The following is a 57,671-nucleotide window of genomic DNA, read 5'->3' on the forward strand; positions in this document are numbered from 1 at the left end:
ACGACGGCCCACGAGCCCATGGGGGCCGCGCGCTGCCACCCCGGCCCTGGACTGCCCCCCCACGGACACCCTGCCGACCTGAGGATCTGGACCTACGCCGCCAACCACGCCCAGGGCCACACCCCCGGGAACAATCAGCCAAACGCACGATCACCCATACGCGAACCACCCCGCCCACCGGCAGAACCAACCAGCTCCCATCCACATCTGGCCCGGTGGCGGCGCGTGCCTGGAACCTGGAATACTGCCCAGCTCCCGCGGCAGGGCCTGGGAGAGCACGTCTAGGCCGGCCGGGGCTCGGGTTCGGGGTCCGGGGGCAGCGGCCCGGGCGGCTCGTTCGGCGGCGGGTTGGGTTCCGGGGGCATCGGCTGGGGCTCGTCGGGCATCGGCGGCCCTGGGGGAGGAGGTGTCGGGATCGGTGGGCTCACTGCGTACATACGGCTTCCGTTCCCGGCGACTCCCGTTGTTACCCATGGGAAACCGATTGAGGTGCGCCAGGTTGTGGGTACAAGGCAGGATGGTGCTATGAGGAAAACGCGTGCCGCTGCCACCGACTGGCGAGCCGATGTCGAACGCAGCGGGTACTATCCCGTGCTTGTTGCTGACGCGGTAGCCACGGCGCTCGGAGACGAGACCGTCGACGCCTCTGTCGTGCATCACGAGGCCACCTTCGACCCCGGAATGGAGGTGCGGCGGCATATCACCGTGCTGCTGCTGACTCCGACCCGGCTGATCGTGTGCCACACCGATGAACATCCTGCGACCGAGGAGACCGGGCGGCCGCACGCGTCAACCAGCACCGAGGGTGTGCGGCTGGCCAACGTGCATTCCGTAGCGGTGACCCGCGTGGTGCCCGATCCGGCCGCCTACACGCCCGGAGCCCCGGCCACCGAGGTTGTGCTCAGTATCGGTCTCGGCTCCAGCGTTGGGGGGACCACTCAGATCGATCTGGAACCGGCCGTGTGCAGTGATGAGAGCTGCGAGGCCGACCACGGTTACACCGGAACCATCAGTAACAGTGCGCTGACGTTGCGGGTGAGCCAGGCGGCGGACGGAGCGAACGCTGTCCAGAACCTCCTGGACTTCGCCGCGGCACTGTCCCGCGTCGCCGGATGAGCGCGGTGGCCGGAGAGCCGCCGCTGAACCCGCCCCGGTACGGGGCCGCGGCGCTGGCAGATCTCGCCCCGTCGGTCCTGGCATCCCTCGGCGTTCCGGGGGAGGTCAACACACTCGGCCTGCCGCCCGCACGTCGGGCGTGTGTGCTGCTCGTCGATGGGATGGGGGCGCATGTTCTGCGTGAGAACCGGGACAGTGCCCCCTTCCTCGCGTCGCTGATCGAGGAGGATTCGGCGCCAGCACCGGCGGGAACCGTTGACAGCAGCCCCGTCAGCTCGGCCGCGGTGCAGTTCCCGCCGGCACTGACCGCGGGTTTTCCTGCCACAACCGCTACGAACCTCACCTCACTCGGAACCGGTTGCGCTCCCGGGTGCCACGGCATCCTGGGCTACCAGGTCGCCGTGCCCGACACCGATCGCCTGCTCAACCAGCTGCGGTGGAACCTCGACGTCGACCCGCACACCTGGCAGCCGCGGGGAACCGTGTTCCAGCGTGCCCGCGCCGCCGGTCTGGCCGCCTCCTACGTCGCTCCCGGCGCGTTCGAGCACGGGAGCTTCACAGCCGCCTCCGCCCGCGGGAGCACCTACTGGCCGGCCAACGACATCAGCGAACTCGTAGTTCAGGCCGATGCGGCCGTGCGCTCCGCGGACCGCAGCTACACCTTCCTGTACCACAGCGATCTGGACAGTCTCGGGCACATGTTCGGGGTGGGTTCGGCCTACTGGCGGGCGCAACTGGGGTTTGTGGATCGCCTGGCCGAGCAGGTTGCCCAGGCCATCCCCGCCGACACGGCCCTGTACATCACGGCTGACCACGGCATGGTGGACGTGTCCCCGGAGGGTCGGGTCGACGTCGAGACTCCGTCCGAGTTCACCTCGGGAGTGCGAGTCCTTGGGGGAGAGCCCCGGATGCGACACGTGTACACGTGGCCGGACGCCACCGAGGACGTGCACGCTGCCTGGACGGAGCTCCTGGACGGGCGCGCCCTGGTTTTGCGCCGACAGGAGGTGATCGACCACGGCTGGTTCGGCGACACGGTGCCCCCCGAGCACCGCAGGCGAATCGGGGACCTCCTCGCGGTCACCGTCGGCGACACCGCCCTGGTGGCGCCGGCCTCCGAACCGGTCGAAGCCCAGCTGGTTGGCATGCACGGCTCCCTCACGCCCACCGAGGTGTGGGTGCCCCTACTGCGTTCCGGGGCCGCCCGTTAGGATGCCGGACGTGGCAAACAGCACAGTGGGTACCAACGGCATAGACATCACCACGCAGGCCTCCGATCAGGTGGTTCGGATCGACACCGACCGGGGGATCCGCACGATCACCCTCGACTCGCCGGCCAACCGCAACGCCCTGTCCGCGCGGCTCCGCACCCAGCTCCACGATGCCCTCACCGATGCCGCGGCCGACACTGAGGTGCGCGCCATCGTGCTCACCGGCACCGGTCCGGCCTTCTGCGCCGGAGCCGACCTCAAGGAGGTCGCCGCGGAGCGGGCCGGGAACCCGCCGGATCCGAACGCCCCCACCATGCCCACGCTGTTCGCGGCGGTCATGGACGCGCCGAAGCCCGTGGTGGCCAAGCTCAACGGCCCGGCCCGGGCCGGTGGCATCGGTCTGGTGGCCGCCGCGGACATCGCCATCGCACCGCACAGCGCAAGCTTCGCGTTCACCGAGGTGCGTATCGGCGTCGCACCGGCCATCATCTCCGTGCCCGTGGCGGCGCGGATGGCCGATCGCCAGCTCAGTCGCTATTTCCTCACCGGGGAAACCTTCGACGCCGACCACGCACAGCGGGCGGGTCTGCTCACCGAGGCGGTCGCGGACTCCGAACTGGACGAGGCGACCGAGCGGGTGCTGGCCGGTCTGCGGCAGGCCGCCCCCACCGCACTGCGCCACACCAAGGCGATTCTCGGCCGAACGTCGCTGCCGGCAGCCCGCCGGGACGAGGAACTGGCCGAAATGGAGCGCTTGTCGAGGGAACTGTTTGCTGGTGACGACGCCGCGGAGGGACGCGCAGCCTTCCTGGAGCGGCGTGTGCCTGGTTGGGTGCTGTGAGTCGCCCGTTCTTCTCGGCGGGGCCAGCTGGCACAGCCACCAGAGCGACCAGCACAATGGAGCCGTGAGCTATACGGGAGAAACGCGGGTCGGCGGGCCCGCCGATGTACGGGAACTGGCCGCGCTGACGATACACAAGCTTGCGGTCGGGCCGATGGACAACAACACCTATCTACTGCGGTGCCGCACCACCGGAACCGGAGTGTTGATCGACGCGGCAAACGAGGCGGACCGGATCCTGGAGCTGGTGGGCGACGCCGGTCTGGACCGGGTGGTGACCACGCACCGGCACCAGGACCACTGGCAGGCCCTGGCCGAGGTTGTGGGGGTCACCGGGGCGCGGACCGTGGCTCATCCCCTGGACGGGGAGCACCTTCCGGTGTCGGTTGACGAACCCGTGGACCACGGAGGCCAAATTCCGGTCGGGGAATGTAGCCTCACCGTGATACACCTCCGTGGGCACACCCCCGGATCGATCGCCCTGCGCTACGACGAGCCCGGCGGACGAACCCACCTGTTCACCGGAGATTCCCTGTTCCCCGGCGGGGTTGGCAAGACCCAGGGGGAGGCCGAGTTTCGATCCCTCATCCAGGACGTGGAGCAACGCGTCTTTGCCGAGCTCAACGATGACACCTGGGTGTATCCCGGGCACGGCAAGGACACCACACTTGGGATGGAACGGCCGCAGCTACCGGAGTGGCACGCGCGCGGCTGGTAAGTCCCCACCGGCCCCGACCGGCCGGGGGCGGGCCACCGCCTCCGGTCCCCGCCCCAGTTCTCCTGGAGTCGGGGCGGGGCCACGGGCGTCACTTCGGCTCGTGGGGAAGTGGCCGCCGGCCCGCGAAACCGAGGTCGGTGCGGTGGTACCACGCGAGTTCCTGCTCCCCCTCCAGCCAGCACAGCCGCACCGAGACTCCGTCCAGTACCGCGGGGAAATCCAGCAGGAGTGGGGCGATACCCTTGACCTCCAGGCCGGTCTCCAGAAACCAGGACTGAATCTCGCTCACCCGGGCGGTGAGCGCCTTGTGTTCGGCCAACCCGCCCAGGGCCGTCTCGGTGCCGCGGTCCAGTGCCAGGGCGAGTTCAGCCACGTCGGCGCGGGTCGCCACGAGTTCCGCGGCGCGTTCCCGGACATCCGGCATGAGCGCACGTGCCTCGGCGACGGTAAAGATACGGAACTGGCCTGTGGACGATGGCCACGGCGGTGGCGCAGGATCTTCGGATGGGCCCATAACCCCCCACGGTAACGACCGTGGCCATGGAACGTATCGGCGCCGTGGGGACCATCCGCGACTGTGGCGCGTTGTGGCCCCACTCCCGCACGGTGGGGGAGGACCTCAACCGGCCCCATAACAGACGAAACCGGCCCCGGACAGGTATCGGGCAACAACCGCAGCCGGAGACGTCCCTGAGCTCAGCGCCCGGTGCGCCCGTGCCATCGCCGGCGCCACCAAGGTGTCGTCCACCGGCAGGGTGCTGGCGATCACTGTGGTTGCGTGTCGGCGCACCGGCGCGGTGACAGGGTCGAGTGTGTTCGGCTCGAACCAAGCCCCGGGGCTTTGTCCTTCGGGGGCGGGGGTCGCCGGAGTGGTGGTGCAGGACGCCAGCACCACAATCGGCGGCAGCCGGGGGCTGTGGGTGAGGTCATAGGAGGTCAGCGGCCCGTCCGTGAGCAGAAGCCCCGAGCACATCGGATTGTCGGCATCGGTGATTCCGTGTCCTGCCAGGTGCGCGACCGCGCAGTGGCGGAGGCCGTCGAGTACGGCATGGGTGTGGGCCGCTGGCCCCTGAAGCACGTGGGCACTGGGATGGCTCGTACGGATCGCCTGGAGTTCGGCTCGGGCCCCGGCCAAACCGGGTCCCGCGGCCAGGAGAACCGGACCTGGCTGGGCGCACCGGACCCGTCGCCTGCACGAGCTCCAGACACGCAGGTCGGGGAGCACGCTGACCTCGCGCCCCCGCAACGGGGCCAACATTCCCCACGGCAGGGCGGGTACGGCTGCGTCCGGGACGATGATCACGCCACGATCCGTGTACAGATCGGTTGGTGTGGGGGTGAACAGGAGGCGGTGGAGCTCGGCCAGGTGGGCCGCGACCGAGAGGGAGGAGCCGACGCGGGCATGGCGCGGCCTGCTGCGTGCCGCCAGCATCAACCCTGCGGCGACGTCACGCACCCGGTCCAGCTCCGTTTCGGCCCGCCAGGTCTCCTGGCCGGCGTTCCTCAGCGACACAACCAGGCGGCCACGGGAGGTGCGTAGCCAGAGCACAGCCCGATCCGAAACAGTGGGGGTTCTCTCGCGCGGCGCGATTGCGGGTACCGCGCCCGCGTCCTGGGCGCGCAGCCGGTGGCTGAGCCGGGCACGCTCCCACTCCAGTTCCGGAGACAGCCCCCTAGCGAGCTCTCGTGGTGTCGTGTGCGGCGGATACGGAGTCGGGGGGTCGCTGAGCAGGCGGCGGGTGGTGCGGTAGCGGCTCAGCAGTACCCGAACCCGGGAATCCGGGGGCGCGACGGAGCGGATACGCGGATGTCGGGTGGTGTCTCGGGCCGCCCAGGCCACGCGACGTGCGGCTTCCATCCACGGCGAGGCAGTGCCCACGCCCGCCAGGATGCGGCGCGCCTGGACCAGCGCGGTGGCTTGGTCGCCCCGACGCAGGGCCGAATGGGCGGCGACGAGCCGGAGCACCGCGAACTCGGCCAGCGGATCCTCCGGACGGAATGCGGCCGCTACCGCCCGGGCCTGTACCGGGTCGCCGGCCCACAGGAAGGCCTCGGCTCGGTCCAAGGTCAGGGTGACGGCACGGTTCCCTCGGAGCCATGGGTGCACGGTGTCGAACAGGGTCATTGCCCGGTCCAGATCGCCGGTGCGTGCTGCCAGAATGCCCGCGTTCTGCTGGAGGAGCGCGTGGAGATAGTGGAAGTGGTGGCGTTGTGCCAGCTCGGTGCCCACCTCGAGGTCACCCAGCGCATCGTCGGTGCGGTCGGCATAGATGTGACTGAGTGCCCGGTTGTTGCGGAGACCGACCCGGTGGCTGGGGTGGTCCTCCGAACCGAGGAGTTTCAGGGCCTGGGAAAATGCGGTACTTGCCGGGTCGAATGCGCCGCCCTGCACCTGGGCCACACCGCGTCGCAGCCAGAGATGGACGTGGGCGCCGGGTGGGTTGGGCGCCGGGCGCTCCGGGGGCGGCACCGGCGGGACGGCCGTGCGGTGGTGGGCCTGGAGGCCGAGCAGACTGCGCAGGGCCAGACTCCGCTGCTGGCTCAGACCGGCTCTGGTGGCGGCGAGGACGGCCTGACGCAGGGCGGGGAAGGGATCCGCGCCGAGTTCGTGGCCAGCCAGGGCCAGCGCGCGCCAGGCCACGGCCCGCACCTCGTCCGCGGCCGAGTGGGTCAGGAGGCACCGCGCCAGGGCATGGGCCCGGTCCGGGTCCCGGGCCACCAAGGGGATGGCCGCATGTGCGTGGCCGCTGAGTCGATCCGGGACGGTTCGCGTGCGCACGGCTTAGACACAGACCCACGTTGTCGCCACCGGGGTCGCGGATCTCCGGTGGCACAGGACGCTGAATGGACCGGCCGGTACCGCCGGGCTGGAAAAGGAGCCGTCCGTAGCGACGGGGCGGAGGTGGTGTCCGGTGGGCCAGCGAATCTCGATTGAGGTCACGTCGGGCGTGCTGTGGAGCTGCCCCACGACATCCCGACGGCGCCCATGGGTCGTAATCTCCAGGCGTAGCTGGAGCTGGGGAGCCTGAAACTCCAGAACACGAGGCCGGGTGTCCGGTTCCGAACGATCACGCAGCCCCACGGGTGGATCGACTGCCGTGTCGGCCCGCAGTTCGGCCACGGCCGCGTCTGGCCGGCGCAGGGCGAAGGCGTGTCGCGCCTGAGGCGCTGTCGGTGCGGCGTCCAGGTCGTTCACGGCGGCGGCCAGTCTGCTCAGGAGCAGCTCGTCCGGGATCTGGAATTGGGGATGGTGGTGCTGCGGCACGGCGACTCCCAGGGTCAGTTGGCTGGATCGGCAGGAGGATTGGGGGCGGATCCGGGGTGGGTGTGCACAACGTCCGTGCTCGGGTTCGCTGGTGATGCGTCGAGCCGGGTGCGGAGCCGCTGTAGGCAGCGACGCCGGTGGGCCGCGATGCGGTGTTCGGGGATGGCGGTGGCCGCAGCCAGCTCGGTTGCGGTGAGGTCTGGGGTCACGACAGAAAGTCGTAGGAGGAGAGGGCACGGATCCGGAAGGGTGTCCAGGGCTCGCAGAACCATCTGCATCTGGTCCCGAGCGACCACGTGCCGTTCCGGATCCTGGTGGTTCTGCGGGTCGGGACCCGGACGGTGGCCGGGGCGGGTCCGCGCGTCGACCGCCCTGAGGCGTCGACTCTCGTTTCGGGCCGTGGTCAGCAGCCAGGAACCAACGCACGCGGGGTCGCGGAGGTGGGCAAGATGTTCGACCAGGCGTAGCCACACGGTCTGCTGGACGTCCGCGGCGTCGTTGCGGCTGAGCCCCATACCGCGGGCGACATTCCACACGGCCTGGTTGTAGCGCTGGACCAGGGTGTCCCACGCCGTGACCTCGTTAGCCTCGGCCCGATCCACCAGGAATGCCGGGTCCGGGCCGTCGCCCGTAGGGCCGTCCATCGCTGCTCCCCTGCTCGGGGTGGTTTCGGCGGTCCCGGGTCGTTGCGGAATCGCAATCCGGGCTGTGCTCTTACCGTAGCGTCGGCATGTGGCCGATGTAGGACAGTTGACAGTTTTTCCTGGCGTGGTGTCTTGGTGCAGCTGAGCCCGATGGGGCACAATAGGGGCAGTACAGCACAAGAGTAGGACAGCTCCTCCGTAGGCACGAGGGCGTCGGGGAAGCGCACTCGGTCGTATCGGGAGGTTCGGTGTCCGCACGTGGCGTCTTGTACGTCCACTCTGCGCCCGCGGCGCTGTGCCCACACGTCGAGTGGGCACTCGCGGGCATAGTTGGCGTACCCGTGAAGCTGGACTGGGTGCCGCAGCCCGCGGCCCCAGGAAACCACCGTGCCGAGTTGAACTGGCAGGGGGCTCCGGGAACGTCGGGCAGGGTTGCTTCTGCCTTGCGGGGCTGGCAACGCCTTCGGTTCGAGATCACCGAGGACGCCACGCCCGGTAGTGACGGGGTCCGCTACAGCTACACCCCGACGCTGGGTGTATTCTCCGCCGTGATCAGCGCTTCTGGGGATGTGCTCGTTCCGGAGGCACGATTGCGTGCCGTCACCGAACAGGCCGCCCGGGGTGAATGCGACTTGTCCGAGGAGCTGGAGGCGCTGTTGGGGCGGGCCTGGGACGAGGAACTGGAGCCCTTCCGATACGCGGGGGACGGTGCCCCGGTGCGCTGGTTGCATGCGGTCGGCTAGGCCACCTGTTGTGCAGCGGTGCGCTCGCGCGCAGCCAAGATTCGGATGGAGACGAGCAGGACGGCGCCCTCGTCGGGCGCGGCTTCGCGTGTCGTGGAGTGGGGCCGCGCGGTTGTACGTGTGCAGCGTGGAACACCGCTGCGCCGTGGTGTCGCGCTGGCCGGTCTCCCGGTCGAGCGTGGGCGTGACCGCCGGCACCACCATCCCCGCAACTGATGGTTCCCATGTCCGAACCCGCACCCGACCTCCGAACGAGAACGGGGCTGCGACCACCACCGCCAGCCGAAACGCACCGGCAGGCGGCATCATAGCGACCCCGTGCTCAGAACGGCGCACGCAACCGGCGCGGACCGTGGTGGTATCGGGGCTGGGGTTAGCTGCTCTCCCGATCGCTGTTCCTACTGTCTGGCCAAACCGCGGCCGCCAGCAGGATGGTGGCCCAGATTCCCAGTGGTATGAACGGCCAGTACGGCAGGAGTGTCTGCGAGCTGATACTGGTGACGCCCCAGATCCCGGTCATGATGATCGCGCCGCCCAACCACCAGCGCCACTCGTCCACCCAGTCCCGCCATGCGGGCGTGAGTTCCCGGTTTCCGGAGTCCGCCTCGCGTGGTTCGGGCAGGTCTGCCGTGAGTGGGCTCAGTTCCCCCCGAGTACGGGCGCGCATGGCCAGGTCCAACCGGCGCTCGTATTCGGCCAGGTCCAAACAGCCCTCGCCCAGCGCTGTCGCAAGGCGGGCGGCGGTCTCATCCCGGTCCGTGTCCGAGGCGCGAATGCGGTGCTGGGGAACCTCTGGGCTGTCGTCCACCGTGGACCCTCCCTCTCGACCTCGGGGCCAAGCCACCATGTAGGAGAGGCGCATTTTGAGGATACGTCGGTTCTACCCACGGCGAAAGCGTGCTAGTCGGGCGTCTCGACAGGAGCGTGTCCACGCTCCGGCGTCATCGGGCCGGAAACCCCTCCGAGGTGTGGTCCAATTCCTGTTGCCGGACCCCAGCGGTCTTTCCGTGCCCCATGGTCCGGGACGACATCCAGACACCGGAAGCTCCGCCACTCCACCCAAGGATCTCCTGGGCGGGCGTCGACGGGGGCTGACCAACGTTGCGGACGTTCATGCCGAGCGGGTGTGGGGCGTCCCCAGCACCGACCGCGGGTTCACATTCGGAACGGTAGTGCTGAGGTTGTGGGGGTGGGGCGCAACCCGTGGGAGTCGAACTCGGTTTCGCTGCGGAAGTCCTCGGCCCAGCGCCGTACCATGACCACCCCGTCTCGCCAGTCCGCCGCGAGGGCGCCCGCACGCGTGAGGGCTTGGCTCAGGAGGCCACCGATCTCGTCGATGCCCGCAGCCAGCGTCAGCGCGGTGGTGGAGGAGAACCGGGGGTTGATCTCGAAGATCCGAGGGATGCCGCCGTCGTCGAGGGCCAGCTGTACGTTGAACGGTCCGTCAGCCTGGAGCTCGCGCTGAACCTCTCGGCACAGCTCGTCGATCTGCGGGGATCTGCGGGTCACAGCGAACTTGGTGACCCCCTGCTTGAGAATGACCTCCTTGGGCACCACTGCCTGGACCTGACCGTCTCGCCAACAGACCACAGAGACCGTGTACTCCGGGCCGGGAAGCTGTTCCTGCACGATGAGATCACCGGCTGAGTAGGGGCCGTCATGGACGATGCGCCCCAGCTCCGCTTCGGAACCGGCCAGGGCGAGCCCTCTGCTTCCGCGCCCCGATCGGGGTTTGACGACCAGCGGAAACCGGAGATCCCCGACCCATTCGGAGGCCAGGCGCGTCACCGGTGTGGCGAGCCCGGCGGCGGTGAGTCGCTGCATCAGGACATGCTTGTCCAGGCAGGTTGTCACGAAGGGGCGGCGGGGCAGGAGGACGGCGAATCCCTCGGCCTCGAGTTCGGTTACGGCCGCCAGCTCCTCGTCCACGAGTGGAACAACGGCGCTCGCGTCCTCCTTGAGGCAGACACCACGCAGCTCCGGAAGGAAGTCGTCGGTATCACCCGGGGGGACGAGGTATCCCCGGTCGGCCAGGTACAACCCTGGCGCGGTCGGGTCGATGTCCGTGGCGATCACCCGGTAGCCGCAGCGGCGCAGGTGTTCAATGGTGCCCGGGGTGGCGGCCGATCCAGCGGTCGTCACCACGATTGCCGGGGGTGCAGGCTGGTGGAGTGCGGTCACCGGTACACCCTTCCGCTCGCTGGTGGATAGCGCGGGAGCACACTTCGAGCGTAAACCCCTGGCCAGGAATTGGCAGGTGGCTGGCCACTTTCGGCTGCGTGGTGAACCTGTCGCCGCACGTGTGCGTGGTCGGTCACCCGTCCAGGAGATGCGACCGGGCCAGGAACTGTCGCAGCTGGTGTGGTCCGGAGTACTGGTGCGCCGCCATCCCGAGCTGGTCCGCGGTTGCGACGTTCTCGGGCCGGTCGTCGATGAAGGCCGCATCGGCGGGCTTGACCTGGAGGACGTCCAGAAGGCCCGTGTAGATGACCGGGTCCGGCTTGGTTCGGCCCTGCTCACAGCTGAACCACAGCTGCTCGAACGGTTCGAACAGGGGAGTGCTCGGCAGTGCCTGTGCGATCCCGTGTGGGGCGTTGGACAGCAGCGCCAGGCGTATGCCCGCTCGCGCCAGATCGGAGATGACCGCGGCCGTGGTCTCCCGAATGTCGAGCCAACTGGCCAGGTCGCAGGCCCACAGCTGGTGCAGCTGTGCGGAGTCCCAGCGTGCGCCCGTGTCGGCGGCGATACGGTTCCAGTACTCGTCAGCGCTCAACCCGCCGTCGTAGGCGCGACGGTGCGCCCAGTAGGCCGGCCACAGCACGTCCGGGTCCAGCCCACTGAGATGCTCCAGCTCGGCGCGTTGGGCATCCGACTGCGCGGTGGAGATGACCTCTCCATAGTCGAAGATGACCGTGCTGAGAGATGATGGCGAGTTCGGCATCACTCGATCGTGCAGGAGCTGCGCCGTGGGGGCAAGTCATGGGTGCGGGTGCCACCGGGGGTGGTTCGGGGCACCCGCACGGTGACCGGGGAGCTACGACAGCTCGTACACGGGGCTGACAATGGCGCGACCCAGCGTGTGGAAGAACAGGTTAAAGCCGAGAAACGCCGGGCTTGCGGTGTTGTCAATACCGAGACTTTCCACGTCCACGGCGTGCACGGCGAACATGTACCGGTGTGGGCCGTGCCCGGGAGGCGGGGCGGCCCCGAGGTAGCGGCGACTTCCGGCGTCGTTGCGCAGCGTGACCGCACTGGCCGGAAGCCCGGAACCGGACTCGTCTCCGGCTCCGCTGGGCAGCTCGGTGACATCGGCCGGGATGTCGCACACGGCCCAGTGCCAGAATCCGCTGGCGGTGGGGGCGTCTGGATCGAAGCACGTGACCGCGAAGCTGCGCGTGTCCTCGGGGAATCCGCTCCAGGACAGCTGCGGTGAGGTGTCGGTGCCACCGGCCCCCATGATCCCACTGACCTGGGCAGGAGACAGTGTCTGTCCGTCGGCGATGTCGCTGCTGGTCAGGGTGAAGCTGGGAACGGTCGGCAGGAAGTCGTAGGGAGAGGGCGGTTGGGCCATGGTCTACCTCCAGGGAACCTCGACAGTGTGACTCGGATCTCGTGGGACGATGCGGGACGCCGCCCCCCCCCGGGGGGGTAGCCGGATGTGACCGTTGGGTCCGGCTGCACGCGTCACTGGTGTCCCACGCTCCCCACGATATTCCCGCTGTTCGGGCCTGTGTGCCCTCCGTGTGGAACCGGTCGGTTTCCGGGGTCGCCCGTTGGGCCTGACCTGTTCGTCTCCGTCACCGCGGTGCGCACAACCCGCAACCGGGTGATGTGCGGTCACTGTTTCCTCGCTGTTACTCCAGGACACGTCCGCGCAACGGGGCGCACCTAGCGTCGAGCGCGAAACGGAGCACCGCGAGCCGCGAGGTGCGGAAGCGGAGTACGAACACCACACGGTGACCGGGAGGACCTGGCTATGGCAGCGGACACGCACCCTGACCCGTCGATCCGGCGTGGCCCGGGGCGATGGATCAGGAACTGGGACCCCGAGAACAGTGCCCAGTGGGAGCGTGGCGGGAGCAGGATCGCTCGCCGCAACCTGTGGGCGTCCATCTTCGCCGAACATCTCGGGTTCTGTGTGTGGAGTCTCTGGGCCGTTCTGGTCCTGTTCATGACCCCCCAGACCGGGTTCGCGTTCACCGCCGAGCAGAAGTTCCTGCTGGTTTCGCTGGTGGCGCTAGTCGGCGCGCTGATTCGGATTCCCTACACCATGGCCGTGCCCCGCTTCGGTGGCCGCAACTGGACCCTGATCTCCGTAGTCGCACTGCTGGTGCCGACGCTGCTGGCGGCGGTACTGGTCCAGAGTCCGGACACCCCCTTCTGGGTGTTCGCACTGTTGGCGGCCACCGCGGGGTTGGGCGGCGGGAATTTCGCCTCCTCCATGTCCAACATCAGCTACTTCTACCCGGAACGGCTCAAAGGGACCGCGCTGGGCCTCAACGCCGGCGGGGGCAACATCGGGGTCGCCACCGTGCAGCTCCTCGGGTTGGCGGTGATCGCCCTGTTCAGCGTGCAGGCCGGAGCGGTCGTTCCTCTGGTCTACGTTCCGCTGCTGCTGCTGGCCGCCCTGGTGGCCTGGCGCTACATGGACAATCTCGCCTCGATGCGGGGCAACACCGCCGACCAGGTGGCGGTGTGCCGGGACCGGCACACCTGGCTGATGTCCCTGCTCTACATCGGCACCTTCGGATCCTTCATCGGTTACGGCTTCGCCTTCGGCCTGCTGCTCCAGAACCAGTTCGACCGCACCCCGATCGAGGCCGCCACCGTCACCTTCCTCGGCCCGCTGATCGGTTCGCTGATCCGGCCCCTGGGCGGGTGGCTCGCCGACCGTTACGGCGGAAGCCAGGTGACCCTGTGGAACTTCCTCGCCATGGTGGCCGGTACAGCGGTGATCATCGTTGCCTCCCTCCACGGGTCACTGGCTATGTTCACGCTTGGCTTCGTGGTGCTGTTCACCCTCAGCGGCATTGGCAACGGCTCCACCTACAAAATGATCCCGAGTATCTACGCAGCCAAGGCCGAGGACCGGATCGCCGCTGGAGAGGCCCGGGAGGAGGCCGTTGCGGACACCAAACGCCTGGCCGCAGCACTCCTGGGGCTCGTGGGTGCCATCGGGGGCCTGGGCGGGGTCCTGATCAACATGGCGTTTCGGGAGTCGTTCGCCGCGGTGGGATCAGCAACTCCCGCCTTCGTCTGCTTCCTGGGTTTCTACATGGTGTGCGCCCTGGTGACCTGGCGCGTCTACCTGCGCGGTCCAATGGGTGGCCGCGGACACACTCGGGCGGCCGCGGACACGGTGGTGGCGTCATGACCCGTACCCACTGCCCCTACTGTGCCCTCCAGTGCGCGATGCATCTGGAGCCCGACCCGAGTGGCAACCTGGCGGTGCGGCCGGCCCAGTTCCCCACCAACCGGGGCGGGTTGTGCCGGAAAGGGTGGACGGCGGCCGAGCTGCTCACCACCCCCGAGCGTCTCACTACGCCCCTGCTGCGTACGGACACCAGCTCCGAATTCCAGCCGGTGGACTGGGACACCGCCCTGGACCACGTAGCCCGTCGGATGGCCCAGCTGCGGCGGTTTCACGGGCCAGACGCGGTGTCCGTGTTCGGTAGCGGTGGCTTGACCAACGAGAAGAGCTACCTGCTCGGAAAGTTCGCCCGGCTCGCCCTGGGGACCTCGCAGATCGACTACAACGGTCGGTTCTGCATGTCCTCGGCGGCCGCGGCCGGGAACCGCGCCTTCGGCCTGGATCGAGGGATGCCCTTTCCCCTGAGCGACCTGGGTGGCGCCGAGGTGGTGCTGCTCGCGGGGGCTAACCCGGCCGCCACCATGCCCCCGATGATGGGGCACCTCACCGCGCCCACTTTGATCGTGGTCGACCCGCGGCGCAGCGCCACCGCCGAACAGGCCCTGGCCCGGGGTGGGATGCACCTGGCGCCCCGCCCGGGAACCGACCTCGCCCTTGCCCTGGGCCTCCTGCACGTGGCCCGGGTGGAGAACCTGCTGGACGAGGACTACATCGCCGAACGCACCACCGGCTTCTCCGAGGCCTGGCGGCATGTCGCGGCATGGTGGCCCCACCGGGTGGAACAGCTCACCGGCGTTCCCGCCGCAGACATCCACGCGGCCGCCCGCCTGCTCGGGCAGGCCGGTAGTCGCTACATCCTCACCGGCCGTGGCTGCGAGCAGCATTCTTCGGGCGTCGACACGGTCAGTGCCTGGATCAATCTGGCCCTGGCGTTGGGATTGCCGGGGCGGGTGGGTTCCGGATACGGCTGTATCACCGGGCAGGGAAACGGCCAGGGGGGCCGGGAACACGGGCAGAAAGCGGACCAACTTCCCGGATACCGGCGGATCGACGACCCCGAGGCCCGGGACCGGGTCGCCACGGCGTGGGGTGTGGATGCGGGGGAGCTTCCCGGACCGGGGCGCAGCGCCTTCGAACTGCTGGATGCCTTGGGACAGGACCAGGGGCCGCGGGCGATGTGGCTGCTGGGCTCCAACCCCGCGGTCTCCGCCCCCGACGCCGTCCGGGTACGTCGGCGCCTTGCCGAACTCGACCTGTTCGTGGTATCCGACTTCGTGTTCTCGGAGTCCTGCGAGTATGCGCACGTGGTGCTGCCGGTGGCCCAGTGGGCCGAGGAGCGCGGCACCATGACCAACCTCGAGGGGCGGGTGCTGCGGCGCAACCAGGCCGTGAACCCGCCTGCGGGAGTGCGCACCGACCTGGAGGTGATCCGGGAGCTGGCGGTGCGCCTGGGGCAGCCCGCGGAGCGGTTCCCCAGCGAGGCGGATGCGGTGTTGACCGAATTGGGTGCGGTCACGCGTGGCGCCCCGGCGGACTACTCGGGCATCTCGGCCCGGCTGGCCTACCGCGATGGCGGCCGCAGCACAGCCGGTCCATCCTCCGGCGGCCCGGTTGCGCAGCCAGCGTCCTACGTGGCGGCCGAGGACGCCGCGTCGGTTGAGTCAACCGGGGAAGTCGCGAGCCCCGATACGGGGAATGAGCTGTACTGGCCGGCGCCCGTGGACGGCTCGGGAACACCCCGCCTGTTCCTGGACTCCTTCGCCCACCCCGACGGGCGCGCCCGGTTTCTGCCGGTGGAGCATCGGCCCGCGGCAGAGGCGGCCAGTCCCACGTTTCCGCTGCTGGCAACCACCGGCCGGGTGCTGGGCCACTACCAGTCCGGGGCGCAAACCCGACGCGTCCCGGAACTGGCCGCGGCCGACCCCGAAACCGTCGTGGAGATGCACCCGGACACGGCCGCCCGCAGCGGACTTCGGTCCGGCGACCAGGCGCGGGTGACCTCGGCCCGCGGCACCACCCTGGCCCGGGTACGCATTACCGCGCACAGCCGGCGGGACACCGTGTTCCTCCCGTTCCACTTCGCCGGGGCGGGGGCAGCGAACAACCTCACCAACCCCGCACTGGACCCGACCAGCCGCATGCCCGAGTTCAAGGTGAGCGCGGTCCGGCTGGAGCCGGTGCCCGCAGACGAGGGGAAGGACAGCCCGGATGAGTGACCCGCGAGAGATTGTCGTCATTGGCCACGGCATGGTCGGATCCCGGTTCGTGACCGAGTGCCGTGCCCGCGACCCAGAGGGGCAGCGGGTGCGAATCACCGTGGTCGGTGCCGAATCTCGGGGACCCTACAACCGCATCCTGCTCTCCGACGCCGTGAATGGGCGGTTGGAGGAGTCGGAGCTGGCTCTGCCGTCCACGACCCACGCCAACGATCGGGTGTGCACTGGGCGTGCGGTCACCGCCGTCGACCCGCAGTCTCGCCGGGTGTACCTCGACGACGGCACCGAGCTGCGCTATGACGAGCTTGTGCTTGCCACCGGTGCACAGCCCGCGTTTCCCCCGGTCCGCGGGTTGGTGGACCGCCAGGGCGCACCCAGTGACGGCGTTACCGCACTGCGGGACCTGGATGATTGCGCCCGGGTCCGCTCCTGGGCCCGCTCCGGCGCGCCGCTGGTGGTCCTGGGTGGGGGTGTCCTCGGCTTGGAGGCCGCACGCGGCTTGAACGAGGCGGGATCCCGCGTCGCTGTGGTCGAGTCCGCACCGTGGCTGATGCGGCGGCAGCTGGACCGTAGCGGTGCCGACATCCTCGCCCAGCAGTTGCGGACTCTCGGCATCGACATCCACACCTGGCGCGTGGCCGGACGCTGGGTCCCCGGAACCGGACTGGAACTGGACGACGGACGCATGGTGCCGGCCGACGGGATCATCGTGACCGCCGGGGTGCGGGCCCGCACCGAACTGGCCACCGCGGCGGGACTCGCCACCGAGCACGGTGTCCTCGTTGATGACCGGCTGGCCACCTCTGCCCCGCGGGTGCACGCCATCGGAGACTGCGCCCAACACTCCGGAGGCGGAGCCGGCCTGGTCGCCCCCGGTTGGGAGATGGCCCGGATCCTCGCCGACCAGCTGACCGGCGTCGACCCGGCCGCGCGCTACCGGGGGGCCCGGGCGGTCACCCGTCTCAAAGCCGCCGGCATCGAACTGACGGCGCTGGGTGACGCGGAAGCCGACGCCGGAGAGCAGGCCGATGTGACCGAGACCGTCACCGTCGCGGATCCACACGGCGGCCGGTACGGGAAGTTGTCGGTGCGCTCCGGCCACATCGTCGGGGCCGTCCTCCTGGGGTTCGCGGATGCCGCGGCAGCGATCAGTCAGCTCTACACCGAGGACGGAGTCGTACCTGCGGACCGGTTGTCCCTCCTGCTGGGCCTGTCCCCCACCGACAGTTCACCGGCGTCGTCGGGAGAGTCCGATCCCACGGTGTGTCACTGTAACGCGGTGCGGCGTAGTGACCTGGAGAGTGCCTGGTTGGACGGGGCCCGCAGCCGCGCGGCACTGGCCGAGCGTACCCGTGCCACCACCGGCTGTGGGGGCTGTACCCGGGACGTGGATGCGCTCGTGACGGCGCTGGGCGACGGCGCCGAACCCGTGTCGCACTGAGCACGCCCGCGTGTTTCCCACCGGATGCACCCGTCGCCGATGGTGGGGACACCGTGTCACCGCGACCTGGCCGACAGGCGCAGAGCTACTGCGTCTGTCGGCCAGGTCTGTTCTTGTTGTCGACCGCATGCACGGCGGGCCAGGACACCTGCCTGGCCTCCTCCAGCGAACGCGTGGGCTCACGGGGTGTGCGTCGGTCGATGCCAGCACAACGAAACACGCGTGTCACAGCAGGCTGACCATGTGGAAACACCCCCCGGGTTGCCTGGGTGGGGACAGCAGAGCCGACCACCGCAGGGGAGGGCCCGCAATGCGGCAGCTCGTCGTGATAGGTAACGGCATGGTGGGGCACCGCCTCGTGGAGGCGCTGCGTGACCGCGACCCCCAGGGTGAGTGGCAGATCACCGTGCTCGGTGAGGAGAACCGACCCGCCTACGACCGGGTCGCCCTGTCCGCCTACTTTGACGGGGCTGGGGAGGCCCAGCTTCGGCTCCCGGAGACCGAGGAATCCGAGCGCATCGTCACTCGGCTGGGGGAGCGCGTCACCGCCATCGACCGTGCGACGCAGACCGTCCACACCCACACCGGCACCACCCTCAGTTACGACGCCCTGGTCCTGGCCACCGGTTCTTTCCCCTTCGTCCCCCCGGTTCCCGGGCATGACCTGCCCGGCTGCCACGTCTACCGCACCGTCGACGATCTGGAACAGATCACGGACACGGCCCAGCGGGCGCGTGCCCACACGGGCCGGGGCGTCGTCGTCGGTGGCGGACTGCTCGGCCTGGAGGCCGCCAACGCGCTACGCCTGCTGGGGGTGGAAGCACACGTCGTGGAGATGGCGCCCTGGCTCATGCCGCGCCAGGTGGACGAGGGTGGCGGTGCGGTCCTCGGCCGGCTCATTGCGGAGACCGGGGTGCGGGTGCACACCGGAGTCACCCTGTCGGCGATCGAGCCCGACGACACCGGACAGGCGGCCCGGGTCCGTCTGGGCGGCGATGCCGCCGCGGGCGAGGATGGCGCGGATCCAGGCACCCTGCTCGACGCCGGCATTGTCGTGTTTTCGGTGGGGATCCGGCCCCGCGACGACCTGGCCCGTCAGAGTGGACTCCAGCTGGGCCAGCGGGGCGGCGTCGCGGTCGACAGCACCTGCCGCACCAGCGATCCACACATCTACGCCATTGGGGAGGTGGCCAGCGTCGACGACACCTGCTTCGGCCTCGTCGCTCCCGGCTACGCCATGGCTGAGGTGGTGGCCGATCGGCTCATGGAGGGCCAGGCCGAGTTCACCGGCGCCGAAGCCGACACCTCCACCAAGCTGAAACTGCTCGGCGTGGATGTGGCCAGCTTCGGGGACGCCCTGTCCGAGGAGCCCGACACCCTCGACGTCGTCCTCAATGACGCTCCCGGACGCCGCTATGCCAAACTCGTCGTTTCCGATGACGCCCGCACCCTGCGCGGCGGGGTGCTGGTGGGTGACGCGTCCGCCTACGCGATGCTGCGCCCGCTCGTGGGGCGGGAGCTGCCCGCCGACCCGCTGGAGATGATCAGTCCCGCCGGCAGTGGTCAGGGTGGAGTGGGCATCGACGCGCTTCCGGACGACGCCCAGGTGTGTTCCTGCCATGCCGTGACCAAGGGCCAGGTTACCGAGGCGATCAGCCAGGGCAACAGTGACGTGTCCGCACTCAAGGGATGCACCAAAGCCGGAACCGGATGCGGCAGCTGTGTTCCCATGTTGCGTAAGCTGCTCACCAGTGCGGGGGTGGAGCAGTCCACGGCCCTGTGCGAGCATTTCGACCACAGTCGGGCCGAGCTGGTGGAGATCATCCGCGCCACCGGGGTCGAGACCTTCTCCCAACTGATCGCCGCGCATGGGCGTGGACGCGGCTGCGACATCTGCAAGCCGACGGTCGCCTCGATCCTGGCCTCCCTCGGCGGCGGGCACATCCTCCAGGGGGAGCAGGCCGCGCTTCAGGACACCAACGATCACTTCCTGGCGAACCTGCAACGCAACGGCACCTATTCGGTGGTCCCGCGGATTCCCGGTGGGGAGATCACGCCCCAGAGCCTTATCACGATCGGTGAGGTTGCCCGGGATTTCAACCTCTACACCAAGATCACCGGGGGGCAGCGCATCGACATGTTCGGCGCCCGCGTGGAGCAGCTGCCCGAGATCTGGCGGCGTCTCGTCGATGCGGGCTTCGAATCCGGCCATGCCTACGGCAAGGCGCTACGCACCGTCAAGTCCTGCGTGGGGACCACGTGGTGTCGCTACGGCGTCCAGGATTCGGTGCGCATGGCGATCCAACTGGAGCTGCGCTACCGCGGGCTGCGCTCCCCGCACAAGCTCAAGTCCGCCGTGTCTGGATGTGCCCGGGAATGTGCGGAGGCCCGCAGTAAGGACTTCGGAATCATCGCCACCGAACAGGGATGGAACCTCTACGTCGCCGGAAACGGTGGGTTCACCCCCCGCCACGCCGAACTCCTTGCCAGTGACCTCGACGACGACACCCTGGTGCGCTACATCGACCGCTTCCTGATGTTCTACATTCGCACGGCCGACCGTCTCCAACGCACCTCCGCATGGCTGGAGGAACTGGAGGGGGGCCTGGATCATCTGCGGGATGTGGTGGTGCACGACAGTCTCGGGATCGCCGCCGAGCTGGAGGCGGCCATGGCGCGACACGTCGAGGACTACACCGACGAGTGGCGGGGCGTGCTCGAGGATCCGGAGAAGCTGTCGCGGTTCGTGTCCTTCGTCAACGCGCCCGAAACGCCCGACCCCACCATCCGGTTCCAGGAGGAACGTCAACAGCCCATCCCCGACGAGCCGGTGTTGCTGCCCCTGCCCAGTACCCGCACCACCCAGGCGGAGGTGTAACCGATGACCAGCCAGACCCTCACCGAGACGGGGACATGGGTGCCCGCATGCCCACAGCATCTGCTCCCCGTGGAGCGCGGCGTGGCCGTACTCCTGCCCAACGGGGCCCAGGCGGCCCTGTTCCGCGCCTACGATGGACAGCTCTACGCCGTGGACAATATCGACCCGTCTAGCGGCGCCGCTGTGATGTCCCGGGGGCTCGTCGGTGACCGCGAGGGCGAGCCCACCGTCGCCTCCCCCGTGTACAAGCAGGTATTTTCGCTGCGTACGGGCCACTGCCTCAATGACGAACGGTATCGGCTGGCTACCCTGCCCGTGCGGGAACGCGAGGGTGTGCTGGAGGTGTTGGCAGTGACGACGGCGGTGCCCTCGGGGGGCGTGCCGCCCACAGGGGAGGCGAGTCCATGACATCGAGTCAAGACCTCACGGAGTCACCCCGGGATCCGGGGCCGGCCGGTCAACTGGCGGAGGATGCGGGCCCGCTGTCCGGGTTTACCATCGGCGTGACCGCGGCGCGGCGTGCCGAGGAGCTGGCGACACTCCTCCAGCGTCGGGGAGCTGAGGTCATCCATGGTGCGGCCGTGCGAATCGTGCCGCTCAGCGACGACGAGCGACTGGTTGAGACCTCCCGCGACCTCGCCCGGCGTCCCGCGGATCTGGTCGTGGCCACGACCGGTATCGGATTCCGCGGTTGGGTCGAGGCCTGCGAGAGCTGGGGCCTGGCCGCGCCACTGGTCGCGGGCATGTCCCAGTCCCGGATCCTGGCCCGGGGGCCGAAGGCCAAGGGCGCGGTCCGGGCGGCGGGGCTGCGTGAGGAGTGGTCACCCCCTTCGGAGTCGTCCGCGGAGGTCCTGGAATATCTCCTGGAGCGGGGAGTGGCGGGGCTGCGGATCGCGGTGCAGCTGCACGGCGAACCCCTGCCCGACTTCTGCTCGGCGCTGCGGATGGCCGGTGCCGAGGTTGTGGAGGTCCCGGTGTACCGCTGGACCACCCCCCTGGACGTCGCGCCCCTCGACCGCCTCATCGGTGCCGTGGTGGCCGGAGAGGTGGACGCACTGACCTTCACCAGTGCACCGGCCGCCGCCGGCACCCTGGACCGGGCACGGCGCCTGGGGTGTGGGCGGGAACTGGAGGAGGCACTGCGCGGACGGGTCCTGGCGATGTGTGTGGGGCCTGTGACCGCGGGCCCGCTCCGCGACCGGGACATCCCCACGGTCTGGCCGCAGCGGGGCCGCATCGGCGCACAGGTCAACCGCCTGGGGGAGGAGCTCGCCTCCCGGTGCCCGGTGTTGCCGGTTGCCGGACACCAGCTCCAGGTCCGGGGGCATGCGGCGCTCCTGGACGCCCAACTGTGTCCGATCTCTCCGGCGCCAATGCGGCTGCTGCGGGAGCTCGCCCAGATACCGGGCCGGGTGCGGAGCCGCGAGGAGCTGCTGGGGGTGCTCGACAGTGGGGGCGATCCCCACGCGGTGGAGACGGCCGTGGCCCGGCTACGGCAGGCATTGGGCGACAGCCGCATCGTGCAGACCGTGGTCAAGCGCGGATACCGGCTGGCGCTGGATCCGGGGGAGTGTGCAGAAGCCGAGGCTGGGGAGGAACCGTGACCGCACCGCTGGTGCTGGCCGTGCACGGAACCCGCCAGCAGCGGGGCCAGCAGGCCGCCCACGATCTGGCCCGCAGGGTGCAGCAGGCCGGCACCGTGCCGGTCCGGCTGGCCTTCGCCGACGTGTGCGCCCCCAGCGTGGGCGACGTTGCCGCGCGTCTGCACGAGACGGCGAGCGGTGCGGGCCGTGACGCCACCTCCGCCCCGGAGTCGGGTGTGGTGGTGGTTCCGGCGTTTCTCGCGGCCGGGTACCACGTCCGGGTCGATATTCCCGCCCAGCTCGCCGAAGCGGTGCCCGACCCCGCATGGGCGACCGTTACCGAACCGATTGGTGCGGACGAGCGCCTCCTGGACGCACTGGAGCAGCGGGTGCGGCGGGCCCAATGGCAACCCGGCGACGGTGTTGTACTGGCCGCGGCCGGAACCTCCGATCCGCGGGCGCAACGTGAGGTCCAGGGGGCGGCCGACCGGCTGGCCGATCGGCTGGGCGTCAGGGTGGTGGTTGGCTATGTGGCCACCAGTGGCCCCACCGTGCCCGAGGTGACCGAGCGGCTTCGCGCCGCGGGCCATCCGCGGGTGATCGTCGCGGCCTGGCTTCTGGCACCCGGCCTGTTCCACGACCGGCTGGCCCATTCCGGGGCGGATGTGGTGACCGACCCCCTCTGCACGGACGACGGGGTGGTTTCGGCCGTGCTCGCCCGTTACCGGGACCATGCCCGGCGCCTACGGATGTCCCTTCCCGCTGGGGCATAGACCGCGTGACGTCCCGGGCCAGGGACGCCGGAGCCGGGCTGGGAACCGGCGCCGGGGTCACACGGTCCGGGAGTGCTGGCCACGGCGCTATACCCTGTGCATGCGGATGCCACCTGTGTGCCGAGACGGGGAGGGCGGCGCGTGCCTGCGCAGAGCCACGGCGATCGGGATCCACACGATCCCGGCACCATCCACGCGGCGGGAGGCCGCACGGATGGTGCCGGTGTGCCGACCGGCCCGCCGGAGGGTGGTGGGGCCCGTCGGCGGGTGCGGCTGTTCGGCCAGCTTGCTGCGTTGCTGCTGATCGCGGGCGTGGTTGGCTACTTTCTTGTCGACACGGGTGTCGGGCAGGAACCGGAGCCGCAGGTTCCCGACACCGAGAATGACCAGGATCCGGCCCCAGAACCCGAGACCGCCCCGGATCCGCAAGCTCCCGGTGATCCCGGGGCTGCGGCCGAACCGGGGAACGAGGCCACGGTGGCCGTCGTCGATTCCGGGTTCTCCGTGCTCGCCACCCCCGCTGGCGAGCCGATCGTCAGCTGGGGGCTGGTCCTGGAGAACACCGGAGAGGAAGCCGCCGTCACCGCGAGTGTGCAGATCGACATCGTCGACGACGACGGAGACTCCCTGATCCCGGAGTCCTACGAGCAGGACCAGAACATGGCCGAGCTCCTACGCCCCGGTGTGAACGATCTACTGGAACCGGGGCAGCACACGGGCCTCGGTGATTTTGTTCTCCTGACCGACGCCGACGTTGCCGAGGTCGAGTTCGAGGTGGTGGACGTCGAGTGGTGGGAGCCCGGCTCCGGGCCGGATGTCGAGGATCTGGCCGTAACCGCGGTGACGGCCACGTCCGGCGACGACGAGCTGGAGCTGGAGTTCACGGTGGACTCGGAGCATCCGCGGGACGTGGACAGTCCCACGGTGCAGGCGGTGTTCCACAACGAGGACGGGGAGATCGTCGGAGGGTCACGTTCCCTGGACCTGGCCGGGGACTACGCGTTCGCCCAGGGGGAGTCCGAGCACCGGGCTGTCATCCGGGACGGCCTCCCGCCGGATCTCGACCCTGGTGACGTGCAGCTCTACGCCTACTCCAGCCGTCTGTAGCCGGATCCGACCGGCCGGTGTCCGGCACCGGTCCTAGGGGGAATTGGGTAGGTTGTCCCGGGTCGCAGGCATTCGGTTACGGCACTGGAGTGGTGGGGCATGGCGGATCCGTTGGTGGCAGGGGACCCCGCGAGTCTGGGCGGATATCGGCTGGTGGGCCGGCTCGGCACCGGGGGACAGGGAGTTGTCTATCTGGGCCAGGCCCAGGACGGCACCTGGATTGCCATCAAGACGCTGAGTGGGGACGGGACCGCTGACCCCCGATTCCGGGAGCGCTTCGTGCGCGAGGCGGAGGCTGCCCGCCAGGTCGCCTCGTTCTGTACCGCGGCCGTGCTGGACGTCGACTTCACCTCCCAACCGCCCTACATCGTCAGCGAGTATGTGGACGGGCCGTCGCTCCAGGCCGCGGTCGCCGAGCGGGGCCCGCTGCACGGGGGAGAACTCCACCGTGTTGCGGTCGCGACCGCAACTGCGCTCATGGCCATCCACGAAGCCGGCATCGTGCACCGCGATCTGAAACCCGCGAACGTGTTGCTGGGATCGGGTGGAGCCCGTGTGATCGACTTCGGGGTCGCGCGCGTGTCGGCGGGGAGCACCACCCAGACCAACACGTCCATCGGCACTCCGGCGTTTATGGCCCCCGAACAGATTGCCGGGGATCCGGTGGATGCCCGTACCGACGTGTTCGCGTGGGGCGCGGTGTTGGCGTTTGCCGCGACGGGGCGTCAGCCCTTCACCGGGGACACCGTGCCCACCATCCTCAACCAGGTGCTCAACGCTCCACCGGACCTGACGGGCGTGCCCGAGCCGCTGCACGGTTTGGTGTCCGCGGCCCTCCAGAAGAATCCCGCTGACCGCCCGTCCTCCACCGACATCCTCATGTCGCTGATCGGCCGCAAGGAACGCCCCGCCACACCAGTAGCGGCCACCCAGGTGTTGCAGGAGGCGGCGGCCACCGCCCACCAGCCGATCGTGCCCGCTCCGGGCTCGGCGGACCGCGGTGCTGGGGCTGCACCCGGCGAGGCCGCGGCGGCCGATCGGAACCGCCGCTCTGCCCGGCGCCGCCGGTCCGGGGGGCTGGTCGCCGCGGTGGGTGTGGCCGCGTTCGTGGTGGGCGCGCTGGCGGGGTTCGGGGCTGGCTGGGTGGTGGCCCCCGGTGCGGGCGCGGGCACCGACGCCGACGGGAGCGAGACCGCGGGACCCGCGGCCGGACCCACGGCGGAGGCCACCAGCGGACCGGACGAGGGTGATGGCGGCGAGGATGAGCCCGAACCGACCCCGGCCGAGACTCCCGAGGAGGGTATCGAGGATGTGGAGATACCTGCCGAGCTGCCCCGCTTCAGCGGTGACTTCGAGGGCGACTGGATAGGCCACACCGCCGGTGAAGAGTGGGAGACGGAGCTGGAAGCGGACGAGCGTAGTGCCGTGGTCGAGGCGGACGACGCCGACTGCGAGTATCACCTGCTGTTGTGGGAGAGCATCGACCAGGGCTATCGTGCCGAGGTTGACCCCTCGGGGGAGGACTGTGCGGGCTTCATCGCGGCGCAGCTGCTGCTGGAGGAGGACCTGCTCACGATCCAGTTCTTCGAAGATGGCCAGGAGGAGCAGCTGGTGCACTTCGAACGGGACTGAGTGGAGCAGACCAGGCCAGACCAGATCTCATGCACCGGCGGAGTCAGGGGGATTCTCACTCGCGGGCGCGGCTGCCCGAGCTCCGGGCCAGGGGCCGATGGCAGGGCCGGGGTCGGGGCTGCTCGAGGTCTCGGTGCGGTAGATCCGCATTCCCCGGGACTGGTAGTTGGCGAGTGCCGCGGGGCTGTCCAGGCTACAGGTCTGTACGGACACACGTTCGGTCTCGGCCAGGCTGGTCCACCGTAGCGCCAGATCCCAGGCGCGGCGCAGCGCCAGTGTCAGTAGGTGACCGCCCAGGCCGTATCCGTGGCGCTGGGGCATCAGGCCGAAGTAAGCGATTTCCACCTCCCCCGGGGCGGTTCCGTCGAGTTCGACGTAACCCGCGGGGGCGCCGAGGGCCATGGCCACCCAGGTTTCCACGCCGTCTCGGTTCAGCCAGTCGCGCCACTGCTCGTAGGTCCAGGCGAGACGGCTGGTCCAGTGCCAGTTCCCACCGACCGCGGTGTACAGGAAGCGGTTGAACTCGGGCAGTGGTTCCTCGACCCGGGCCACAGTCGTGTCCAGCCCCGGTGCTCGCGCCGGACGAAGCTGCTGCGGTGAGGTCTGTTCCAGGTGCCAGATGGTCACGTCCATGGCCCGATAGTGCCACCCGGGACCTTGTGCGGTGAGGCCGAGGTCTGTGTACCGGGGGAGGAACGAATGAGGTGTGTCACTCCCAGAACACGGAAGTACACCCGACAGTTATCTTCCTGGAAAGATAATCTGTTCCCAGCTGGAAGCGACCATGCCCAACGGGAGGCTTCATGACAACCACATGCGCAGCTGGCAGTCTCCGCGCGAGAATCGCCGAGTTCACCGCGCTTCTCGCCCGTATCGCCGTGGGGGTCGTCTTCGCCGCCCACGGCTGGCAGAAGATCGACGACGGTGTCGCCGGAACCGCCGAGTTTTTTGGTGCGGTTGGCGTACCGGCGCCCGAGGTGGCAGCCGTGGTGGCGATGGTGGTCGAGTTCGGGGGAGGGGTTGCGTTGGCAGTGGGTTTCGCCCTGCCCGTCACCGGAACCCTGCTGGCCGCGATGATGGCCGGCGCCTACGTCTTCGCTCACCTCGGCGACCCGCTCTACGACCCCGCTGGCGGTAGCAGCTTCGAGCTTCCTCTGGTGCTGGGTGCCACCGCCCTGGCACTGGGATTCCTCGGCGGGCGCCTCACCGTGGACCGGTTCTTCCCCTGGGGGCGGGTGAGCCCGGTGTCACATCAGGCTGCCGTCGACGCACGCTGAGGGGCGCGCTCTGGTCGTCCCTGCGTCTCACTCGCAGCTGGAGCGGGGACGAGGGAACGAGGGAGGGGGCATGGGGTACCGTGGTCACACACCATTCGCCTAAGCTTCTTAGGTGAAGGGTGGTTCGGGAGTACTGCGAGGGACGTTGGTGACCACGGCCGGCCCGCGGCGCGTGTGGTCAGCGGTTCCCCGACCAGCAAGGAGTGGGATGGGGCGTAACAGCGAGACAGCTCGGGAGCGGAACCGCGCCCGCCGGGAGACCGCCGAGCGCATGCGACGCGAACAACAGCGACGGACCCGACGCCGGGGATGGCTCCTGGGCGGGGCCGGTGTTGTTGTGGTCGCCGCAGTGGCCGCGGGCGGCTGGGCGTTGAGCTCTCAGGACGAACCCGAGCCCGAGGACGCGGTGACGGAGTTCACCCACGTACACGGCCTGGAGCTGCCCGAGTGGTCGGCTGATCGCCCCTACCTCGCCACGCACCACGGGCTGATCGGTGTCGACACCGAGGACGATTGGGAAATCCTCAGCGAGGAGCTGCACGATTTCATGGGCTTCTCCGCACATCCCACGGAGGAGGGGCGCCTGTACTCCAGCGGCCATCCCGCCCCCGGCAGTGGACTGGTCGATCCGCTCGGGTTCATGGTCAGTGAGGACAGTGGACGTACCTGGGAGGTGCGCTCGCTGGAGGGCGAGGTTGACTTTCACGCGATGGCGGTCGGTGCGGACGGAGCGGTGATCTACGGCTGGGACCGTCAGCTCTACCGCAGCGACGACGAGGGCCGGACCTGGCATGAGGAGCCCGCCCCGGAATTGGCGCAGCTGGAGGGTGCCGCGACCCTGGCAGCCCACCCCGAGGACGCCGACACGGTATGGGCCGGGACCCAGGCGGGGCTCCTGCGCAGCGAGGATGGGGGAGCGGCCTGGGAGCCGCTGTTCACCGGCGCCCCGGTGACGGCGGTGGTCTACGATTCCACCCAGCCGGACCGCCTGCTCGCCTACAGTGTCGCCGATGGGCTCCTGGAGAGCACCGATGGCGGTTCGGAGTGGGACGAGCTGGGTTGGGATGTCGGCGAGGACGCGGTGGGCCACCTCGCCATCCATCCCGAGGATCCCGAGCAGATCTATGCGGGTACCCATGGTGAGGGCGTGTACCGCAGCCTTGATGGTGGGCAGAACTTCGACGTACTGGCAGACCAGGGCAGTGTCGTGCAGGACTGACGGGACGCGCCGGGCGCTGCGAACGGACTCGTGCCAGCTGCCAGTGCGCGGCTGGGCGGCAGCGGCGGTTGGGAGACGGTGCTATGTGCAGCACAGCGCAGGACGCAGCCATGATGGGCGGTATGGGAATGATGGGACCGGGGATGATGATCGGCGGGCTGCTCGTGCTCCTGGTTCTGCTCGCCGGCGTGGTGGCGGGAGCGGTGTGGCTGATCCGGGGGCTCGGCCATCGGGATACCGCCGGCGGAGCGGTGCAGACTCCCCACTCCGCGGCGCAGGAGGAACTGCGCCGCCGCTACGCTGCCGGGGAGATCGACCGGGAAGAGTACCTGCAACGCAAGGTCGATCTCGAGTAGGTGGCCCCGACGGCGAACAGAGGGGAGACAACACGCGTGGTTCGACGGTTCGGCGAGCTGGAGGCCCAGCTGATGGAGGTTCTCTGGAACGCCCGGGGGCCACTGACGGTCCGTGAGGTGCGCGCACAGCTCACCCGGGAACAGCCACCGGCCTTCACCACGGTCCAGACCGTGCTGAACATCTTGCACGGCAAAGGCTGGCTGGACCGCAGCCTGGCCGGGCGCGCCCACCAGTACTGGCCGAGAGCCACCCGGGAGGACTACGTTGCCGGCCTGATGCGCCACGCCCTGGATGAGACGGACAACCGTGGCGCCGCTCTCGCCAGGTTCGTGGACCAGATGGCCCCCACCGAAATCGACGAACTTTCCGCGCGCCTCGCCTCCCTGCGCGAGAACGCGCAACACCGAGCACGACCCGAGGACCTGGCGTGACGACCGCACTGCTCCTGGGAAGCTACCTCCTCCTGGCTGGTTCCGTGCTGGTCCCGCTGCTCGCGCGCGCCGTGTGGACCCAGCACACGCCACGCCTCGCCCTATGGCTGTGGCACCTGCTCACCGGATCCCTGGTCCTGGCTGCGGTACTGCTGGGGCTGGCCCTGGCGATGCCGCGGCTGCCGGAGTCGACCCAGCCCACGGGCTGGTTCCATGCATGCGTGCTGGCGCTCCAACTGGCCTACACCACGCCGGGCGGTGCCGCACTGGCAACTCTGGGGCTGGCCCTGGCCGGGCTGGTCCTGGCGCGTGCCTGTTCCAGCGTTCTCGTCGAGTGGTATCACACGGCACGCCAAGGTCGGGACCATCGGCAGACCCTCTCCGTAGTGGGCTGGTGGGATGAGCGGGTGGCGGCCACCGTTGTGGAGCACGCGACGCCGGTGGCCTACTGCCTGCCCGGCCGGACCGGCGATATCGTGCTGTCCACCGCGGCCCTACAGACCCTGGACGACAGCGAGCGGGCGGCCGTGCTGGCCCACGAGCGGGCACACCTGCGGGGGCGCCACGACCTGCACCGCATCTGGGCGCGGGGTCTGGAACGCGCCTTTGGATGCGTCGCGGTGTTCGCCACGGGACGTGCCGCCGTCGACCGACTCACGGAGCTGGTCGCCGACGACGCGGGTAGCCGGGCTAACGGACCGCTAACCGTCGCCTCGGCGGTGCTGCGGCTGGCACAGGGGAATGCCCCGGCGACGGGACGTGCGGCGGCCGCGGCCGCCGGAACCGCCACGGCCGCGCGCGTGCGTCGCCTCATGGACGGGCCCCCACCCCTGAGCCCGTGGCGTCTGCTCGTGGGCGCGCTGGTCGTGGTGGTTCCGGCGGGCTTCGGTATCGCTGCGGTGACAGGCTCGGTCCTGGCGGGATTGGCGTGCTGCCCGGTGCACTGACGGGTATCGATGATCGGGTCCAGGCATGCGTGGAGGGGGAGAGATGGCCGAGTGGCGGCGCCCGGTTGAGATCCGTATAGAGCGAGTGGACCGGCACCGCATCCTGGTCTGGATAGCGCTGGCCGGACTGGTCCTGGGCTCCGCGATGGCGGTGTTCGGCCTGCCCCCGGTGAACCTGCACGGCCCGGCCCACTTCCTGGGGATCATGAGCCCCACCTGTGGTGGAACCCGCTCGGTGTGGGCGGCGATGAGTGGGGATCTGGGGGCGTCGTGGCGGTACAACCCCCTGGGCACGGTGCTTGTGGTCGGAGCCGTGGGCACCCTGGTGCGCTTTGCGATCGGGGTGAGCACGGGCCGGTGGGTCAACGTCCGGGTGCGCTCGTGGCCCGTTCCCGCGGTTCTCGGTGGTGCACTGTTCCTGGCTCTGGGGATCCGCCAACAACTCAACGTGGATCTGTTGCGCACTCCCCAGGACGAGTTCTCGCTGGCCGGGCCATTGCTGAATCTCGGGGTTGTGCTGGTCGTGGTTGCTGTGCTGGGTGTGCGCTACCGATGGGCCCCCAGCACCAGGCGCGTGTGATCCGACGGAGGGCCGATGGGCTTGTCGCATCCGGCCGGTCGGTGCTGGCGAAACAGCACGCCGAGCCCGGGAGAAAGCCGATGGCAACCGACGGATGCCTGACCTACCTTTGGTTTAACGACCAGGCCGAGGCGGCCGCCGCGTACTATGTTTCGATCTTCCCGCGGTCTGGGATCACGAACGTGGTCCACAACGTGGCGGGTGGTTCCCGAGACGCTCCCGGCGTTGCTCAACGACCCCGAGCCCGAGCGGGTGCGGCGCACCTACGCGGCGATGTTCGACATGGTGAAGCTGGATATCGCCCGGCTGGAGCGGGCCCACGCCGGTGGGTGACTCATCCCCGCCTCCGGGACGCCCAGCACCGACGGAGGAATCGGCGCGGCGCTTCGGCGCTCGGGGCGGTGCGCCGGGGGCCGAAGGCCAGGAACAGTACCGCGATCCCCGCGAACACCACGAAAGCAACGGGCATGCTGGTGGCACCGGCCAGATAGCCGGCCGTGGGTGCGCCGAGGCTCTGGCCCAGCGCGATCATGAGGAACCCGGCACCGATTCCTGCGGCAGGGCGCCCGGAATACACGCGGACCGACCAGACCAGGATGATCCCGCTGAACAGAATGTAGGCGGCGCCGAATATCGCGGCGCTCGCGTAGGCCAGGGGAATGGCCGCGGGGGCCATGGCGAGCAGCGCGGTCGCCAGTGCGAGCGCCAGCACCGATGTGGCCAGCGCCCCGCCCAGTCCCAGCCTTCGGACCGTGTCCCCGGCGAGTCCGCCCGCCAGCCCAGCGATGCCGATCACCGCCCAGAAGCCGGTTCCGGCGGTCGTCGACATCTGCCCGACCTGGGTCACCAGGTCACGCGCGAAGGTCCAGTAGGCCGCGCTGGCGAACCCCACCCCGGCCGCGGTCACCAGCAGTGGCACCGCGTCCCGATTGAGTAGGAAACGCCAGGACAGGCGGGTGGCGGGGGTTCCGGGTGCGGAGACCTCCGCGCCTGGGTGCTCCCGTCCGGGCATGGTCCTGGCGTTCCACAGCAGCACCGCGCCACCGAACAGGGCGAACAGGAGCCAGGCGGGCCGCCACTGCTCCGCGGCCAACACCGCGACCGGGGCCGAGACCAACACGCCGAGACTGGTTCCGGCATTGATCCAGGCATTGGCCCGGTCCTGGCTGTGGCCCGGGATGCGCTGGGCAACAGCCTGCCCCATCGGAGGAGAGGCGAGTCCGGTGGAGCTGCCGGCCACGAGAACTCCCACGGCCAGGACACCGGCGGTGGGGGCCGTGGCCATGATGCTCATACCCACCACCGCGACGAGGCCGGCGGCGATGGCCATCGCCCGGGCTCCCACGCGGGCGGTGGCGACCAGGGCGAGCAGGATCGCCAGACAGTAGCCCAGATAGGAGCCCGCGCCGATCACGCCGAGCAGGGTCTCGGAGAGGTCGAAGGTGGTGCGGAACTCCGGAACGAACAAGCCGTAGGCATAGCGGGCGAATCCGTAGGTCACGGCGATGAGCGCCAGCCCGGATCCCACCAGTGCGCCGCCGGATTCGTGTGGCTTGCCGCTGCGCCGCGTGGGGGAGTCAGGCGGTGTGCCCGGGGTGGTGGCCCCCTTCGTGTGCGGGGAGCTCTGTCCCGGCTTCGTCGTACGCACAGCCACCTCATGTATACCGATCGGTTTATGTCTACGCCGAGTCTAGGTATACCGATCGGTATATCCAAATTGGGGTCGAGGTGGTTCCAGCTCTGGGTTCCCGCGTCGGCCGTTCCCAGCCCACGGGCTGGAGGGAGACCCTCGCCTGCCAGCCCGCCGCGATCCCACCCCGACACTGCGCTATAGCGCAGTGGTCACCCGGACACTCCGCGGCCTCCGGTGCCCACCCCGGGCACACCGGCCCCGCGGCCGAGAGCCGCTACCGGCCGGGGGCGCCTCAGCTAACCGGCCGGGGAGCGGAGCGCTCCAGCCGGATCACCACGGACTTGGACGTCGGCGTGTTGCTGCCACGAGCGGTGCTGTCCAGCGGTACCAGCACATTCGTCTCCGGAAAGTAGGCCGCGGCGCAGGAGCGGGCCGTGGGATAGGACACCACCCGGAACCGCTCCGCGCGCCGGTCACCGGCAACCAGGTCCACGGTTTCCCCATCGGCGATCCCGCGTTCGGCGAGATCGTCCGGGTGCACGAACACGACGCGGCGCCCCTGACTGATCCCCCGGTAGCGGTCGTCGAGCCCGTAGATGGTGGTGTTGTACTGATCGTGGGATCGGAGTGTCTGGAGGATGAGTTCACCAGCTTGGGTGCGGAGCACCTCCAGCTCGTTGACCGAGAAGTTCGCCCGTCCGTTCGCGGTGGTGAACCGTCGTTCGTCCCGTGGCGGGTGCGGCAGTACGAATCCCTGCTCGGCCCGGGAGGTGAAGTCGTGGAAGCCCGGAACCACCGCGGCGATCCGGTCCCGAATCCGGTCGTAGTCCTCCTCGAACTCCCGCCACGGTGCCGAGTTCGCACCAAGGACCGTGCGAGCCAACCGGGAGACGATCGCGACCTCGCTGAGCAGGGTGTCGGCGGCGGGACGGAGTTGCCCCCGGGAGGCGTGTACGGCACTCATCGAGTCCTCGACGGTCACGAACTGCCGTCCGCTGCCTTGCACGTCGATCTCAGTTCGGCCGAGCGTCGGCAGGATCAGTGCCTGCCGACCGGTGACCGCATGCGAGCGGTTCAGTTTGGTGGATACCTGCACGGTTAGCGCACAGGTGCGCAACGCGGCCTCGGTGACCTCGGTGTCGGGGGTTGCCGAGACGAAGTTGCCGCCCACCGCCATGAACACCCGCGCCCTACCGTCCCGCATCGCGCGGATGGACTCCACGACGTCGTGCCCGGGCTCACGGGGCGGCTGAAACCCGAACTCCTGCGCCAGGGCATCGAGGAACTCTGGTTTTGGCTTCTCGTGGATACCCATTGTGCGGTCGCCCTGAACGTTGCTGTGCCCGCGCACCGGGCATACCCCGGTGCCGGGGCGGCCGATATTGCCCCGCAGCAGCAGGAAGTTCACGACTTCCCGGATGGTGGGAACCGAGTTGCGGTGCTGGGTCAGGCCCATCGCCCAGCACACCACGATTCGCTGTGCTGAGGTGACCATGGCGTGCGCCGCGGCGATGTCGTCTTCACTCAGTCCGGTGGCCAGCAGTACCTCGCCCCAGTCCAGCGATTTCACGTGGGCGGCGTAACTGTCATAGTCCCAGGTGTAAGCCTCGATGAAGTCCCGGTCCACCGCGCCGGCATCCACCAACATTCGCCCGAGGGCCTGGAACAGGGCCAGGTCACCATTCACGCGGATCTGGAGGAACAGGTCGGTCAGTTCGGTGCCGCGACCAAGCATCCCGGAGGGCTTCTTCGGATCCTTGAACCGGATCATGCCGGCCTCGGGCAGTGGGTTCACCGTGATGATGCGCGCGCCCCGCCGCTTCGCTTCCTCCAGGGTGCCCAACATTCGGGGGTGGTTGGTGCCCGGGTTCTGGCCCACCACGAAGATCAGATCCGCCTGTTCCAGATCGGCCAGCTGCACACTGCCCTTGCCGATGCCGATGGTCTCGTTGAGTGCGAGACCACTGGACTCGTGGCACATGTTGGAGCAGTCGGGCAGGTTGTTCGTGCCCAGCATGCGCGCGAACAGTTGGTACAGGAATGCGGCCTCGTTGCTGGTGCGCCCCGAGGTGTAGAACACGGCCTCGTCGGGGGAGTGCAGCCGATCCAACTCCCGGCGAACCACCTGGAATGCCTCATCCCAGCTGATCTCGCTGTAGTAGTCGCTGTCCACGGGTTTGTGCACGGGGTGGGTCAGTCGCCCCTGCTGGCCCAGCCAGTAGTCACTGCGCTCAGCCAGGTCATGGACGGAATGCTCGGCAAAGAACTCCGGGCCGACCCGGCGTAGTGTGGCCTCCTCGGCCACAGCCTTGGCGCCGTTCTCGCAGAACTCGGCGGTATGCCGTTTCTCCCCCTCGGGCCACGCACAGCCGGGACAGTCGAATCCGTTGGCCTGGTTGACATTCAGCAGTGTCAGGAGTGTGCGCTTGGCCCCCATCTGTTGCTGGGCGTGCTGTATCGAGGACAGCACCGCGGGTAGACCGGCCGCCGAGCTCTTGGGCGTGGTGACGGAGAGCTGGTCGTCGCTGACATCGTGCTGTGGTGCGCGGCGAGGCATACGCCCAGCGTCGCGGTCACGTAGATCCTGGTCAAAGCGATTCCGCAACTGGCGCGATAACCGTCGTGAATCGTCGTCGCGCTAGGCTGCGACCATGCTCTTGCGCCACTTCGAGTACCTCACCGCACTGGCTCGGGAGCGCCATTTCGCCCGCGCCGCACAGGTGTGTTTCGTGTCCCAGCCGGCACTCTCGGCGGGGATCCGCAAACTCGAGGCGGAGTTCGGGGTACTGATCGTGCAGCGGGGCAACCGGTTCTTGGGATTCACCCCGGAAGGGGAACGGATCGTCAGGTGGGCCGAACGGCTGCTCGCCGAGCGGGACGCCCTGGTTCAGGATGTGAGTGCCAGCGGTCCGGAGCTCGCCGGACGCCTACGCATCGGCGCGATTCCCACCACCCTGAGTTCACTGCCACTGCTGACCGTGCCGTTTCGACAGGCCCATCCGCGCGCACACGCCATGATCACCTCGCTGACCTCCATCGAGATCCAGCGCCAGCTCCTGCACTACGATTGTGACGTCGGCGTGACCTATATCGACAACGAGCCGATCACCGGGGGCCTGGTGGCCCAGCCGCTGTACCGAGAGCGCTACGTACTGGTGACCGCAGGCGACGCTGTCGAACGGGGGGAGGCCACCTGGCAGGAGGCCGCCGAGCTACCCCTGTGTCTCCTCTCCCCGGACATGCAGAACCGTAGGATTCTGAACGCGGCGTTTCACCGTGCCGAGGTGGAGCCCCACCCCGCGATTGAGACGAATTCGGTCAGCGCGCTGTGCGCGCACGTGCGGGATGGTGGTTGGGCCAGTGTGATGCCGCACGCCTGGTTCCACCTGTTCGCCCTCCCCGCCGGGCTGCGGGCCCTACGACTGGTAGGGCCGGAGATCGCCCCGACCATCGGACTGGTGACCCGCGAGGCCGCCCCGGAGCCCGCCCTGGTGCGGGCGTTTCGGGAACTGGCCGAGACGGTTGACCTCCAGCGGTCCCTGGATCACCTGCTGGAACGTGTGTTCGGTCAGGGAGCAGCCGGACCGGCGGAGACACCCTCCGGGGAACATCACGGTGAGGTCACCGGCCCCTGAACCACCTCAGCCGAGCAGCATCGTGATCAGCACCAGCACCGGCACGGTCAGGAAGGTCGACAGCAGCACGGATTCCCGCGTCATCCGGGTGGCGACCCCATAGCGGGACGAATAGTTGAACAGGTTCTGCGCCGCGGGCAGTGCGGCCACGATCACCACCGCGTACAGCTCTGCCGGGGACAGCCCGAACACCACACTGCCCAGCGCCCAGGCCACCGCAGGGTGGGCCACGGATTTCAGGGCTACCGCAAGGGCCACCGGGACGCGCTCGGGGCCACGTCCGGGCAGCGCGTCGCCATGCAGGGAAATTCCGAAGGCCAGTAGTACCGCCGGCACCGACATGGACGCCAGTAGCTCAATGGGCTGGGCGACCGGGGCGGGTGGGCTCCAGCCGCTCACCGCCACGGCCAGACCCGTCAGGGAACCGATCACGATCGGGGTGCGCAGGGGCATGCTCAGGATACGCAGGATCCCGGACCGGTGCCCCGGAGCGCGACTGCTCTGGTCCAGCACCGTCAGCGCGACCGGGGTGAGGAGCAGCTGCTGCATCAGGATCACCGGACCGATCAGGGAGGTGTCGCCCAGTACGTAGACCGCGATGGGAATACCGAGGTTGCCGGCGTTGACGTAGCTGGAGCACAACGCCCCCATTGTCGTCGGCCCCACCCCCCAGCGGAGCAGCAGCCCGACCCCGAGGTACAACCCCGCCACCACCGCCACGCTCAACGTCAACACGGCCAGCGGCGCCGAGTACAACACCGACAGGTCCGCATCGGAGAGAATCTCGAACAGCAGCGCCGGGGTGGCCACGTAGAACGCCAGTTTGGTCAGTGCCTCACGTCCGCTGTCGCCCAGCACATTACGCCAGCCAAGGACGTAGCCCACCGCCACCACGGTGGCGATCACTCCGAAACCGGTTGCCACCCCGCTCATCGGCGCCCCGTGTTGGTTCTCCCACTCCACGCCACCGGTCGACTGTATACACAGCCCATCCTGCGATGACAGGACACACGTCACATCAAGCGGCCACGGCCCCAGCGGGGAGACACCATCCAGCACCCACCGAAGCGAACATCGGTGGGCACGGCCGCCGGCGGCGTCACGCCCTGGGGGCGCTCCCCCGCACGACGGCCAGCGGGGGCAGGGGGAGGCCGTAGCAACCCGGCGGCCAGCTCGGCAGTTCGTCAGCACGACGTTCAGCGAGATTCCCGCCAGCCCCACCCCGCAAATATCCACGACGCGCTGGCAATCTCCCGGGGATGGACCGGGGCTGGTCAGATCTCGCGGGTGATCCGTGCCGGATTGCCCACGGCCACCACGTTGGCGGGCAGGTTCGCCGTGACCACCGCGCCGGCCCCCACCACGGTGTTCGCCCCGACGGTCACCCCGGGGCACACCACTGCCCCTCCTCCCAGCCACACGTTCTCCCCGAGCGTGATCGGCTGCCCCGACTCCCACTTGGCCCGGCGTGCCACGGGTTCGACCGGATGCGTGGCGGTGAGCAGCTGCACGTAAGGGCCGAGCTGGACATCGTCGCCGATGACGATCGGCGCCACGTCCAGTAGCACGGCCCCGACATTGACGAACACACCCTCGCCCACGCGGATGTTGTAGCCGTAGTCCACATGGAGCGGCGAACGGATTTCGGCCCCGGCACCCAGCTTGCCCAACAGCGCCGCCAGCACCTCACGCCGGCGCTGGGGTTCGGTCGCGGACACGGCGTTGAACAACTCGTTCAGTTCGGCCGCCCGTCGTGCATCTGCCTCTAGTTCGGGATCGTTGGCGATGTAGGGCTGACCGGCGAGCATGCGCTGCTTCTGGCTGGGCATGGCGCTTCCTTCGGACGTGGGGCCGGCGGACACCCGCAGTGCGTGCGGTTGGCCGTGGGGGAGCCTACCCGGCCACCGAGGGGGCCCGGGCACGGGGCGCACTCGCTCGTGCAGCCGGGGAGCGTAGCCCAGAGCCCCGGCAGCGACGGCCGCACCTTGGCCACCACAATGGACTCGGCGCAGACGGGGAAGAGGGGTGATCACACTGGTCCTGGTGGATGTTCCTCCTCGGGCTGGTCCAGCTCGCGGCGGAGGTCCACCCGACCGTGCACCGTGGTGGCGGTAGCGGTTCTCGCTGCGCTACTCACCGGGTACTGGCGGCTCTGGGGCTGGTGGCGCTCGGCCACGGCACGGAGGCGGGTATCCACGAGATGGAAGTGGTGCGGGAATCCAGTGAACTGTTCGCGTCGGGCGAGACGTTCGTGGAGCCTGTCACACAACCGCCTGGGAGGTCGTCACCTCCGTGGCTGACCCCTGCATCCGGGCCGCCGACAGTACGGTCGACCTCGCTAGCAATCAGCACAGTCCCCACCAGGCGCACCCCGAAACCGACTGTGGGATTGCGGCACGCACGTCGCGGTCGCGGGTGGGGGCGTCGACAGCCACGTGCGACGGCTCGCCTGTCTCGATGGTTGTCTGTAGCCACAGTCCGGTAGCGGGTCGTGCCCCCCGGGGGCGCGGGCAGGGATCCGGCGGTGCCGTGCCGACCGCACGGCGACGCCCGGCTGGGACACGAAGACGGAGGTTGCGGGCCGAGTGGATCGTTCGGCACTGTCGGCCTCCCGCTGGCCGCTACCCTGCCCGTATGTCACATACCGACACGCGCGCCCACGAACCCCCCGCCCCGGCTGGCCACGTCACCATCACCGCAATCACCCACCGTGGGGCGGTCCGTGACCGCAACGAGGACTCTGTAGTCCTCGGACCCATGATGGCCGCGTGCGATATGGCCACCCCGGCACAGTGTTGGGTACCGGCCGACGAGCCGATGGTCCTGGCGGTCGCCGACGGGTTGGGTGGTCACGCGGCCGGCGAGATCGCCTCGCAACACGTGGCCCGGCGCCTGTCGGAGATTGGTCGCCAGTTGAGCAGCGCCCAGGCGCTCAGCCGGGCCCTGGCCACGATCGACGGCGAACTGCGAGAGCACGCGGTGCAGCACCAGGAATTCGACGGAATGGGATCCACCGTGGCGGGGCTGCTTCTCACCAGGGACGGGGTCCACACGTTCAACGTTGGCGACTCGCGTACCTACCGGATCGAGCAGGGGCGTCTCGTCCAGGTCACACGCGATGACGCGATTGAGGGCGGCAATACCGCGTTGATCACCCAGTGCGTTGGTGGACGTACCGACGGGAGACTGGAGCCGCACGTTCAGCGTGTGGACGGCGTGGCGTGGCTGATCTGCTCCGATGGACTCAGTGACCTGGTCACCACAGAGGAGGTGGAGAAGATTCTCGCCACCTCCGACAGCGACGCCGTGGCCGTGTCTGAGCTGTGGCGCGCTGCCATGGCGGCCGGTGGGCGGGACAACATCAGCATCATCCTCGCGCGACGGGAGTAACCGGGGGTGAGTCCCGTCGAGGCCGGGAACCAGCACCGGGAACCGGGCGGGACCTGCCCGGTGCAGCCGGACACCAGTCGCATGCCGCCGACGAATCCGCCAGCCGGGCTCGGCTCGTTCCGGCTGGCGGGGAATATCGAGCGGCCGTATGCCTGGGTCGCGCTCGGCCCTGATGTCGCGGGAACTGTGCCGGTGGGGACACCCGCTGTTTCGTACGCGAGCGCCCGCATCCATCCCATCGGTGCCCGAACGTGACCGGCTGTCTTCCGGTCATCAACGCCCGCACGCGCACACCTCCGACCACCTCACCTCACGTTCCGGGCCCGTCGCCGGCCCAGCGACGGACCAGCGGCATCGCCTCGGCCAGCGCGTCCCGATAGGACCAGTGTGTGACGATGTTGGTGAATCCGTACCGCCGCCGTGCGGCCAGGATCTCGGTGGCGATCTCCTCCGCGGTCCCCACAAGCAGGAACGGGTTGTCCAGGACGTCGCGGGCACTGGTGAGGCCCGCCCGCTGGTAGCCGTCGGCGAGCCCCGCGGCGGTCCGCTCCGCGTCGTCGGTGATCTCCACACGTTGGATCAGCACGTTGAATTCCAGCTCCATGGCGCGTGGTCCCGCGCGTTGGTGCACGAACTCCACTCGCTCCGATGTCTCCGCCGAATCCGCGATCCGGAAGGTGCCGGGGGCCGCACCGGGGATCTGTGTCAGTCCGCTGAAGCCGACGATGTCGGCGTGGCGGGCGGCCAGCTCCAGGGTGGCTTTTCCGTGTGCTCCGATCAGCAGCGGGGGGCGGGGACGCTGTAGCGGTGTTGGTTTCCGGGAGTCGTCAGCGACGATCCGGTCCAACTCCACGACGGTTGTCTCCAGTGCGGCGACACGGTCGGCGTGCGTGCGCCAGGCAATCCCCGCGGAGTCGAATTCGGACTTCATGTACCCGCACCCCAGCCCGAGCTCGAACCGGCCCCCGCTGATCTGGTCCAGGCTGCCGACCGCCCGCGCGAGCAGGGCCGGGTTCCAGAACTCGTTGTTCAGCACGAGCGTTCCCAGACGCACCTGCGCGGTGGCCGTGGCGGCGGCGCTCAGCACCGCAACAGGGTCGTGCAGACCCAGGTGGTCGGTAGCGTGCAGGAGATCGAAACCCGCCGCCTCTACGGACCGCGCGTTCTCCTGCACGGCCGTGGGGTCCGTCGTGGTCAGGTTCACTCCGAACCGGAAGTCGTGCGTGGTGTCCATGGCGCGAGTGCACCAGGTTTTGGCGCCGCGCGCGAGGGGTGCCGCGTGTGCGGGAACTCCGTGCTCGGGTGCGGACAATCCTCGTGGCCCCCGACGTCGATCATCGCCGGGGGCCTGGTGCTTGCGTCCCTGGAGCTCAGCGCCAGCCCAGCTCGGGTGCGACGTAGCGCACCAGGCTGTCCAGGATGTGCGTGTTGTACTCCACACCCAGCTGGTTCGGGACCGTGAGCAACAGCGTGTCCGCCGCGGCGATCGCCTCGTCCTGCGCCAGATCCCGCACCAGCTGGTCTGGTTCACCGGCGTAGGTCTTGCCGAAACGGGCCAGGCCATCATCGAGATGGCCAACCTGGTCACTGCTGCCCTTCTCCCGGCCGAACAGCTGGCGGTCAAAGTCGTTCACGATCGGGAAGATGCTGCGGCTCACCGAGACCCGGGGCTCCCGCTCGTGCCCGGCGGCCTGCCACGCCTTGCGGAACATATCGATCTGCTCGGCCTGGAGCTGGTGGAACGGCACCCCGGTGTCCTCAGTGAGCAGGGTCGAGCTCATCAGGTGCATCCCCTGCTGTCCCACCCACTCCGCGGAGGAACGGGTTCCGGCGCCCCACCAGATGCGGTCCCGCAACCCGGGTGAGTGCGGCTCGACGCGCAACAGACCCGGCGGATTGGGGAACATGGGCTTCGGGTTCGGCTCGGCGAAGCCTTCCCCAGAGAGCACCTCCAAGAACCGCGCGGTGTGCTCGCGTGCCATATCGGCGTCGGTGGCACCCGCCGCGGGATAGTGTCCGAAATACTCGTAGCCCCTGATGACCTGTTCCGGGGAACCGCGGCTGATCCCGAGCTGAAGTCGCCCGCCCGAGATCAGATCCGCCGCACCGGCATCCTCGGCCATGTACAAGGGGTTCTCGTAGCGCATGTCGATCACGCCCGTGCCGATCTCGATACGGCTGGTGCGAGCCCCGATCGCGGCCAGCAGCGGGAACGGTGAGGCCAGTTGCCGGGCGAAGTGGTGCACCCGGAAGTACGCCCCGTCCACGCCGACCTCCTCGGCGGCGACCGCCAGTTCGATCGACTGCTGTAGTGCATCCGAGGCCGACTGCACCGCAGAGCGCGGCGACGGCGTCCAGTGTCCGAACGAGAGGAATCCGATCTTCTTCACAGTTGGGTTCAACACCGCTGACATGGCTGTATTCCTGCCGTCGTCCCGGCGGACCGTGACCGTGAACGCCGGCCCCCGATCGGCCGAAGAGACATGGGCGAGCCCGGTCGCCGCCGGACATCGCGAAAGCGCCGCTAGACTCACCCTCCGGTGCATACCGACAACGTTTCCGAAAAACCCCACCCCGGTACCCCACACTCCGCTAGAGTCGAAACACGGGGGCGCGTGGGCGCGTGGGCGCGTGGGCGCGTGGGCGCGTGGGCGCGTGGGCGCGTGGGCGCGTGGGCGCGTGGGCGCGTGGGCGCGTGGGCGCGTGGGCGCGTGGGCGCGTGGGCGATGCCGACCAGACCTGCTCCGGGCCACTCTCTGAGCCTGAACGCTGGAGTACGTTCCCGGAGCAGCGTTTGGTGTTGGCGGTCGCCCGCACGTTCACCCATGCTGTGGTACTTCTGGAGGCCCTGGCGGTGTTCCGCGGCGATCCGCGGGTGCAGATTCGGTTCACCTGTGACGACACCTCCGCTTTCCATCGCGGAACTGCCGAGTTGCTACGCCGGCACGGAATCGAACCGGTTGCCTGGCCCCGGGCTCGCGAGCTGCCGACGGATCTGGTCCTTACGACCAGCGAAAACATCGACCTCACGGGGTTCAGCGTGCCCGTCGTCGTCCTGCCTCACGGTGTGGGTTTCCAGAAGTACGTTCCGGACACGGGTAGCCGCGGGCGGCGCATCTCTGGGATTCCCCGCCCCGAGTTTCTCGACTGGTCGAACCTGCGCATGGCGCTGGCTCACCCCGTGCATCGGGAGCAGCTGCGGACGGTGCACAGTGGGCTCGCCGCACGTGCCACCGTGGTCGGTGACCTGCTCCACGAGCGGATTCAGGCCAGCCGGCGCCTGCGGTGGCACTACCGGAGTCACCTCGGCCTGGATGACAGCCAGCACCTGGTGGCCCTGTCCTCCACCTGGGGCCCAAGTAGCCTCCTCGGGAGCCGGCCGGACCTACCGGAGCGGCTGTTGGCCCACCTGCCCATGGACGGGTATCGGGTCGCCGCGATCGTGCATCCGAACACCTGGTTCTGGCATGACGCCTGGCAGCTCCGTCAGATCCTGGGCCGAGCACGTGATGCTGGACTGATCCTGGTCCCGCCCGAGGCGGGATGGGGAGCGACCCTCGTGGCTGCGGACTGTCTCCTCGGCGACCACGGTTCGGTCACCCTGCACGGTGCGGCCCTGGATCTGCCGGTGCTGCTGGGTGGATCCGGGAAGGAAACCGTGCCCGGAACGGCCAGCGCCAGCCTCGCGGAGGTGGCACCGCGACTCGACACCGACGGGGACCTGCGGCACCAGGTAACCGCCGCCAGCACCGGGCATCCCACGGGACGGTTCCGGGAGGCCACGGCATCCGCTTTCACCGAGGGTGGCGCCGCACTTCACCAGCTCACGGAGCTGCTGTACGAGCTCCTGCGGTTGCCTCAACCCGTCCAGCCCCGAACCATCCGTACCCTGCCCGCGCCGGCCGTGGAAGCCAGCTCGGCGTGTGCCCTCCACGTGCACACCTGGTGGCAAGACACCGATGTTCTGGGAATCGAACGTTTCCCGGCGTTTCCCTATCCTGCGTCCGACCCGCCCGGAGGGCGACTCCAGCACCTGGCCGTGGTCGAGACCGCGGAGATGGGCACGGACGATACCCTCACGCATCTCGCCTCGGTCATCGTCTGCGAGGAGCCGCAACCGTTGGATCGGGCCGGGCACTGGGTCCGCGCCGCCCTGGATCGCTACCCGGGCAGCCTGCTGGTCACGGCCGCCGCCGACCGCGGATACCTGGCGGGGGTTCGTGGGCGCGGAGTTGTGCGCTGCATGCCCGCGACAACAGCGCACCTCGACGCGATCACGGCATCGGCTCTCGTCTATGCACTCCTGCGGGGGCGCCGGCCCCTGGCCGGGTCGTTTCGGCTCCGGGTAGGCGAAAGGGAGCAGGGCTGCACGCTTTCCCCAGAGAACGTCGTCCACACCAGCCCCGGACCGTTGGATTAGCGTTGTGCTGCGTGGAGTGCCCGGTGCCGTATCACCGGTGCGCGGCCCCCGGGGTGGCGAGGCTCGCCGCATCGACGTGTTCATCCACCGCGCCCGCCGGTCGTTCGCATCCCGGGTGTGCGCGGACTTCGCCCGTCCGGACGGTTCCCTGATGCGAAAGCATGCGCGTACCACGACCGAGGGCAATGTGCAACGGGGGAGTCGACCGGGAGGGGCACGGTCGGGGAGGGGCGGTTGTGGTTGCGGCGAGGCCGACCGGTGGTTCGGGGACAGTCTGTCAGCCCGCCAGCTTGTCCAGGCGTCGTTGGGCCTCCTGTGCCCGGGGGCTGCCCAGGTGGTGGAACAGTGTCCGCGCTGCCTCCAGATGTTCCCGCGGAGACAGCCCCAGCTGGCCGAGCACGTGGGCCAGTTCCAGGCGGGCCTCCGCCTCGTAGGCGTGGAGCTGCTCCGCCTGGAGGGCCCGGATCGCCGTATCCAGCTCGCGGCTCGCTTCTGCCAGTTCACCGCGGCGGCTGTGTGCCGTGCCCAGGCTCGCGCGGACCCGGGCCGCCATGCGGTCATCCGGAGGGTCGAGGGTCTGGAACCGGTCGAGTGCCGCGCGTAGCTCGCCGATGGTATCCCTGCCCCCGGTCGCGTTGTCGTTCGTGGCATGCTCGCAGGCGAGCAGGGAACGTGCGCGAAAGTAGTCGACCAACGCGAGGCCACGTCTCCCGTTGGCTGCGTGGATCGGGTCGTGAGCCTCGGCCGCCCGGGCATTGAGTTCTCGGGCGCGGTCGTAGGCGGTGCGCGCGGCTTCGGGGTCGCCCGACTCCAGAAAGCGACCGTGGAACTCTGCGATGGAGGCACGCAGTAGGTAGGCGTCGGCCCTGGTCGAGACCTCACTCGACTCGGCCAGCTGTACCGCGGTGTTCACTTCGATTTCCGCCTGCTCCCACCGTCCCAGATCCAGCAGTGGCCGTGACGTCAGGGACCGCAGCCGCGCCTCCGCAGCGACGTTTCCGACGCGCCGGGCTGCCGCTGCCCCCGCCAGCCCGGTGTCCATCCAGTCATGAAGGTAGCGGGACCTCAGATACAGCGCCGTGGCGAGTTCGGCGCACTGCCAGGCGTGCTCGTCCAGCCCAGCCTCGGCGGCGGTATGCACCACGCCGGGCAGGGTTTCCCGTTCGGCTTCGAGGAACGTTCGGGCCTGGGCGCCGTCACCCGCAAACGGGTCGGCCGTGCCTGCACATACGCGCCTCAGGTCGATGCAGCGGAGCCGGGTCGGATTCAGCGTCCGTTCCGCGTGCCCGAGGAGGGCCAGGTAGTGGTCCAGAGCCCGACGCAGGCCGGCCCTGCGGTCGGAATCCGGGGTCTGTGCGCGGTCTCGCTCCCGGGCGTGTGTGCGGATGAGTTCGTGGCGGAAGCGCACCTGCCGGGCGGGGTCCGCCTCCACCAGGTTCGCTGCCCGCAGTTCGGTCAAGGCTGCTCGGGTGGTGTGCTCCTCGCCGTCGGTCAACGCCGTGACGAGGTCGGTGCCACAGTGGTTGCCCGGCCAGCGGCTCAGGGCACGGTAGTGCGTGGCGGCGGTGGGCGACAGCTGGGCGTAGCTGTCGGTGAACACGGTCTCCAGGGTGAGTCGGTCACTGACTCCGACTTCGGCCAGCTGAGAGCGCTGGGTATCCAGCTGCCTGGCCACCGTATCCGCTGCCGTGCCCCGCCGAACGCGGGATGCGGCCATAACCAGGGCCAAAGGGAGTCCGGCGCAGGCCCGCACCAGTTGGGTGCAGGCCGTTTCCTCCAGGGGGTCCTCGCACAGTTCCCGCAACAGCTCTGCGGCTGCGTCCGGGGCAAGCGGGTCCAGAGTGTGGGCAACGGCCGCGTCCAGTTCCAGCTCGCCGAGGGATGGGCCGTCTGCGGTGACGAGTAGTGCGCTTCCCGGCGCCGCGGGAACCAGTGGCCGGATCTGCGCGGGCTGGGTGGCGCCCTCAACCACCAGCAGCATGGGGCCGGCCAGCCCGCGGGTGACGGAGGCGTACTGGGCGGCCCTCGCCTCCACGCTCGCCTGGATACTGGAGTTGTCGACACCCAGGGATTGCAGGAGGAACGTCACCCAGTAGTCGGACTGGGCCTGGGGGCGGGTGGCATCGCCCGCGAAGTGCACGTGGAACACTCCACCGGGAAAGTGGTTACCGAACTGAGCCGCGGCCACGCGTAGTAGTGCGGTCTTCCCGATGCCGCGGGCGCCGTCCACGACGGTGATGCTGGTTGTGGTGCCGACCAGGCGGGATCGCAGTCGATCCAGGTCGCTGGTGCGGTTCACAAAGGGCCCGAGATGTGCCGGTACCTGCCATGGGGGTGCGGGGCCCTCACTGCGCACGGTGACCGACCCGTGGATGTCGCGGGCCTGCACCGCGGCATGAGCGGTACCGCTGAACTCGTTGCGAGCTTCGGCCGCATCACCCGACATGGGGCCTCCTGCGTGGGGGGAGTGGCACAGGACGTCTGGTTCGGTCACAACCCTACGAGAGAACGAACGCAGACGGGGAGGGGACCAGCGTCGGCACCGGCGCGGACGAGGCTCGCGTCCTGGCGGTCGGTGCGGGGACGTCGTTATCGGCCGGCCGGACTGGGGCGCAAACTCCACCGGACGGGTTCTGCGCGGGTATCGAGGGTGAGCTTGACACTTGACGTCACCACCCTCAGAACCTATTACCCCTAGTGGGTATATTGAGGGTCACGCGCAAGGTTCTGTCGAGGCTGTGTGCTCTGGTTTGTGCGTGTTCCGGGGGTGCGGGCTGTGGTCGCCACATAGGGGGTAAGGGTTTCCATAAATACCCTTAGGGGGTATAGTCGGGGTGTGCGGTACACGATGTTCCGAACGTGGCGCGTCCGCGAATGGAGGTACTGATGGGCATCCCTCGCTGGGGTGGCAATCCCCCGCGGAGCAGGGTGGGCGCCAGAGCTCCGGTCTGGCACATCCCCTGCCGAGCTCGGGTCGTAGAGCCGATGCCGCACGGGTCAATCCAAAGGACGAAGCGATGAATATTGGAGTGAAGCTGGGTGTCTTTGGGATCGGGCTGGTCGTGATTTTCGCGGCCGCGCTGTGGGTCGGGTCCGCGGTCGGGCCCACACTGGCCGATGGTGCATTCGACGACTACACAGCAACGGATCACCAGCCCGACCAGCGTGCGGAGCCCACCGGTGCGGCCAAGGGACTGCTGCATCCCGCCGGGGAGATCACCGTCCACCCCGAGTTCCCCTCCGGGGACCACAACCGGCCCTTCCTGGCTTTCCAGCCCAACGGCGACGGGCACACGGCCGCGTGGCCGATCAGTCTCGACCAGGGGCCGGACACCGCCGGCAGCGATGTGGCCGGCGTGGGGCACCACACGGTGATCGACACCTCGGCCAGAACAGGAGCGCGGCAATGAGCACAACCGAGAACCCGAACGGGGCAGCCTCCCAGATCGAGCTGAGTGTGGGCGGTATGACCTGTGCCTCCTGCGCCAACCGGATCGAGCGCAAGCTCAACAAACTTGACGGGGTCACCGCCACGGTCAACTTCGCCACCGAGAAGGCCAGGGTCCAGCTCGACGACGCGACCGCACTCACCACCACAGACCTCATCCACACGGTGGAGCGGGCCGGATACACCGCCGAGGCTCCCCAGCCTCCTGTCCGGCAGAGCCGAGGCACCACCGATGCCGGTGGTGCCAGTGGTGGCAGCGGTGACTCGGCCGCAGCCGCAGACGCAGCGCTGACGGCACTGTGGCAGCGGGCCATCATCAGCATCATCCTGGCAGTGCCGGTGATCATCCTGTCCATGGTGCCGGCCTGGCAATTCGACTACTGGCAGTGGGCCGCCCTCACCCTGACCGCGCCCATCATCGTTTGGGGCGCAGCCCCCTTCCACATCGCAGCGTGGAAGAACCTCAAGCAAGGCACCGCGACCATGGACACCCTGGTGTCGATGGGCACCAGCGCCGCGTTCCTGTGGTCGTTGTACGCGCTGTTCCTCGGTACCGCGGGTGAGCCGGGCATGGTGCACCCCTTCGAACTGACCATCAGCCGCACCGACGGGGCCGCCAACATCTACCTGGAGGTCACCGCTGGTGTCGTGGCGGCGATCCTGCTCGGCAAGTACTTCGAGGCACGGTCCAAGCGCCGCGCCGGAGCGGCCCTGCGTTCCCTACTGGAGCTGGGAGCCAAGGATGTGGCCGTGCTGCGCGAAGGACGCACGGAACGTATCCCGGTGGACGACCTCCAGTTGGATGATCGGTTCGTCGTGCGCCCGGGAGAAAAGATCGCAACCGACGGTGTGGTCGAGGACGGCACCTCCGCCGTCGACATGAGCATGCTCACCGGCGAATCGGTCCCGGTGGAGGTCGCACCCGGATCCACTGTGGCGGGCGCGACCGTCAACGCCGGCGGCCGCCTGGTCGTACGCGCCACCCGCGTCGGTTCGGACACGCAGTTGGCCCAGATGGCCCGCCTGGTGGAACAGGCCCAGGAGGGCAAGGCAGCCATCCAGCGCCTGGCCGACCGCATCTCCGGAGTGTTCGTCCCGCTGGCGATCGTCATCGCGGTTGCCTCGCTCGGCTTCTGGATCGGGACCGGCAGCGGTGCCGCGGCAGCGTTCACGGCGGCGGTCGCCGTCCTGATCATCGCCTGCCCCTGTGCGCTGGGCTTGGCCACGCCGTTGGCCCTCATGGTCGGCACCGGGCGCGGAGCCCAGATGGGAATCATCATCAAGGGTCCGGAGGTCCTGGAAAGTACCCGACGCATCGACACGGTTGTGCTGGACAAGACCGGCACCGTCACCACTGGCGAGATGACTCTGGTCGGCACCCACGTCGCCGCGGGAGAGCAGCCCGAGGAGGTACTGCGCCTGGGCGGAGCCCTGGAGGAATACTCCGAACACCCCATCGCCCGAGCCGTGGCCACGGGGGCCACCCAGCGACTCGGGGAGCTGCCCGCCGTCACCGACTTCGCCAGTATCGAGGGCAAGGGTGTACGCGGAAGCGTCGAGCACCATGCGGTACTCGTCGGTCGCTCCTCGCTGATGAGCGAGCACGACCAGGAGTTTCCGGACGAACTGGACCAAGCCAAGACCGCCGCGGAGGCCACTGGAAACACCGCGGTTGCCGTGGCCTGGGACGGCCGGGTACGGGGCCTGTTCGTGATTGCGGACGCCGTCAAGCCCACCAGTGCTGAGGCGATCCGTCAGCTACGCCAGTTGGGGCTACGTCCGATCCTGCTGACCGGGGACACCACGACGGTGGCCCGGACGGTGGCCGCCGAGGTGGGGATTGAGCCCGGCGAGGAGACGGTCATCGCTGAGGTGCTGCCCGAGGACAAGGTTGAGGTCATCCGCCGGCTCCAGCACCAGGGGCGGGCCGTGGCCATGGTCGGGGACGGTGTCAACGACGCCGCAGCCCTCGCCCAGGCCGACCTGGGACTGTCCATGGGCACTGGCACGGACGTGGCCATCGAGGCCAGCGACCTCACCCTGGTGCGTGGCGACCTGCGCGTCGCCCCCGAGGCGATCCGACTGTCGCGGCGCACCCTGGCTACGATCAAGGGCAACCTGTTCTGGGCCTTCGCCTACAACACCTCGGCGATCCCGCTGGCCGCGGCCGGACTGCTCAACCCGATGATCGCGGGTGCCGCAATGGCGTTCTCCAGCGTGTTCGTGGTCGGTAACAGCCTACGGCTGCGCCGATTCCGTGGCCAGAACCAGGATGCAACCCCGGCCGGGGTTCCGGGATCGACATCGGGACAAGCCACCGAGCACCCGGAACCGCTGGGCTCCGCCACCTAGCTCGTGTGGCGCGGGTGCGGCGGGGGTGTCTGCCCGGGGGCGCGCCTCGGTGGTGCGTTGCGCGCGTGCGGTGGTGGTCGGGAGCGCGGGGCGGAGGAAGCCCAGGTGCGGGCCTGCCGGTGGCTGGAATTCCCGGAAGGTGGGACGGTTACGCGGATCCCGGGGGCGTTGGTCTGGTGCGCGTTCGGTGGGTGACGTGGTCTGCGGCCGTTGTCTGCGGTGCGGGAGGCGGGTTTCCCGGGGGGTGTCTTTGGTTCGGGGGTTGTGGTGGCGGTGTTTGGGTGACTGCCTCCGCCGTGTCGGCCGCCGGCGGTGTCGCGCCCTGGTGGTCACCGGTGGTGTGCTGTTTTCGGGGGCGCTCCTCCGCACGACGGCCAGCGGAGAATGGTGGTGTCGGTGGTTGGTTGTGGGTGTGGGCCGTGGTGGCTGTTGGTGGTGTCGCGTCCTGGGGGCGCTCTCCCGTACGACGGTCAGTGGGTATCTGGGGTGTGGGTGTTCGTTTTTCCTTCGGGGGGTGCGGGTGCGCGGGTAGCCCGGAGACCGTTCCCAAGCTGCCCGACTTCGCGGCATTGTCCCTCCGGTCGGGGGAGAGTCCGCTGGGTCGGCGTGCTTGTGGGAATCCCGTACGTGCACTCCGCACCACCACAGTCTGCGCGTCTCGCCGTTCCTGCTTCCACGGGTCGCCGTGTGGGGGTTTTCCTGGCCGGTTTGGGGTATTCCGCTCCCGGGCCGGCTCGCCACCGCGGGGGAGAATATGCCGCCTCCCTTGTTCGTTGGCCGTCGTGCGGGGGAGCGCCCCCAGGGCGCGACGCCGCCGGCGGCCACCACGGCGCGTACCGCCACCCGATCACGGCCACCACCATCCGCCGGTGGCCGTGGTGGAGCCTCCCCGCGCGGCGGCCGGCGGGGGCATGGGGTGCCTGGCCGGGGGCGACACCGCGGGTCTCGGGATGGCGGCCGTGGAGCACGTGCCGCAGCACGCACTGGTTCTGTCTCCGGGGCTGGACCAGAAACTCGTGGTAGCTGCGGACGTCACAGTCGGGACGGAAGGTGAAGCGCACCCGCCGCCCGGGGGCGTAGCCGCCCACCCAGCACCGGATCGGACCGTGGCCTCCGTCGGCGTCGATTGCCAGTGGACGGTCCAGCTGCATCGGTTGCCAGGCGGGAGTGGGAAATAGGCGGTACCCACGGTGCCGCATCCGACCCGGGGACGGCGACTGTTCGCCTCAGGGCCGCAGCGTCAGCGTCTCCGTGGCCGCATCCCGGACGGCATCTGGCGTGAACGGCATCGCCAGGGTTTCGCCCTCGGCCCACAGCTCGGTCTGGTCCTGGCGGTTGGGGTGGAAGACGTGCCCGGACACGCCGGTCAGATCCACCCAGCGTCCGGAGTCCCGATCCGCCAGGTCAACGGCCATCCGCATCGACGGCACCGTTTCCACGTGGTAGCCCTCGGTGCGGTCCCAGCCGGTGGCGTTCACCGTGCTGATTCCGCCGGGCGCCTCCACCGTGGATCCGTTGAACAGCCACTCCAACGCGGCGGTGCCGGACTCGCCGAACGGGGTGTGCACCGGGGTGAAGGTGTGCAGCTCGCCCCAGCGCCACTGCCCGGGATTCTCGCCCAGTTCCTCCGTCAGCTCCGCGCTGGCCCGATCCATGGCCAGGGCCAGCGCCTCCGCACGGCTGGAGTGCTCGGGCCCGTCCCACCAGGAGGCGTCCGGGTCCCGGAGCAGTTCCGTCACCAGTACCCACGATCGCGAGCCTCCCGGCATTCGGTGATCCTCGGGCAACTCCGCGAACACCACGTCAAGGAGGTGGTTCCACGTTGCGTTGTAGAACGCGGCCCCGGCGGAGTCCACATCCTGCTGGAAGTCCCAGTCGGCCAGTAGTTGTTGAGCCTCGGCCGTGGTCTCGTTGGCCCCGTCCAGTTCCTCCTCCAACGGGACGTCCAGGAGATACTCCACGACGGCCTGGGCGCCGCCGTGCTCGGCGTCCATCATGATCTCCAGCATGTCCGCAACGGTGACCCCACCGTCGGCACTGTCGGCCAATTCCGCGGTCAGCAGCTCGTGGATGCGCGCGGCACGGTACCCGTAGTCCCAGTCATCGGTGAGCAGGTGCGGGTAGTCCTCGTCCACTGCGGGCTGGTTGGCGGTGACGATCACCCCAGAGTCGGGGTTCTCGATCGTGGGTAGTTCGTCGAAGTCGAGGTAACCCTGCCACACATAGTCGGAGTCCCACCCCGGTGCGGGCCAGCGGCCGTCCCCGGAACCCCGCTCGGGAATGCGTCCAGGTGCCTGGTAGCCGATGGTGCCTTCGGTGTCGGCGTAGATCAGGTTCTGTGCCGGCACGTCGAAGGAGCGGGCCGCCTCGCGGAAGGAGTCGAAGTCGGTGGCCGCGCCCATGTCGAAGATCGCATCCGCGGTGGTCCCGGGCTCCAGAGCGGTCCAGCGCAGAGCCACCGCATAGTCGGTGTTGTGGGCCTCCTCGGTGATGGAGCCCTCGGTGTCCACCGCGGAGCGTTCGCCGATGGTGCGCAGGTCCTCGGCCTCGGCCGCGTCGGAGAGGAGCGGGCCGTTACGGCTACTGCGGACCGTGATCTCCACATCCTCCGCGTCCGCGACCGTGATGGTTTCTGTGCGCGTGTCCAGCGGCTCGTACTGGTCATCCACGAGGACCGTGTTCGCCTCGTTGTCCACCTGTTCCAGGTACAGGTCGGTGACATCGGGACCGAGGTTGGTAAAGCCCCAGGCGATGTCGGCGTTTTGGCCGATCACGGTTCCGGGTAGTCCGGGAAAGCCGAATCCGACCAGGTCGAAGGGGCACTCGGAGTTCACCTCGGCACAGTGCAGCCCGGACTGGTGCCACACGCTCGGCATCGAGGCGCCCAGATGCGGGTCGTTGGCCAGGATCGGCGCACCCGATGCCGTGTGTTCGCCCGAGACTACCCACGAGTTGGAGCCGAGGCCCGTGTTGTTGGGGCCGAGCAGCTCCGGAACGGCGTGCAGGCCGTCCGCGAGCGCATCGAGCGCTGGAGCGGCCTCCGGCGGGATCGTGGGGTGGTGGGTGCTGTTGTCGGCGGAATCGCCGGCCGCACTGCCTCCCGCGGGCGTTGTGGTGTTGTCGGCCGGTGGGGTGTCGTGGGCCAGTGGCGACGCGGCGTCGACGAACTCTCCGTCCGCCAGGTCGCCTCCGGCGAGGATCGGCGGGTGGTCCTCCGGTATTTCGGGGTAGAGTTCCTCGACCTCGGCCCGGGTGTAGCCGGCGGCCACCAGGCTGGCCCGGTCGACCTCGGCCGCCATGTTGCCGCGCAGATCCCAGGCCATGGCCTTGAGCCAGGCCAGGCTGTCCACCGGGGTCCAGGCCTGGACCCCGTGTTCGGAGTTCAGGATCCCCAGGGCGGTGAACTCCAACCCGAGTTGGCCACCGTCCCGCTGGTCGAGGTAGGCGTTGACGCCTTCGGCGTAGGCGTCGAGGTAGGTGCGGGTGTCCGCGTCCAGCAGGTCGTACTCCCGTTCGGCGACGTGCCGCCAGCCCATGGTGCGTAGGTACACATCGGTTTCCAGCTGCTCTTCTCCGAAGAGTTCGGCGAGCCGGCCGGAGGTGGTCATCCGGTTGATATGCATCTGCCAGAACCGGTCCTGGGCGTGCACGAACCCCTGGGCGCGGAACAGGTCGTCGGCCGTTTCGGCGTAGATGCGGGGAATGCCGTGGTTGTCCCGATGGACGGTGACGTCCTCGTCGAGGGCGGGGAGGGTGAGTTCGCCCTCGGTCTGGGGGAAGGCTCGGGTTATCTGGTGGTAGCCCAAACCTGCGGCGACGAGGGTCAGAACCACTACTGTGCACAGGGGGTACAGAACCCATCGAAGGCGATGAGATGTGGCAGAAGTCATAGCCGGATCATAAACCTACCAACCGGTCGGAATGGTGGGTGGGGGGAACAAAACGGACGGTCAGCCTGCTGCGCTTCCCATGCGTTCGTTGTGCGGTTGGCGTACGCGCAGCGGGGTGGTCACCTAGAGTGGGGCTCCCGGTCCTGCCGGGGTGCTGATCCCTGTGATGTCCCCCCAGTCATCGAGAGGCTCGCGATGTCCGAGACCCCCTTCCCCCCGAAGAACGACACGGAACTACACACCTGGCCACCAGAGATCGACATGTCCACCCCGAGCGTGGCCCGTGGCTACGATGCGCTGTTGGGCGGCAAGGACAACTTCGAGGTGGACCGTCAGGCGATGGAACAGCTCAAGCAGGCCGCTCCCGAATGTGAGTGGATGGCGCACAGCAACCGTGGCTTTCTGGGGCGGGCCGTGGACATGGTCGCCCGGTCCGGAGTCCGCCAGTTCCTCGACCTGGGGTCGGGCCTCCCGACCGCGGAAAACACCCACGAGATCGCACAGCGGGTGGACGCCGGAGCTCGGGTTGTCTATGTCGACAACGATCCGATCGTGCTCGCCCACGGGCGCGCCCTCCTGGCGAGTGACCCCGAGACCACCACCGTGCTGTCCGCAGACCTGTGCGACATCGAAACCGTGCTCAACGACACCGAAACCCGGCGGCTCATCGACTTCGACCAGCCGGTGTGCATCATGATCGTGTCCCTGTTGCACTGCCTGCCGGATGAGGCCGACCCGTTTGGAGTGATCGCCCGGTACATGGACCGAGTGCCCACCGGCTCCTACCTGGTGTTCTCCCATATCGTCTCCGACGATGCCGCCGCGGCCCAGCGCTTCACCGACATCGTGCACGGGTTCGGGACGCCCTGGGGCCGGGTGCGGAGCCCAGAGGAGGCCGAGCGTGTTTTCGAGGGACTACAGGTGCTCGAGCCGGGCGTGGTGGAGGCATCCACCTGGCGCAACGGTGACATTCCACCCAGCTCTCGGCCGAGGCAGGACGACAAGAAGCTATGGGAACATGCCGGGGTGGCCCGCAAGGAGGGGTGAGCAGCACGGCAGCTGCGGGGGTGGGCCGTCACCATTCCTGGTACGCGTACAGCCGCTCCCGCAGCCTCAGCTTCGGTGGGTAGGGAGACAGATACGTCTGCTTGTTCACCCATGGCGCCTCCAGCGGGGCACACAGTTCGCGGACCAGCTCCAGTGGTACCGCCAGCGGAACACTCCCGGAGCGATAGGCAGCCAGCGTCGCATCGATGCGCGTGCGTTGGCCCCGCGACAATTGGGTGTCGACCATGCCGAGGGCGTGTTGCACGGCGTTCACATGCCGCCCCGGGCTGGCGGGACAAGCAAGGGTGTGGGCGAACCGGTCCCGGTAGGCGACGAGAGCTGCCGCCGGAGCCTCGTGTGCCGAGGCGGCGATCCTCCCCAGGGCCCGACAGCCCGCCGGGTCGTGGGCCATGCACTGGAGCTTGTGTCTGGAGTGAAACTCCATCACGTCCGCAGTCCCGGCCCCGCCCGCCAGCATTTCCCGCACTCGGGCCCGGGCGAACAGCCGCTCCACGAAGTGCTCCCGCAGCCATGGATCCCTCAGCTGCTGCCGAGTCGCCATCGGAGGGTCGCCAGCCCCGGTGTCGGTTGCGAGATCGTCCGCCCCTTCAAGCACGAGCCCGTCCGGGGCCCGGTCTCGATGCGTCGGACAGCCGTGCCGTGTGCCGAGGGCCACGATGTCCACGTGCTGGTCCAGTTCGGCCTCCAGCGGTTCCGCCGCTGTGGGGTCAAGCCGCAGCTCCAGACGCGGACGCGGATGACCGCTGAACACCTGGCGTATCAATCTGGATTCACCTCGTATCATCAGGGTCAAGACTAGGAGCGAGGTGAGCGCCCGCAGCGGGCCGGAGGGAGAACGAGCGTCGTGCGTGTCTCCGTCGTGCTGTTCACTCGGGACCTGCGCGTTCACGACCATCCAGCCCTCGCCGCGGCCGCCCACGGCTTTGTGGTTCCGCTGTTCGTGCTGGATCCCGCGATCACCCGCCACGCGGCAGGCAACCGGATGGCCTATCTCGCCGACGCCCTGACCCAACTGCGTGAGCAGATCCGCAAACTCGGCGGGCAGTTGTTCCTGCGGCGCGGAGACACGGTTGCGGAGACGATACGTGTGGCTCTGGACTGCGGGGCAGACCGGATCCTGCTCAGTGCGGATGTGAGCGCGCTGGCCCGACGCCGGGTACAACGGCTCCGGCGGGCCGCGCGCAACCACCGCATCGAGGTCACCGAGTTTCCGGGAGTGACGGTGGTCCCTCCCGGAGAGCTTCGCCCCCGCGGGGGCGACCACTACCGAGTGTTCACGCCCTACTGGCGAGCCTGGGAGGCAATCCCCTGGCGCAGCTGCGTTCCCGTTCCACAGCGCCTAGACACCCCCTTTGCGGTAACCGTCGGGCAGCTGGACGAGGTCGAGCCCCGGGGTGCGGAGGGGACCGGCCAGCTCTCCCCGAACCGAACGCGCGGAGGCGAGGAGCGGGCACGCGAACGCATGGCCACCTGGCTGCGCTCCGGACTGGAGGACTACGAGCGCCGGCACGACGACCTGGCCGCGGCAGCGACCTCCCACCTGGGCGCGGACCTACGGTTCGGTTGCCTGTCTCCGCTGCTGTTGGCGCGAGCCGCGCGGCAGCGGCCCGATGGGGGAGCCTACGTGCGCCAACTGGCCTGGCGGGACTTCCACTACCAGGTCGCTCACGCCTTTCCCGACCTTCCCAGGCGGGACTACCGCCCCGGGAACAGAGAGTGGCGCGATGATCCGGACGGGTTCACGGCCTGGAAGGAAGGCCGCACCGGGGTTCCCCTGGTCGATGCCGGTATGCGCCAGTTGCGGGCCGAAGGCTTCATGCACAACCGCGCGCGCATGGTCACGGCGGCGTTTCTCACCCGCGTGCTGCGGGTGCACTGGCGCCTGGGGGCCGACTATTTCCGCTGACCGACGGCGATATACCGAACAACTACGGAAACTGGCAGTGGATCGCCGGCACCGGCAACGACACCCGGCCCAACCGCCGGTTCAACCCGTGGCGCCAGGCGGAGCGGTTCGACCCGACCGGGGACTATGTCCGGTCCTACCTTCCCGAGGTGCAGGGCGTTGCCCGACTGCGTCCGCCCTGGCCGGCAGGAACCAACTATCCCCCACCGCTGGAGGAACCCCGCTAGGACGGGACTTTGGCCCCCAGGCCACGGATCGATCCGTGTAGCGGTCGGTTCCGCGACACGATGCATAGCCGGCTCTGGTCCGGCATCGGCGATTCGCCGACACGTTGCGCACCTGTCCGATGTCAGCGAGCGATTATGTGATTCTGCTGGTGGAACCGACCACAGCCGCACGAGGGAGAGCGACCCCACATGGGACAGATGCTGGCCGCACGGTTGAACGTTCGCACGCACGAGCTGCGGATGGCCCAGGTCCCGGTGCCCGAGCCCGGACGGGGGCAGGTTCGCGTCCAGGTGGCGGCGGCGGGCGTGTGCCTGTCCGATGTGCACCTGGTGGATGGAACTCTCAACCCCATGTACCTCGACGGCGAAGAGGTCACCCTTGGACACGAGGTTGCCGGCACCATTGACCGCCTCGGCGCAGATGTCCAGGGCTGGAAGGTGGGCCAGCGGGTCCTACTCCAAGCTGGGGAAGAGGACGCCGCCGGCCGGGTCTGGACACGCGGGGTGGACTACGACGGTGGCTATGCCGAGTACTGCCTGGCCACCCAGGAGACCCTGGTGGCGATTCCCGACCGGCTGCCCTTCGAACAGGCCTGCATCATTCCCGATGCGGTGTCGACACCGTGGGCCGCGATCACCACCTCGGGTCAGATCAGGCCGGCCGAACCGGTGGCGGTGTGGGGGTTGGGCGGCCTGGGTACGCACGCGGTCCAGCTGCTGCGCCTCATCGGGGCCGCCCCGATTGTGGCGATCGACCCGGTCCCCGAAGCTCGGGAACGTGCCGCACAGTTGGGTGCCGACGCGACACTGGACCCCACCGATTCCACCTTCACTGAATCCCTGTTCCAGGTGGTCGGGCCATCCGGACTGGCTGCGGCCTTCGATTTCGCGGGGGTCCCATCGGTACGGGAACAGGCCCTGGGGGTGCTGGGAAGCGGCGGTCGGTTGGTGATCACCGGCCTGGCGAACCAGCCGATCAGTATCGACAATGACCTGCTGTTTGCCTACCAGAAGCAGTCGGTTCGTGGGCACTACGGTTCCCAGCCCGAGGATGTTACCCAGCTGGTCGCCCTGACCGGTCACGATCGACTCGAGTTGTCCCAGTCCGTGAGTGGGGTGTTCTCGCTCCAGGAGGCGCCCCAGGTGATCCACCGGCTGGAGAACAAGGAGGGCAATCCCATCCGGCTCGTGTTGACGCCACGGCGCTGAGTCCGGTCCGCCGCGCGCGGACGGACCGGGCGGTGGCCCGCTCTCCGGCCGGTGTCCACTGTGTGGTCGATCCGGGTGACGTAAGTATTCCGGTTTCGATTATTGACATCCACGACGAAATAATATCCATGGGATCATAGCGT

47 protein-coding genes and 2 pseudogenes are annotated in these 57,671 nt (G+C 69.1%); 30 read left to right on the forward strand and 19 right to left on the reverse strand.

Features of this window, described 5'->3' with window-relative positions:
• Positions 1-525: 525 nt before the first annotated feature.
• The 4 genes from RIF23_RS11055 to RIF23_RS11070 all read left to right on the forward strand — a co-directional run bounded on the left by RIF23_RS11055 (position 526) and on the right by RIF23_RS11070 (position 3,886).
• On the forward strand, positions 526-1,116 hold the full coding sequence (locus RIF23_RS11055; protein WP_310912402.1) for a DUF5998 family protein: 591 nt from the start codon (positions 526-528) through the stop codon (positions 1,114-1,116).
• A gap of 5 nt (positions 1,117-1,121) precedes the next feature.
• Complete coding sequence (locus RIF23_RS11060; RefSeq protein ID WP_407659453.1) at positions 1,122-2,327, forward strand: alkaline phosphatase family protein; 1,206 nt, start codon at positions 1,122-1,124, stop codon at positions 2,325-2,327.
• A 10-nt stretch (positions 2,328-2,337) separates the two neighbouring features.
• Positions 2,338-3,168 (forward strand): enoyl-CoA hydratase-related protein, encoded by an 831-nt coding sequence (locus tag RIF23_RS11065; RefSeq protein WP_310912404.1) that lies wholly within the window; start codon positions 2,338-2,340, stop codon positions 3,166-3,168.
• A gap of 64 nt (positions 3,169-3,232) precedes the next feature.
• Positions 3,233-3,886, forward strand: a complete 654-nt coding sequence (locus tag RIF23_RS11070) for an MBL fold metallo-hydrolase (protein ID WP_310912405.1) — start codon at positions 3,233-3,235, stop codon at positions 3,884-3,886.
• Positions 3,887-3,974: 88 nt separating this feature from the next.
• Here the strand turns inward: RIF23_RS11070 and RIF23_RS11075 are convergent, their stop codons facing one another.
• From RIF23_RS11075 to RIF23_RS11090, 4 genes are all read right to left on the reverse strand, one after another.
• Complete coding sequence (locus RIF23_RS11075; RefSeq protein ID WP_310912406.1) at positions 3,975-4,400, reverse strand: DUF2203 domain-containing protein; 426 nt, start codon at positions 4,398-4,400, stop codon at positions 3,975-3,977.
• A 105-nt stretch (positions 4,401-4,505) separates the two neighbouring features.
• The gene (locus RIF23_RS11080) at positions 4,506-6,665 is read right to left on the reverse strand and encodes a CHAT domain-containing protein (RefSeq protein WP_310912407.1); all 2,160 of its coding nucleotides are present in this window, start codon (positions 6,663-6,665) and stop codon (positions 4,506-4,508) included.
• A gap of 3 nt (positions 6,666-6,668) precedes the next feature.
• Positions 6,669-7,151 carry a hypothetical protein gene (locus RIF23_RS11085; protein WP_310912408.1) on the reverse strand — a complete coding sequence of 161 codons (483 nt, stop codon included), beginning with the start codon at positions 7,149-7,151 and terminating at the stop codon, positions 6,669-6,671.
• A 14-nt stretch (positions 7,152-7,165) separates the two neighbouring features.
• The gene (locus RIF23_RS11090; RefSeq protein ID WP_310912409.1) at positions 7,166-7,795 is read right to left on the reverse strand and encodes an RNA polymerase sigma factor; all 630 of its coding nucleotides are present in this window, start codon (positions 7,793-7,795) and stop codon (positions 7,166-7,168) included.
• A 248-nt stretch (positions 7,796-8,043) separates the two neighbouring features.
• Between RIF23_RS11090 and RIF23_RS11095 the strand changes: the two genes are divergently transcribed.
• Entirely contained in the window at positions 8,044-8,538 is a 495-nt protein-coding gene (locus tag RIF23_RS11095) for a DUF3145 domain-containing protein (RefSeq protein WP_310912410.1), read from the forward strand.
• A gap of 373 nt (positions 8,539-8,911) precedes the next feature.
• On the opposite strand, the gene RIF23_RS11100 is transcribed toward RIF23_RS11095, so the two are convergent.
• The 4 genes from RIF23_RS11100 to RIF23_RS11115 all read right to left on the reverse strand — a co-directional run bounded on the left by RIF23_RS11100 (position 8,912) and on the right by RIF23_RS11115 (position 12,109).
• Positions 8,912-9,313 (reverse strand): DUF1707 SHOCT-like domain-containing protein, encoded by a 402-nt coding sequence (locus tag RIF23_RS11100; RefSeq protein WP_310912924.1) that lies wholly within the window; start codon positions 9,311-9,313, stop codon positions 8,912-8,914.
• 380 nt (positions 9,314-9,693) lie between these two features.
• Entirely contained in the window at positions 9,694-10,683 is a 990-nt protein-coding gene (locus RIF23_RS11105; protein ID WP_310912925.1) for an ATP-grasp domain-containing protein, read from the reverse strand.
• A 169-nt stretch (positions 10,684-10,852) separates the two neighbouring features.
• Positions 10,853-11,479, reverse strand: a complete 627-nt coding sequence (locus RIF23_RS11110; RefSeq protein WP_310912411.1) for an HAD family hydrolase — start codon at positions 11,477-11,479, stop codon at positions 10,853-10,855.
• A 93-nt stretch (positions 11,480-11,572) separates the two neighbouring features.
• The gene (locus RIF23_RS11115; RefSeq protein WP_310912412.1) at positions 11,573-12,109 is read right to left on the reverse strand and encodes a YbhB/YbcL family Raf kinase inhibitor-like protein; all 537 of its coding nucleotides are present in this window, start codon (positions 12,107-12,109) and stop codon (positions 11,573-11,575) included.
• Between the two features lie 405 nt (positions 12,110-12,514).
• On the opposite strand from RIF23_RS11115, the gene RIF23_RS11120 reads away from it, so the two are divergent.
• The 9 genes from RIF23_RS11120 to RIF23_RS11160 all read left to right on the forward strand — a co-directional run bounded on the left by RIF23_RS11120 (position 12,515) and on the right by RIF23_RS11160 (position 25,539).
• Positions 12,515-13,912 (forward strand): nitrate/nitrite transporter, encoded by a 1,398-nt coding sequence (locus RIF23_RS11120; RefSeq protein WP_310912413.1) that lies wholly within the window; start codon positions 12,515-12,517, stop codon positions 13,910-13,912.
• Entirely contained in the window at positions 13,909-16,125 is a 2,217-nt protein-coding gene (locus RIF23_RS11125) for a molybdopterin oxidoreductase family protein (RefSeq protein ID WP_310912414.1), read from the forward strand. The genes RIF23_RS11120 and RIF23_RS11125 overlap by 4 nt, the downstream gene beginning before the upstream one ends.
• Positions 16,118-17,566 (forward strand): FAD-dependent oxidoreductase, encoded by a 1,449-nt coding sequence (locus RIF23_RS11130; protein WP_310912415.1) that lies wholly within the window; start codon positions 16,118-16,120, stop codon positions 17,564-17,566. The genes RIF23_RS11125 and RIF23_RS11130 overlap by 8 nt, the downstream gene beginning before the upstream one ends.
• A gap of 310 nt (positions 17,567-17,876) precedes the next feature.
• Entirely contained in the window at positions 17,877-20,444 is a 2,568-nt protein-coding gene (gene nirB, locus RIF23_RS11135) for a nitrite reductase large subunit NirB (RefSeq protein WP_310912416.1), read from the forward strand.
• A gap of 3 nt (positions 20,445-20,447) precedes the next feature.
• Positions 20,448-20,852, forward strand: a complete 405-nt coding sequence (gene nirD / locus RIF23_RS11140; protein WP_310912417.1) for a nitrite reductase small subunit NirD — start codon at positions 20,448-20,450, stop codon at positions 20,850-20,852.
• The gene (locus RIF23_RS11145; protein ID WP_310912418.1) at positions 20,849-22,048 is read left to right on the forward strand and encodes a uroporphyrinogen-III synthase; all 1,200 of its coding nucleotides are present in this window, start codon (positions 20,849-20,851) and stop codon (positions 22,046-22,048) included. Before nirD ends, RIF23_RS11145 begins: the two co-directional genes overlap by 4 nt.
• A complete protein-coding gene (locus tag RIF23_RS11150) occupies positions 22,045-22,800 on the forward strand; it encodes a sirohydrochlorin chelatase (protein WP_310912419.1) in 756 nt (251 codons plus the stop codon). The genes RIF23_RS11145 and RIF23_RS11150 overlap by 4 nt, the downstream gene beginning before the upstream one ends.
• A 141-nt stretch (positions 22,801-22,941) precedes the next feature.
• Entirely contained in the window at positions 22,942-23,907 is a 966-nt protein-coding gene (locus RIF23_RS11155; protein ID WP_310912420.1) for a hypothetical protein, read from the forward strand.
• 99 nt (positions 23,908-24,006) lie between these two features.
• Complete coding sequence (locus tag RIF23_RS11160; protein WP_310912421.1) at positions 24,007-25,539, forward strand: serine/threonine-protein kinase; 1,533 nt, start codon at positions 24,007-24,009, stop codon at positions 25,537-25,539.
• Between the two features lie 27 nt (positions 25,540-25,566).
• Here RIF23_RS11160 and RIF23_RS11165 read toward each other — a convergent pair whose 3' ends face one another.
• A complete protein-coding gene (locus tag RIF23_RS11165) occupies positions 25,567-26,172 on the reverse strand; it encodes a GNAT family N-acetyltransferase (protein WP_310912422.1) in 606 nt (201 codons plus the stop codon).
• Between the two features lie 170 nt (positions 26,173-26,342).
• Here RIF23_RS11165 and RIF23_RS11170 point away from each other — a divergent pair, with 170 nt between their 5' ends.
• From RIF23_RS11170 to RIF23_RS11200, 8 genes and pseudogenes are all read left to right on the forward strand, one after another.
• Positions 26,343-26,816: a DoxX family protein gene (locus RIF23_RS11170; RefSeq protein ID WP_310912423.1), complete on the forward strand. Its 474-nt coding sequence runs from the start codon at positions 26,343-26,345 to the stop codon at positions 26,814-26,816.
• A 208-nt stretch (positions 26,817-27,024) separates the two neighbouring features.
• The gene (locus RIF23_RS11175; protein WP_310912424.1) at positions 27,025-28,035 is read left to right on the forward strand and encodes a F510_1955 family glycosylhydrolase; all 1,011 of its coding nucleotides are present in this window, start codon (positions 27,025-27,027) and stop codon (positions 28,033-28,035) included.
• Between the two features lie 83 nt (positions 28,036-28,118).
• Complete coding sequence (locus RIF23_RS11180; protein ID WP_310912425.1) at positions 28,119-28,391, forward strand: SHOCT domain-containing protein; 273 nt, start codon at positions 28,119-28,121, stop codon at positions 28,389-28,391.
• Between the two features lie 36 nt (positions 28,392-28,427).
• A complete protein-coding gene (locus tag RIF23_RS11185) occupies positions 28,428-28,823 on the forward strand; it encodes a BlaI/MecI/CopY family transcriptional regulator (protein WP_310912426.1) in 396 nt (131 codons plus the stop codon).
• Positions 28,820-29,770, forward strand: a complete 951-nt coding sequence (locus RIF23_RS11190) for a M56 family metallopeptidase (protein WP_310912427.1) — start codon at positions 28,820-28,822, stop codon at positions 29,768-29,770. The genes RIF23_RS11185 and RIF23_RS11190 overlap by 4 nt, the downstream gene beginning before the upstream one ends.
• A 43-nt stretch (positions 29,771-29,813) precedes the next feature.
• Positions 29,814-30,350 (forward strand): DUF2752 domain-containing protein, encoded by a 537-nt coding sequence (locus RIF23_RS11195; RefSeq protein WP_310912428.1) that lies wholly within the window; start codon positions 29,814-29,816, stop codon positions 30,348-30,350.
• Between the two features lie 80 nt (positions 30,351-30,430).
• Positions 30,431-30,505: pseudogene (locus RIF23_RS20815) on the forward strand (VOC family protein); the annotation flags it as partial.
• Positions 30,506-30,551: 46 nt separating this feature from the next.
• Positions 30,552-30,683, forward strand: a complete 132-nt coding sequence (locus tag RIF23_RS11200; RefSeq protein WP_310912429.1) for a hypothetical protein — start codon at positions 30,552-30,554, stop codon at positions 30,681-30,683.
• Position 30,684: 1 nt separating this feature from the next.
• Here the strand turns inward: RIF23_RS11200 and RIF23_RS11205 are convergent, their stop codons facing one another.
• Entirely contained in the window at positions 30,685-31,998 is a 1,314-nt protein-coding gene (locus RIF23_RS11205; protein ID WP_310912430.1) for an MFS transporter, read from the reverse strand.
• A gap of 277 nt (positions 31,999-32,275) precedes the next feature.
• Positions 32,276-34,540, reverse strand: a complete 2,265-nt coding sequence (locus tag RIF23_RS11210) for an FdhF/YdeP family oxidoreductase (protein WP_310912431.1) — start codon at positions 34,538-34,540, stop codon at positions 32,276-32,278.
• 94 nt (positions 34,541-34,634) lie between these two features.
• On the opposite strand from RIF23_RS11210, the gene RIF23_RS11215 reads away from it, so the two are divergent.
• The gene (locus RIF23_RS11215) at positions 34,635-35,618 is read left to right on the forward strand and encodes a LysR family transcriptional regulator (RefSeq protein ID WP_310912432.1); all 984 of its coding nucleotides are present in this window, start codon (positions 34,635-34,637) and stop codon (positions 35,616-35,618) included.
• A 6-nt stretch (positions 35,619-35,624) separates the two neighbouring features.
• Here the strand turns inward: RIF23_RS11215 and RIF23_RS11220 are convergent, their stop codons facing one another.
• The 3 genes from RIF23_RS11220 to RIF23_RS11230 all read right to left on the reverse strand — a co-directional run bounded on the left by RIF23_RS11220 (position 35,625) and on the right by RIF23_RS11230 (position 37,887).
• The gene (locus RIF23_RS11220) at positions 35,625-36,551 is read right to left on the reverse strand and encodes an AEC family transporter (RefSeq protein WP_310912433.1); all 927 of its coding nucleotides are present in this window, start codon (positions 36,549-36,551) and stop codon (positions 35,625-35,627) included.
• 341 nt (positions 36,552-36,892) lie between these two features.
• On the reverse strand, positions 36,893-37,447 hold the full coding sequence (locus tag RIF23_RS11225) for a sugar O-acetyltransferase (RefSeq protein ID WP_310912434.1): 555 nt from the start codon (positions 37,445-37,447) through the stop codon (positions 36,893-36,895).
• A 200-nt stretch (positions 37,448-37,647) separates the two neighbouring features.
• On the reverse strand, positions 37,648-37,887 hold the full coding sequence (locus RIF23_RS11230) for a hypothetical protein (RefSeq protein ID WP_310912435.1): 240 nt from the start codon (positions 37,885-37,887) through the stop codon (positions 37,648-37,650).
• Positions 37,888-38,252: 365 nt separating this feature from the next.
• On the opposite strand from RIF23_RS11230, the gene RIF23_RS11235 reads away from it, so the two are divergent.
• Positions 38,253-39,008, forward strand: a complete 756-nt coding sequence (locus RIF23_RS11235) for a PP2C family protein-serine/threonine phosphatase (RefSeq protein WP_310912436.1) — start codon at positions 38,253-38,255, stop codon at positions 39,006-39,008.
• A 310-nt stretch (positions 39,009-39,318) separates the two neighbouring features.
• On the opposite strand, the gene RIF23_RS11240 is transcribed toward RIF23_RS11235, so the two are convergent.
• Positions 39,319-40,242 (reverse strand): TIGR03621 family F420-dependent LLM class oxidoreductase, encoded by a 924-nt coding sequence (locus RIF23_RS11240; protein ID WP_310912437.1) that lies wholly within the window; start codon positions 40,240-40,242, stop codon positions 39,319-39,321.
• Between the two features lie 136 nt (positions 40,243-40,378).
• Positions 40,379-41,422, reverse strand: a complete 1,044-nt coding sequence (locus RIF23_RS11245; protein WP_456085738.1) for an LLM class flavin-dependent oxidoreductase — start codon at positions 41,420-41,422, stop codon at positions 40,379-40,381.
• 383 nt (positions 41,423-41,805) lie between these two features.
• On the opposite strand from RIF23_RS11245, the gene RIF23_RS11250 reads away from it, so the two are divergent.
• On the forward strand, positions 41,806-43,428 hold the full coding sequence (locus RIF23_RS11250) for a hypothetical protein (protein WP_310912438.1): 1,623 nt from the start codon (positions 41,806-41,808) through the stop codon (positions 43,426-43,428).
• Positions 43,429-43,705: 277 nt separating this feature from the next.
• Here the strand turns inward: RIF23_RS11250 and RIF23_RS11255 are convergent, their stop codons facing one another.
• Entirely contained in the window at positions 43,706-45,874 is a 2,169-nt protein-coding gene (locus RIF23_RS11255; protein WP_310912439.1) for a hypothetical protein, read from the reverse strand.
• 571 nt (positions 45,875-46,445) lie between these two features.
• On the opposite strand from RIF23_RS11255, the gene RIF23_RS11260 reads away from it, so the two are divergent.
• The gene (locus RIF23_RS11260; protein WP_310912440.1) at positions 46,446-46,838 is read left to right on the forward strand and encodes a hypothetical protein; all 393 of its coding nucleotides are present in this window, start codon (positions 46,446-46,448) and stop codon (positions 46,836-46,838) included.
• Positions 46,835-49,228, forward strand: a complete 2,394-nt coding sequence (locus tag RIF23_RS11265) for a heavy metal translocating P-type ATPase (protein ID WP_310912441.1) — start codon at positions 46,835-46,837, stop codon at positions 49,226-49,228. The genes RIF23_RS11260 and RIF23_RS11265 overlap by 4 nt, the downstream gene beginning before the upstream one ends.
• 1,226 nt (positions 49,229-50,454) lie before the next feature.
• Here RIF23_RS11265 and RIF23_RS11270 read toward each other — a convergent pair.
• On the reverse strand, positions 50,455-53,118 hold the full coding sequence (locus tag RIF23_RS11270; RefSeq protein WP_310912442.1) for a penicillin acylase family protein: 2,664 nt from the start codon (positions 53,116-53,118) through the stop codon (positions 50,455-50,457).
• Between the two features lie 195 nt (positions 53,119-53,313).
• On the opposite strand from RIF23_RS11270, the gene RIF23_RS11275 reads away from it, so the two are divergent.
• On the forward strand, positions 53,314-54,165 hold the full coding sequence (locus RIF23_RS11275; RefSeq protein WP_310912444.1) for an SAM-dependent methyltransferase: 852 nt from the start codon (positions 53,314-53,316) through the stop codon (positions 54,163-54,165).
• Positions 54,166-54,193: 28 nt separating this feature from the next.
• Here the strand turns inward: RIF23_RS11275 and RIF23_RS11280 are convergent, their stop codons facing one another.
• Positions 54,194-54,949 carry a YbgA family protein gene (locus tag RIF23_RS11280; RefSeq protein ID WP_310912445.1) on the reverse strand — a complete coding sequence of 252 codons (756 nt, stop codon included), beginning with the start codon at positions 54,947-54,949 and terminating at the stop codon, positions 54,194-54,196.
• A gap of 81 nt (positions 54,950-55,030) precedes the next feature.
• Here RIF23_RS11280 and RIF23_RS11285 point away from each other — a divergent pair.
• Positions 55,031-56,319: pseudogene (locus RIF23_RS11285) on the forward strand (cryptochrome/photolyase family protein).
• Positions 56,320-56,508: 189 nt separating this feature from the next.
• A complete protein-coding gene (locus RIF23_RS11290; protein WP_310912446.1) occupies positions 56,509-57,528 on the forward strand; it encodes a zinc-binding dehydrogenase in 1,020 nt (339 codons plus the stop codon).
• Positions 57,529-57,671: the final 143 nt, after the last annotated feature.

The organism is Lipingzhangella rawalii, assembly GCF_031628175.1.
Lineage (GTDB): Bacteria > Actinomycetota > Actinomycetes > Streptosporangiales > Streptosporangiaceae > Lipingzhangella_A > Lipingzhangella_A rawalii.

Excerpts from the sequence above, each read along its gene's own strand:
- RIF23_RS11055 (WP_310912402.1), top strand. The coding sequence starts at position 526 with ATGAGGAAAACGCGTGCCGCTGCCACCGACTGGCGAGCCGATGTCGAA.
- RIF23_RS11075 (WP_310912406.1), bottom strand. The coding sequence starts at position 4,400 with ATGGGCCCATCCGAAGATCCTGCGCCACCGCCGTGGCCATCGTCCACA.
- RIF23_RS11090 (WP_310912409.1), bottom strand. The coding sequence starts at position 7,795 with ATGGACGGCCCTACGGGCGACGGCCCGGACCCGGCATTCCTGGTGGAT.
- RIF23_RS11110 (WP_310912411.1), bottom strand. The coding sequence starts at position 11,479 with ATGCCGAACTCGCCATCATCTCTCAGCACGGTCATCTTCGACTATGGA.
- RIF23_RS11115 (WP_310912412.1), bottom strand. The coding sequence starts at position 12,109 with ATGGCCCAACCGCCCTCTCCCTACGACTTCCTGCCGACCGTTCCCAGC.
- RIF23_RS11120 (WP_310912413.1), top strand. The coding sequence starts at position 12,515 with ATGGCAGCGGACACGCACCCTGACCCGTCGATCCGGCGTGGCCCGGGG.
- RIF23_RS11125 (WP_310912414.1), top strand. The coding sequence starts at position 13,909 with ATGACCCGTACCCACTGCCCCTACTGTGCCCTCCAGTGCGCGATGCAT.
- RIF23_RS11130 (WP_310912415.1), top strand. The coding sequence starts at position 16,118 with ATGAGTGACCCGCGAGAGATTGTCGTCATTGGCCACGGCATGGTCGGA.
- nirB (WP_310912416.1), top strand. The coding sequence starts at position 17,877 with ATGCGGCAGCTCGTCGTGATAGGTAACGGCATGGTGGGGCACCGCCTC.
- nirD (WP_310912417.1), top strand. The coding sequence starts at position 20,448 with ATGACCAGCCAGACCCTCACCGAGACGGGGACATGGGTGCCCGCATGC.
- RIF23_RS11145 (WP_310912418.1), top strand. The coding sequence starts at position 20,849 with ATGACATCGAGTCAAGACCTCACGGAGTCACCCCGGGATCCGGGGCCG.
- RIF23_RS11160 (WP_310912421.1), top strand. The coding sequence starts at position 24,007 with ATGGCGGATCCGTTGGTGGCAGGGGACCCCGCGAGTCTGGGCGGATAT.
- RIF23_RS11165 (WP_310912422.1), bottom strand. The coding sequence starts at position 26,172 with ATGGACGTGACCATCTGGCACCTGGAACAGACCTCACCGCAGCAGCTT.
- RIF23_RS11170 (WP_310912423.1), top strand. The coding sequence starts at position 26,343 with ATGACAACCACATGCGCAGCTGGCAGTCTCCGCGCGAGAATCGCCGAG.
- RIF23_RS11175 (WP_310912424.1), top strand. The coding sequence starts at position 27,025 with ATGGGGCGTAACAGCGAGACAGCTCGGGAGCGGAACCGCGCCCGCCGG.
- RIF23_RS11180 (WP_310912425.1), top strand. The coding sequence starts at position 28,119 with ATGTGCAGCACAGCGCAGGACGCAGCCATGATGGGCGGTATGGGAATG.
- RIF23_RS11195 (WP_310912428.1), top strand. The coding sequence starts at position 29,814 with ATGGCCGAGTGGCGGCGCCCGGTTGAGATCCGTATAGAGCGAGTGGAC.
- RIF23_RS11210 (WP_310912431.1), bottom strand. The coding sequence starts at position 34,540 with ATGCCTCGCCGCGCACCACAGCACGATGTCAGCGACGACCAGCTCTCC.
- RIF23_RS11215 (WP_310912432.1), top strand. The coding sequence starts at position 34,635 with ATGCTCTTGCGCCACTTCGAGTACCTCACCGCACTGGCTCGGGAGCGC.
- RIF23_RS11220 (WP_310912433.1), bottom strand. The coding sequence starts at position 36,551 with ATGAGCGGGGTGGCAACCGGTTTCGGAGTGATCGCCACCGTGGTGGCG.
- RIF23_RS11225 (WP_310912434.1), bottom strand. The coding sequence starts at position 37,447 with ATGCCCAGCCAGAAGCAGCGCATGCTCGCCGGTCAGCCCTACATCGCC.
- RIF23_RS11235 (WP_310912436.1), top strand. The coding sequence starts at position 38,253 with ATGTCACATACCGACACGCGCGCCCACGAACCCCCCGCCCCGGCTGGC.
- RIF23_RS11240 (WP_310912437.1), bottom strand. The coding sequence starts at position 40,242 with ATGGACACCACGCACGACTTCCGGTTCGGAGTGAACCTGACCACGACG.
- RIF23_RS11245 (WP_456085738.1), bottom strand. The coding sequence starts at position 41,422 with ATGTCAGCGGTGTTGAACCCAACTGTGAAGAAGATCGGATTCCTCTCG.
- RIF23_RS11255 (WP_310912439.1), bottom strand. The coding sequence starts at position 45,874 with ATGTCGGGTGATGCGGCCGAAGCTCGCAACGAGTTCAGCGGTACCGCT.
- RIF23_RS11260 (WP_310912440.1), top strand. The coding sequence starts at position 46,446 with ATGAATATTGGAGTGAAGCTGGGTGTCTTTGGGATCGGGCTGGTCGTG.
- RIF23_RS11265 (WP_310912441.1), top strand. The coding sequence starts at position 46,835 with ATGAGCACAACCGAGAACCCGAACGGGGCAGCCTCCCAGATCGAGCTG.
- RIF23_RS11270 (WP_310912442.1), bottom strand. The coding sequence starts at position 53,118 with ATGACTTCTGCCACATCTCATCGCCTTCGATGGGTTCTGTACCCCCTG.
- RIF23_RS11275 (WP_310912444.1), top strand. The coding sequence starts at position 53,314 with ATGTCCGAGACCCCCTTCCCCCCGAAGAACGACACGGAACTACACACC.
- RIF23_RS11290 (WP_310912446.1), top strand. The coding sequence starts at position 56,509 with ATGGGACAGATGCTGGCCGCACGGTTGAACGTTCGCACGCACGAGCTG.